The sequence below is a fragment of the Pseudomonas sp. NPDC089918 genome (assembly GCF_050280605.1).
In the GTDB taxonomy this organism is placed as follows: Bacteria; Pseudomonadota; Gammaproteobacteria; order Pseudomonadales; family Pseudomonadaceae; genus Aquipseudomonas.
In genome coordinates this window covers 56,658-97,588 of record NZ_JBNNVP010000026.1, presented here as the reverse complement: position 1 = coordinate 97,588, position 40,931 = coordinate 56,658, and the positions used below count along the sequence as shown (strand labels likewise).

The 40,931-nt window shown below is 60.0% G+C and carries 38 protein-coding genes and 1 pseudogene; 19 read left to right on the top strand and 20 right to left on the bottom strand.

What is annotated here, in order from left to right; all coding sequences use genetic code 11:
- Positions 1 to 95 precede the first annotated feature (95 nt).
- The 5 genes and pseudogenes from leuS to ACQKPC_RS19010 all read left to right on the top strand — a co-directional run.
- Positions 96 to 2,477 (top strand): annotated as a pseudogene (gene leuS, locus ACQKPC_RS19030) (leucine--tRNA ligase); the annotation flags it as partial.
- A gap of 89 nt (positions 2,478 to 2,566) precedes the next feature.
- Complete coding sequence (lptE, locus tag ACQKPC_RS19025; RefSeq protein ID WP_427625898.1) at positions 2,567 to 3,172, top strand: LPS assembly lipoprotein LptE; 606 nt, start codon at positions 2,567 to 2,569, stop codon at positions 3,170 to 3,172.
- 39 nt (positions 3,173 to 3,211) lie between these two features.
- Positions 3,212 to 4,249, top strand: coding sequence for a DNA polymerase III subunit delta (gene holA / locus ACQKPC_RS19020; RefSeq protein ID WP_063342425.1), 1,038 nt, complete (start codon positions 3,212 to 3,214; stop codon positions 4,247 to 4,249).
- Between the two features lie 258 nt (positions 4,250 to 4,507).
- Complete coding sequence (gene arfA / locus ACQKPC_RS19015) at positions 4,508 to 4,672, top strand: alternative ribosome rescue factor ArfA (RefSeq protein WP_046069682.1); 165 nt, start codon at positions 4,508 to 4,510, stop codon at positions 4,670 to 4,672.
- Between the two features lie 62 nt (positions 4,673 to 4,734).
- On the top strand, positions 4,735 to 6,057 hold the full coding sequence (locus ACQKPC_RS19010; protein ID WP_427625897.1) for a lytic murein transglycosylase: 1,323 nt from the start codon (positions 4,735 to 4,737) through the stop codon (positions 6,055 to 6,057).
- A gap of 129 nt (positions 6,058 to 6,186) precedes the next feature.
- On the opposite strand, the gene ACQKPC_RS19005 is transcribed toward ACQKPC_RS19010, so the two are convergent.
- The 13 genes from ACQKPC_RS19005 to ACQKPC_RS18945 all read right to left on the bottom strand — a co-directional run bounded on the left by ACQKPC_RS19005 (position 6,187) and on the right by ACQKPC_RS18945 (position 18,764).
- Positions 6,187 to 7,137 carry a S66 peptidase family protein gene (locus ACQKPC_RS19005; RefSeq protein WP_427625896.1) on the bottom strand — a complete coding sequence of 317 codons (951 nt, stop codon included), beginning with the start codon at positions 7,135 to 7,137 and terminating at the stop codon, positions 6,187 to 6,189.
- A gap of 174 nt (positions 7,138 to 7,311) precedes the next feature.
- Complete coding sequence (lipA, locus tag ACQKPC_RS19000) at positions 7,312 to 8,334, bottom strand: lipoyl synthase (protein WP_007946663.1); 1,023 nt, start codon at positions 8,332 to 8,334, stop codon at positions 7,312 to 7,314.
- Between the two features lies 1 nt (position 8,335).
- On the bottom strand, positions 8,336 to 8,983 hold the full coding sequence (gene lipB / locus ACQKPC_RS18995) for a lipoyl(octanoyl) transferase LipB (protein ID WP_427625895.1): 648 nt from the start codon (positions 8,981 to 8,983) through the stop codon (positions 8,336 to 8,338).
- Positions 8,983 to 9,258, bottom strand: coding sequence for a DUF493 domain-containing protein (locus ACQKPC_RS18990; protein ID WP_007894389.1), 276 nt, complete (start codon positions 9,256 to 9,258; stop codon positions 8,983 to 8,985). The genes lipB and ACQKPC_RS18990 overlap by 1 nt, the downstream gene beginning before the upstream one ends.
- 80 nt (positions 9,259 to 9,338) lie before the next feature.
- Entirely contained in the window at positions 9,339 to 10,496 is a 1,158-nt protein-coding gene (locus tag ACQKPC_RS18985; protein ID WP_427625894.1) for a D-alanyl-D-alanine carboxypeptidase family protein, read from the bottom strand.
- Positions 10,497 to 10,678: 182 nt separating this feature from the next.
- A complete protein-coding gene (locus ACQKPC_RS18980; RefSeq protein ID WP_007894385.1) occupies positions 10,679 to 11,689 on the bottom strand; it encodes a septal ring lytic transglycosylase RlpA family protein in 1,011 nt (336 codons plus the stop codon).
- Positions 11,689 to 12,699 carry a lytic murein transglycosylase B gene (gene mltB / locus ACQKPC_RS18975; RefSeq protein ID WP_427625893.1) on the bottom strand — a complete coding sequence of 337 codons (1,011 nt, stop codon included), beginning with the start codon at positions 12,697 to 12,699 and terminating at the stop codon, positions 11,689 to 11,691. The genes ACQKPC_RS18980 and mltB overlap by 1 nt, the downstream gene beginning before the upstream one ends.
- Positions 12,700 to 12,716: 17 nt before the next feature.
- Complete coding sequence (gene rodA, locus ACQKPC_RS18970; RefSeq protein WP_161990844.1) at positions 12,717 to 13,820, bottom strand: rod shape-determining protein RodA; 1,104 nt, start codon at positions 13,818 to 13,820, stop codon at positions 12,717 to 12,719.
- A gap of 31 nt (positions 13,821 to 13,851) precedes the next feature.
- The gene (mrdA, locus tag ACQKPC_RS18965; RefSeq protein WP_008070114.1) at positions 13,852 to 15,747 is read right to left on the bottom strand and encodes a penicillin-binding protein 2; all 1,896 of its coding nucleotides are present in this window, start codon (positions 15,745 to 15,747) and stop codon (positions 13,852 to 13,854) included.
- Between the two features lie 10 nt (positions 15,748 to 15,757).
- Positions 15,758 to 16,225, bottom strand: coding sequence for a 23S rRNA (pseudouridine(1915)-N(3))-methyltransferase RlmH (gene rlmH / locus ACQKPC_RS18960; RefSeq protein WP_427625892.1), 468 nt, complete (start codon positions 16,223 to 16,225; stop codon positions 15,758 to 15,760).
- A 9-nt stretch (positions 16,226 to 16,234) separates the two neighbouring features.
- Complete coding sequence (rsfS, locus tag ACQKPC_RS18955) at positions 16,235 to 16,729, bottom strand: ribosome silencing factor (RefSeq protein WP_038981377.1); 495 nt, start codon at positions 16,727 to 16,729, stop codon at positions 16,235 to 16,237.
- Between the two features lie 72 nt (positions 16,730 to 16,801).
- Entirely contained in the window at positions 16,802 to 17,491 is a 690-nt protein-coding gene (gene nadD / locus ACQKPC_RS18950) for a nicotinate-nucleotide adenylyltransferase (protein WP_427625891.1), read from the bottom strand.
- A gap of 1 nt (position 17,492) precedes the next feature.
- A complete protein-coding gene (locus ACQKPC_RS18945) occupies positions 17,493 to 18,764 on the bottom strand; it encodes a glutamate-5-semialdehyde dehydrogenase (RefSeq protein ID WP_427625890.1) in 1,272 nt (423 codons plus the stop codon).
- Positions 18,765 to 18,953: 189 nt separating this feature from the next.
- On the opposite strand from ACQKPC_RS18945, the gene ACQKPC_RS18940 reads away from it, so the two are divergent.
- Both ACQKPC_RS18940 and ACQKPC_RS18935 read left to right on the top strand, forming a co-directional pair.
- Entirely contained in the window at positions 18,954 to 19,652 is a 699-nt protein-coding gene (locus tag ACQKPC_RS18940; RefSeq protein WP_427625889.1) for a DNA-3-methyladenine glycosylase, read from the top strand.
- Positions 19,653 to 19,829: 177 nt separating this feature from the next.
- The gene (locus ACQKPC_RS18935; protein WP_427625888.1) at positions 19,830 to 21,146 is read left to right on the top strand and encodes a bifunctional DedA family/phosphatase PAP2 family protein; all 1,317 of its coding nucleotides are present in this window, start codon (positions 19,830 to 19,832) and stop codon (positions 21,144 to 21,146) included.
- A 94-nt stretch (positions 21,147 to 21,240) separates the two neighbouring features.
- Here the strand turns inward: ACQKPC_RS18935 and ACQKPC_RS18930 are convergent, their stop codons facing one another.
- From ACQKPC_RS18930 to ACQKPC_RS18920, 3 genes are read right to left on the bottom strand one after another with little or no spacing between them, the layout of a single operon-like run.
- Positions 21,241 to 21,831, bottom strand: coding sequence for an LON peptidase substrate-binding domain-containing protein (locus ACQKPC_RS18930; protein WP_063342415.1), 591 nt, complete (start codon positions 21,829 to 21,831; stop codon positions 21,241 to 21,243).
- 10 nt (positions 21,832 to 21,841) lie between these two features.
- Positions 21,842 to 22,558, bottom strand: a complete 717-nt coding sequence (locus ACQKPC_RS18925; protein WP_008070140.1) for an LrgB family protein — start codon at positions 22,556 to 22,558, stop codon at positions 21,842 to 21,844.
- On the bottom strand, positions 22,555 to 22,917 hold the full coding sequence (locus ACQKPC_RS18920; protein WP_427625887.1) for a CidA/LrgA family protein: 363 nt from the start codon (positions 22,915 to 22,917) through the stop codon (positions 22,555 to 22,557). The genes ACQKPC_RS18925 and ACQKPC_RS18920 overlap by 4 nt, the downstream gene beginning before the upstream one ends.
- A gap of 194 nt (positions 22,918 to 23,111) precedes the next feature.
- Here ACQKPC_RS18920 and ACQKPC_RS18915 point away from each other — a divergent pair, with 194 nt between their 5' ends.
- From ACQKPC_RS18915 to ACQKPC_RS18905, 3 genes are all read left to right on the top strand, one after another.
- Positions 23,112 to 23,567: a MaoC family dehydratase gene (locus ACQKPC_RS18915; RefSeq protein WP_008009033.1), complete on the top strand. Its 456-nt coding sequence runs from the start codon at positions 23,112 to 23,114 to the stop codon at positions 23,565 to 23,567.
- A gap of 114 nt (positions 23,568 to 23,681) precedes the next feature.
- On the top strand, positions 23,682 to 25,397 hold the full coding sequence (locus ACQKPC_RS18910) for a C13 family peptidase (RefSeq protein ID WP_427625886.1): 1,716 nt from the start codon (positions 23,682 to 23,684) through the stop codon (positions 25,395 to 25,397).
- A 27-nt stretch (positions 25,398 to 25,424) separates the two neighbouring features.
- A complete protein-coding gene (locus ACQKPC_RS18905; protein WP_007894345.1) occupies positions 25,425 to 26,066 on the top strand; it encodes an oxidoreductase in 642 nt (213 codons plus the stop codon).
- Positions 26,067 to 26,195: 129 nt separating this feature from the next.
- Here the strand turns inward: ACQKPC_RS18905 and ACQKPC_RS18900 are convergent, their stop codons facing one another.
- From ACQKPC_RS18900 to ACQKPC_RS18885, 4 genes are all read right to left on the bottom strand, one after another.
- Positions 26,196 to 26,480 (bottom strand): YceK/YidQ family lipoprotein, encoded by a 285-nt coding sequence (locus ACQKPC_RS18900; protein WP_123498534.1) that lies wholly within the window; start codon positions 26,478 to 26,480, stop codon positions 26,196 to 26,198.
- The gene (gene ubiX, locus ACQKPC_RS18895; protein ID WP_007894343.1) at positions 26,473 to 27,105 is read right to left on the bottom strand and encodes a flavin prenyltransferase UbiX; all 633 of its coding nucleotides are present in this window, start codon (positions 27,103 to 27,105) and stop codon (positions 26,473 to 26,475) included. The genes ACQKPC_RS18900 and ubiX overlap by 8 nt, the downstream gene beginning before the upstream one ends.
- Positions 27,102 to 28,451, bottom strand: coding sequence for a UDP-N-acetylmuramate:L-alanyl-gamma-D-glutamyl-meso-diaminopimelate ligase (gene mpl, locus ACQKPC_RS18890; RefSeq protein ID WP_007894342.1), 1,350 nt, complete (start codon positions 28,449 to 28,451; stop codon positions 27,102 to 27,104). Before mpl ends, ubiX begins: the two co-directional genes overlap by 4 nt.
- A gap of 245 nt (positions 28,452 to 28,696) precedes the next feature.
- Entirely contained in the window at positions 28,697 to 30,616 is a 1,920-nt protein-coding gene (locus tag ACQKPC_RS18885) for a sigma-54-dependent Fis family transcriptional regulator (RefSeq protein WP_427625885.1), read from the bottom strand.
- Positions 30,617 to 31,096: 480 nt separating this feature from the next.
- Between ACQKPC_RS18885 and exaC the strand changes: the two genes are divergently transcribed.
- From exaC to ACQKPC_RS18840, 9 genes are all read left to right on the top strand, one after another.
- Positions 31,097 to 32,617 (top strand): acetaldehyde dehydrogenase ExaC, encoded by a 1,521-nt coding sequence (exaC, locus tag ACQKPC_RS18880; RefSeq protein ID WP_427625884.1) that lies wholly within the window; start codon positions 31,097 to 31,099, stop codon positions 32,615 to 32,617.
- A gap of 265 nt (positions 32,618 to 32,882) precedes the next feature.
- Positions 32,883 to 34,253 carry an ethanolamine permease gene (gene eat, locus ACQKPC_RS18875; protein ID WP_427625883.1) on the top strand — a complete coding sequence of 457 codons (1,371 nt, stop codon included), beginning with the start codon at positions 32,883 to 32,885 and terminating at the stop codon, positions 34,251 to 34,253.
- Positions 34,254 to 34,367: 114 nt separating this feature from the next.
- Positions 34,368 to 35,762, top strand: coding sequence for an ethanolamine ammonia-lyase subunit EutB (locus ACQKPC_RS18870; RefSeq protein WP_427625882.1), 1,395 nt, complete (start codon positions 34,368 to 34,370; stop codon positions 35,760 to 35,762).
- A gap of 8 nt (positions 35,763 to 35,770) precedes the next feature.
- Positions 35,771 to 36,595 carry an ethanolamine ammonia-lyase subunit EutC gene (eutC, locus tag ACQKPC_RS18865; RefSeq protein WP_427625881.1) on the top strand — a complete coding sequence of 275 codons (825 nt, stop codon included), beginning with the start codon at positions 35,771 to 35,773 and terminating at the stop codon, positions 36,593 to 36,595.
- A gap of 112 nt (positions 36,596 to 36,707) precedes the next feature.
- Positions 36,708 to 37,169, top strand: a complete 462-nt coding sequence (locus tag ACQKPC_RS18860) for a GNAT family N-acetyltransferase (protein WP_427625880.1) — start codon at positions 36,708 to 36,710, stop codon at positions 37,167 to 37,169.
- A 342-nt stretch (positions 37,170 to 37,511) separates the two neighbouring features.
- A complete protein-coding gene (locus ACQKPC_RS18855) occupies positions 37,512 to 38,168 on the top strand; it encodes a DedA family protein (protein WP_008070178.1) in 657 nt (218 codons plus the stop codon).
- A 6-nt stretch (positions 38,169 to 38,174) separates the two neighbouring features.
- Entirely contained in the window at positions 38,175 to 38,987 is an 813-nt protein-coding gene (locus ACQKPC_RS18850) for a zinc-dependent peptidase (protein WP_427625879.1), read from the top strand.
- A gap of 113 nt (positions 38,988 to 39,100) precedes the next feature.
- On the top strand, positions 39,101 to 39,628 hold the full coding sequence (gene ppa, locus ACQKPC_RS18845; RefSeq protein ID WP_008052339.1) for an inorganic diphosphatase: 528 nt from the start codon (positions 39,101 to 39,103) through the stop codon (positions 39,626 to 39,628).
- Between the two features lie 233 nt (positions 39,629 to 39,861).
- Positions 39,862 to 40,608, top strand: a complete 747-nt coding sequence (locus ACQKPC_RS18840) for a S24 family peptidase (RefSeq protein ID WP_427625878.1) — start codon at positions 39,862 to 39,864, stop codon at positions 40,606 to 40,608.
- The last annotated feature ends 323 nt before the right edge of the window (positions 40,609 to 40,931 follow it).

Genomic DNA, 40,931 nt, shown 5'->3' with positions numbered 1-40,931 from the left:
GCAGCCATTGATGGTCATCCCCTTCGGCGCAACAAATGCGAAAGCCACGCAAGTGAGTGGGGATCAGGTCCAGCGACTGCAGGTGCCCGTTCGGGCCCATGGGTTGGGACGCCTTCGGCATGCCGGCGGAAAACGCCGCGATGAAGAACAACGTAGCGCCCGCCAAGTGGACCTACGAAAACATCGCCTACATGAAAAGCCAGCTGCGCAGCCTGGGCCTGGCGGTGGACTGGTCGCGCGAAGTGACCACCTGCAAGCCTGATTACTACCGCTGGGAACAATGGCTGTTCACTCGCCTGTTCGAAAAAGGCGTGATTTACAAAAAAAGCGGCACTGTGAACTGGGACCCGGTCGACCAGACCGTTCTGGCCAACGAGCAAGTGATCGACGGTCGCGGCTGGCGTTCCGGCGCGCTGATCGAAAAGCGCGAAATCCCGATGTACTACTTCAAGATCACCGCTTATGCGGATGAGCTGCTGGAAAGCCTCGACGAACTGACTGGCTGGCCTGAACAGGTCAAGACCATGCAGCGCAACTGGATCGGCAAATCCCGCGGCATGGAAGTGCAGTTCCCGTACGACGTCGCTTCCATCGGTGAAACCGGCGCGCTGAAAGTCTTCACCACCCGTCCGGACACCCTGATGGGCGCAACCTACGTTGCGGTGGCCGCCGAACACCATCTGGCGACCCTGGCCGCGCAGAACAACCCTGAGCTGCAAGCGTTCATCGCTGAATGCAAGGGCGGCAGCGTTGCCGAAGCCGACGTCGCCACTCAAGAGAAAAAAGGCCTGCCGACCTCGCTGTTCGTCGAGCATCCGCTGACCGGTGAGAAACTCCCGGTGTGGGTCGCCAACTACGTGCTGATGCATTACGGCGATGGCGCGGTCATGGCTGTTCCGGCTCACGACGAACGTGATTTCGAGTTCGCCACCAAGTACAACCTGCCGATCAAATCCGTGGTGCGCACGAGTTCCGGTGACACCAACCCGGCTCCTTGGCAGGATGCGTACGGCGAGCACGGCACGCTGATCAACTCCGGCGAATTCGACGGCCTCGACTTCGCAGGTGCGTTCGACGCCATTGAAGTTGCGCTGATCAAGAAAAACCTCGGTGCCTCGCGCACCCAGTTCCGCCTGCGCGACTGGGGCATCAGCCGCCAGCGCTACTGGGGCTGCCCGATCCCGATCATCCACTGCGACACCTGCGGTGATGTGCCGGTCCCGGAAGATCAACTGCCCGTGGTGCTGCCGGAAGACGTCGTACCGGACGGTGCCGGTTCGCCACTGGCGCGCATGCCCGAGTTCTACGAGTGCAACTGCCCGAAATGCGGCGCTGCAGCCAAGCGTGAAACCGACACCATGGACACCTTTGTAGAGTCCTCGTGGTACTACGCCCGCTACGCCTCACCACACTATGAAGGTGGTCTGGTGGAAAAAGCGGCGGCCGACCATTGGTTGCCAGTGGATCAGTACATCGGTGGCATCGAACACGCCATTCTTCACCTGCTTTATGCGCGCTTCTTCCACAAGCTGATGCGTGATGAAGGCCTGGTGAGCTCCAACGAGCCATTCAAGAACCTGCTGACTCAGGGCATGGTGATCGCCGAGACTTACTACCGTCGCGAAGCCAACGGTGCCTACACGTGGTTCAACCCGGCGGATGTCGAACTTGAACGCGACAGCAAGGCCAAGGTCATTAGCGCCAAGCTGATCGCAGACGGCCTGCCGGTGGAAATCGGTGGCACCGAGAAGATGGCCAAGTCAAAGAACAACGGCGTCGACCCACAGTCGATGATTGACCAGTTCGGCGCAGACACCTGCCGCCTGTTCATGATGTTCGCCTCGCCACCAGACATGAGTGCGGAATGGTCCGACTCCGGCGTAGAGGGTTCGCACCGTTTCCTCAAGCGCGTCTGGCGCCTGGCTCAAGCGCACGTCACTCAGGGCCTGCCGGGCAAACTGGACGTCGCCAGCCTGAACGACGAGCAGAAAGCCATTCGCCGTTCGATCCACCAGGCCATCAAGCAGGCCAGCCACGACGTCGGCCAGAACCACAAATTCAACACCGCCATCGCCCAAGTGATGACGCTGATGAACGTGCTGGAAAAAGCCGCGCAAGGCACCGAACAGGATCGCGCACTGATTCACGAAGGTCTGGAAACCGTAGTCCTGCTGCTGGCTCCGATCACCCCGCACATCAGCCACGAACTGTGGCATCGCCTGGGTCACGCCGATCCGGTCATCGATGCCGGTTGGCCGGTGCTGGATGAAAGTGCCCTGGTACAGGACAGCCTGCAGCTTGTCATTCAAGTCAACGGCAAGCTGCGCGGCCACATCGAAATGCCGGCCAGCGCCAGCCGCGAAGAAGTCGAAGCGGCCGCGCGGGCCAACGAAAACGTCCTGCGCTTCGTCGATGGCCTGACTATTCGCAAAGTGATCGTAGTGCCCGGGAAACTGGTCAATATCGTCGCCAGCTAAATTGGATCGGGCGCCAGGTCATGCCTGGCGCCGAGTAAAACCTTTCGGGCCGCTTGACCGGCCCACATGGTTTCAAGGGGAGCAACAAGATGATCAAACGCAATTTGCTGGTGATGGGCCTTGCAGTCCTGCTGAGCGCCTGCGGTTTCCAGCTGCGCGGCACCGGCACCACTGAACTGGTGATCAAGGAACTCGATCTGAGCGCCCGCAATGCCTACGGCGAAACCGTGACGCAATTGCGTCAGGTGCTGGAAAGCAGTGGCGTCAAGGTCTACAGCGGCGCACCTCACAAACTGGTGCTGACCGATGAGCAGGAAAGCCAGCGCATCCTCAGTTACGCAGGCGCCGGTCGTACTGGCGAGTACCAGATGACCATGGTGCTGAACTATGACATCCGGGGTCAGAGCAACCTGCCACTGCTGAGCGACAAGCTCGAAGTGCAGAAAGTCTTCATCCATGACGGCAACAACCTGGTGGGTTCCGACCAGGAAGCCAACGATGCCCGCAAGGAAATGCGTCGTGAACTGGTTCAACGCATGATGCTGCGCCTGCAACAGATGACCCCGACGCAGTTGGAACAACTGCAACAGACCGCTGATGCCAGGGCCAAGGCTGAAGCCGACGCATTGGAAGCGGCGCAGAAGGCTGAAGCGCAGACGCCGCGTCAGTCGCCTGTCGAACTGCCGCAGCAATAAGCCTTACGGGGCGCTCAGGCGCCCCGTTTGCCTCTTCTTATGAAACTCGCCCCCGCCCAACTCGGTAAACACCTGCAAGGTGCCCTCGCGCCGGTCTACGTCATCAGTGGCGATGACCCACTGCTGTGTCAGGAAGCCGCCGACGCCATTCGCGCGGCTGCCCGCCAGCAAGGTTTCGATGAACGCCAGGTCTTTGCCGCCGACGCCAGTTTCGACTGGGGTACGCTGCTGCAGGCCGGCGCCAGCATGTCGCTGTTCGCCGAAAAACGTCTTCTGGAACTGCGTCTGCCCTCCGGCAAACCCGGAGACAAAGGCGCCGCGGCATTGATTGAGTATTGCTCGCGCCCGGCCGAAGACACGGTGTTGCTGATCAGCCTGCCCAAGCTTGACGGCAGTGCGCAGAAGACCAAGTGGGGCAAGGCGCTGGTCGAAGGTCCGCAGACCCAGTTTGTGCAGATCTGGCCCGTAGACACCAACCAGTTGCCGAGCTGGATCCGTCAACGCCTGTCCCAGGCCGGGCTTTCCGCCAGCCAGGACGCTGTCGAACTGATTGCCGCTCGGGTCGAGGGCAACCTGCTGGCTGCCGCCCAGGAAATCGAAAAGCTCAAGCTGATGGCAGAGGGTGGGCAGATCACTGTCGAAACCGTGCAAGCGGCAGTAGCCGACAGCGCCCGTTTCGATGTCTTCGGCCTGACCGATGCAATTCTCAATGGCGAAGCTGCTCACGCCCTGCGCATGCTCGAAGGGTTGCGCGGCGAAGGCGTCGAACCGCCGGTGATCCTCTGGGCGCTGGCCCGAGAACTGCGTCTGCTGGCCAACCTGTCGCTGCAATACAGCCAAGGCGTGCCGCTCGACAAAGCTTTCAGCCAGGCCCGACCGCCAATCTGGGACAAACGCAAACCGTTGATGAGCAAAGCGCTGCAACGCTATTCGGCACAACGCTGGGCGCAGTTGTTGCTCGAAGCCCAGCGCATCGATGCACAAATCAAAGGCCAGGCGGCGGGTTCGCCATGGATGAGCCTTAGTCGGTTGACGCTGTTGATGGCCGGGCAGAGATTGTCGTTGCCGGCCGAGTAATGTTTTTTGTGGCGAGGGGGCTTGCCCCCGTCCGGCTGCGCAGCAGTCGTAAATCCGATCACCGCGCTTTACCTGTTGTACCTCCACAGCCGGTTTTGGGGCTGCTTCGCAGCCCAACGGGGGCAAGCCCCCTCGCCACAAAAACCAACCTCACTACAAAGAATGCCGAAAGGTCCTACACAACGTAGGGACTAGACAGAACCCTTGCTTCGGCAGATTATCCCCCCCGCAAAACCCACTCACTTGCGAGAGACCATCATGAGCAAAAAGCCATCTAAACATGGCCCCAACAAGGCCAAATCCATCGTCGCCCAGCCACTGTTCCGTAGCCGTCAGGAACGAGCCGGCAAGGGCAAAGGCAGCTACCGCCGCGAAGCCTTCCAGTCTAACAGCTGGGAGGCTTCTTACTTTCTGGCGGCCTGAAAGGCAAGCCATCGCTCAACATGTTAAGGTCTGCACCTGATTCGTATCCTCTGGACCTGTGCATGCCCCTTTGTATTTCCCGTCGTTGGCCTCTTCGCCAACTGATAGCTGCCTCCAGCCTCGTACTGCTTGTCGCCTGCGCGGAAAAACCCACCGCTGCCGACGCCCAACCGCTTCAGACCCGCACCGTTGCGACGGCCCCTGCGATCATTCCGCCGGTGGTTCCAACCGGTGAAAATCTCGACATCCAGCCTACCCAGACCTTTGCCGAATGGCAGGCGGGTTTCCGTAAAGACGCCCTCGCCGCCGGCATTCGCGCCGACCTGTTCGATCGTGCTTTTGCCAATGTCAGCGTGGACGACAGCGTGATCCGTGCCGATCGCAGCCAACCGGAATTTACTCGCCCGGTGTGGGAGTACCTCGATGGCGCGCTGTCGCCGCTACGGGTGCGCAAAGGTCAGGCGCTTGTCGGCGAACACGCCGACATCCTGCAAAGCATCGAACAGCGCTACGGCGTCGACCGTCAGGCTCTGGTCGCGGTGTGGGGCATGGAAAGTAACTTTGGTCAGTTCCAGGGCAGCAAGTCGGTGATCAACTCCCTGGCGACCCTGGCTTATGAAGGTCGACGTCCGGGCTTTGCTCACGCGCAACTGATCGCAGCCTTGCAAATCCTGCAACAGGGCGATATCGCCCCCGAGAAAATGCTCGGCTCCTGGGCAGGCGCCATGGGCCAGACCCAGTTCATTCCGACCACCTACAACACCCACGCCGTAGACTTCGACGGTGATGGCCGCCGCGACATCTGGAACAGCTCTGCTGATGCATTGGCCTCGACCGCGCACTACCTGCAAAGCTCCGGCTGGCAGAAAGGTCAGCCCTGGGGCTTCGAAGTACAACTGGCGAGCGGCTTCAATTACGTCCTGGCCGATGGCGCGATTCGCAAGAGCGTGGCCGAGTGGCTACAACTGGGGGTAACCCTGCCCAATGGCGGCCAGGTTCCGGCAGGCTCCGAACACCTGTCGGCCGCCCTGTTGTTGCCGGCAGGCTATCGCGGCCCGGCGTTCCTGGTCCTCGATAACTTCCGCGCGATTCTCAAGTACAACAACTCTTCGTCCTACGCCTTGGCCGTGAGTCTGCTGTCCGAGCGCTTCAATGGTGGCGGTTTGATCAGCGGTCTATGGCCAAAAGATGACTTGCCGCTGAGCCGTACCGAGCGAATCGAGCTGCAAAACCTGCTGAGCGCCCAGAACTACGACGCAGGGACCGCCGACGGGATTATCGGCGCCAATACCCGCAAAGCGATCCGCAGCGCGCAGCAGTCGTTTGGCTGGCCGGCGGATGGTTATCCGACGCACAAGTTGCTGGAAGGGTTGCGTAGCCGATAGTAAGACGAACGGCTGATACCGCTTTCGCGAGCGAGCCCGCTCCCACAGTTGACCGAGTTCTTTGATGAAAACGCGGTCGAATGTGGGAGCGGGCTTGCTCGCCAAGACTGACTGTCAGGCGATGAATTCCTAAGCCTTGATCACCACATCCTGCTCCAACACCAACGCCTTTTCCCCCGCATCCAGCCTGACCAGCGCACCCATCGGCAGCGTCAGATTCGGATCACAATGCCCGCTACGCCATCCGGCCAGCACGGGGATGCGCAACGGCGCAAAGGTCTGCTTGAGCAACTTCTCCAGCGCAATCGCATCAACCCCAGCCACATCCCCCACCAGAACCCCACGCAGCTTGTGCAACGTGCCGGCCAGACGCAAATGCGTCAGCAGCCGGTCGATGCGATACAGCGGCTCGTTGATGTCTTCGATGAACAGGATGACGCCCTCGGCATCGATCTCGTAAGGCGTGCCCATGGTCGCGGCGATCATCGACAGATTGCCCCCCAGCAAACGCCCGTGAGCGATGCCGGGCTCGATTGTGGTCAACGGCCAGGCCACCGGGTGAGAAAGCACACTGCCCGCCTTCACCTGCCCGCGCAGCATGTTGAAAAACGAGAACTCGGTGGGTTGCTGCTTGTCACCCAGCAGGTCAGCGTTGAGCATCGGGCCATGGAAGGTCACGAACCCGGCATAACGACTGATGGCCGAGTGCAGTGCAGTAACGTCGCTGTAGCCGATAAAGGGCTTGGCGTTGTTGCGCAGTAATTCGAAATCGATGCGATCAAGCAAACGCGGTGTACCGTAACCGCCACGCAGACAGATGATGGCATCGACCTCGCTGTCGGCGAATGCGCCATGCAAGTCATTGAGCCGCACATCATCACTGCCAGCCAGATAACCCTCTTGCTCATAAACGCCGGGAAACACGCGCAGCGAATAGCCGCGAGCGCGCATCCAGCCGATGGCTTTATCGGTGTCCAGCGCTGCGGGGCCGGCGGGCGCGATCACGCCAATCAGCCCTGTAAGCGGCAAGGCCGGAACGGGGGCATGTGGACAAAGGGTGTGGGTCGGTCGAGCAGTCATCCATGATTCTCCCTGTGAACGCTTCAGCACACAGTAGTCAGGAACGGGAATAAACAGAAGAGGGTCAATCGCACCACGGTTTGCAGGAAAAGACTGTAATCGCCGTGAGCACTGCTAAAAAAAGGCCCGCAAGGCCTGGAAGCCTTGCGGGCCTTTTTTGCTCTCAAAACGGGATCAGGACGACATCAGCTCGGCCTTGACCAGTTTCGCCTGCTCGTCAGCGTGGTACGAGGAGCGTACCAGCGGCCCGGAAGCAACGTTCTTGAAGCCCATCTTGTAACCTTCCTCGGCGAACCAGGCGAAGGTGTCCGGGTGTACGAAGCGCTGGACCGGCAAGTGGCTGCGGGACGGTTGCAGGTACTGGCCCAGGGTCAGCATGTCGATGTCGTGTTCGCGCATGCGCTTCATGACTTCGATGACTTCTTCGTCGGTTTCGCCCAGGCCCAGCATCAAACCGGACTTGGTCGGAATGTGCGGCATCATCTGCTTGAAGCGTTGCAGCAGGGTCAGCGACCACTGGTAATCCGAACCCGGACGCGCAGCCTTGTACAGGCGCGGCACGGTTTCCAGGTTGTGGTTGAACACATCAGGCGGCTCGGCGGCGGTGATTTCCAGCGCGACGTCCATGCGGCCACGGTAGTCCGGGACCAGGGTTTCGAGCTGCACGTTCGGCGACAGTTTGCGGATTTCGCGGATGCAATCGGCAAAATGCTGGGCACCGCCGTCACGCAGGTCGTCGCGGTCTACCGAGGTGATTACGACGTACTTGAGTTTCAGGTCGGCGATGGCAATGGCCAGGCTTTCCGGCTCGTTGACGTCCAGTGGCTTCGGACGACCATGACCAACGTCGCAGAACGGGCAGCGACGGGTGCAGATGTCACCCATGATCATGAAGGTCGCGGTACCACCGGAGAAGCACTCGCCCAGGTTCGGGCAGGACGCCTCTTCGCACACGCTGTGCAGCTTGTGTTTACGCAGCAGGGCCTTGATGCGGTCGACCTCCGGGGAAACCGGGATGCGCACGCGAATCCAGTCGGGTTTCTTCGGCAGTTCAGTGGTCGGGATGATCTTCACCGGGATGCGTGCAACCTTCTCGGCGCCGCGCAGCTTGACGCCGGCTTCAACCTTGGCACGCGGGGCCGGACGCTCGGTGACATCGAGCGTCGGGATCATGGTTTGCACTGCATCAGTAGTCATATCAGTCGATTCCGCCCGTTAGGGTCGTCTGCTCAGCATAGTCGAGGTGTTTGACGAGCTGCGCGCGCAGCCGGGCACTTACCTCGGCAAATACAATCGATCCTGCGTGATCGCACAGCTGGGTCATTGCCAGCCCGGCGTAGCCGCAGGGATAAATCCGTCGAAACGGTTCCAGGTTCATATCCACGTTCAAGGCCAGGCCATGAAAGGAGCAACCGTGGCGGATCCGCAGACCCAGAGAAGCGATTTTCGCGCCATCGACATAGACACCCGGCGCATCCGGCTTGGCCACCGCGGTCACGCCGTAGCTGGCCAGCAGCTCGATCAGGCATTGCTCCATGCGGCTGACCAGATCACGCACGCCGAACCCCAGCTTGCGCACGTCCAGTAACAGGTAGGCCACCAGTTGGCCGGGACCGTGATAAGTCACCTGACCACCGCGGTCGACCTTCACCACCGGAATATCCCCCGGCAGCAGCAGATGCTCGGCCTTGCCAGCCTGACCCTGAGTGAACACCGGCGGGTGCTCGACCAGCCAGACTTCGTCGGCGGCATCACTGCCGCGTTCGTTGGTGAAGCGCTGCATGGCATGCCAGACCGGCTCGTAAGCCATCTGGCCGAGCTCGCGAAAGCCCAGCGTGCCAGACATCACAGCACCATGTGCACGAAACCGGTAGCCCGCAACTCGCTGTTGATGTCGTACAGCTGTTCCTGGCCGGTGGCGATGATGTGCAACTGGATGGTCGTGTACTTGCCGTTGGTACTCTGCCGTTCGGCAAAGGTGTTGTGGTCAACGGTCGCGTGTTTCTCAAGGATCGCAATGATCTTGTCCTTGAAACCCACGCCGGTGTCGCCGATTACCTTGATCGGGTAATCCGCGCAGGGGAATTCGATTTTTGGCGCCTTTACTTCAGTTTCTGTCATGGCGTAACGGCCTCGTAAGCCGTGGCAACGGACATGGCCCTGCTCCGGATTGGAACGGGGCCATGCAGGTCCACACTAATTCAGTTGAACAAGCCGTAGAAGAATAGACGGATGCTATCCCACATGCGGCGGAAGATACCACCCTCGTCAACCGCGTCCAGAGCGATCAGGTCGGCGCTGTGCACCACTTTGTCGTCCAGTTTCACTTCGACTTTACCGATCACATCGCCTTTGGCGATTGGCGCGACCAGTTGCGGGGTCATGGTCATGCTCGCGGCGAGCTTTTTCAGCTGGCCTTTTGGCAGGGTCATGGTCAGGTCTTGAGCCAGGCCCGCCTTGACTTGATTGGTGGTGCCTTTCCAGACAGGTGCCTGGGCCAGCTCGGCGCCTTTCTGATAGAAGGTCTGGGTTTCGAAGAAGCGGAAACCGTAAGTCAGCAGCTTCTGGGTTTCAGCAGCACGGGCCACTTCGCTGTTGGTGCCGAACACCACGGCGATCAGGCGCATGCCATCACGTACAGCCGAAGACACCATGCAGTAGCCGGCTTCGTCGGTGTGACCGGTTTTCAGACCGTCGACGGTCTTGTCACGCCATAGCAGCAGGTTGCGGTTAGGTTGCTTGATGCCGTTCCAGAAGAACTCTTTCTGCGAGTAGATCGCATAGTGAGCCGGGTCTTCGTGGATGATCGCGCGAGCCAGCACGGCCATGTCGTGAGCCGACGAGTAGTGCTCAGGGTTTGGCAGACCGGTCGGGTTCATGAAGTGGCTGTTGGTCATGCCCAGGTCGGCCACGGTTTTGTTCATCATGTCGGCGAACGCGTCCTCGCTGCCGGCGATGTGCTCGGAGAGCGCAACACTGGCGTCGTTACCCGACTGAATGATGATGCCGTGCAGCAGATCACTGACGGTGACTTGCGAACCCACCTTGATGAACATCCGCGAACCGCCGGTACGCCAGGCGTTCTCGCTGACGGTCACCGGATCGTTTTCGCCGATCTGGCCACGACGGATTTCCAGGGTCGCGATGTAAGCGGTCATCAGCTTGGTCAGGCTGGCCGGTGGCAGACGCTGGTCACCATTGTTCTCTACCAGCACGTTGCCACTGCTGGCGTCCATGAGTACGTAGGCTTTGGCGGCCAGTTGCGGTGGCGACGGCATTATCTCGGCCGCGAAAGCCGCGGGTGAGAGAAGCAGCGGGACTAGCAGGCACAGGCGTTTGGCAAAGGTGGTGATGTTCATCCGTCTCTCGAAATCGCTAATGGAAACTGCCCTAGGGCAAAACTAATCAGACAACTCTCTAAAAAGTTGTCGCGTGTTCAGTTGCTCACTCTGCAACCCTTGCCGGGCTTTTGTTCTTCAACGAGCCAACAACCCGGTTCGCCCCCCAAACCGCAAGCGAACCGTCAATCAAGTACTACGTGTTACTCGGCGCTGACCAGGCTCGGCGAACCGAGATTGGCCAGCCGCACGCTGTTTTGCACTTGCTGGATTTCACCCGGCGAGCCGATCGGCCCCAGGCGCACCCGATGCAGTGTCTGTTGGTTACGCACGATCGAGCTGATGAACACCGGAGCGCTCACCATCCCGCTGAGCTTCGATCTCAGGAGTTCTGCAGCGTCCGGGTTGGCGAACGCGCCCACCTGCAGATACTGGCCAGAGGCTGGTACAGAAGCGTTTTTTTTTGCATCGATCTGCACGGGCACTACGGCCGCGGCGTGTTGCTGCGGCGGTGGGGTCCATTGCTCGACGGTGCCGGCCGATGCCGTCATCACCGGCGCGCTATTTTGTGCGACTTTCGGCTCGTTAAGCATTAAAGGCGCCGGGCGACCTTTGGCTGCCCACCATTGCTGCGGGTCGATGCCTTCGACCTTGACCCGCGCCGTACCGGTTTCGGCATAGCCGAGTTTCTTGGCGGCCGCGTAGGACAAGTCGATGATCCGGTCCGAATAGAACGGCCCGCGGTCGTTGACCCGCAGGATGACCGTCTTGTTGTTGTCCAGGTTAGTCACCCGAACGTAACTTGGCAGTGGCAGGGTCTTGTGCGCTGCGCTCATGCCGTACAGGTCATACACTTCGCCGTTGGCGGTGTTCTGGCCATGGAATTTGGTGCCGTACCAGGACGCAGTGCCCGACGCCACGTAGGTCCTGGATTCTTGCATCGGGAAATAAGTCTTGCCCAGCACCGTGTACGGGTTGGCTTTATAAGGACCGCTGTGCAGGGTCGGCGTGGCATCTGGAATACGTGTTACGTCGACGTCCCACCAGGGTGCGCCATCCTTGTGAGCCCGGTTGATATCCAGGCCAGGTGCCGAACGAACGGCGGTCGGGGACTTCTGAGCCGGCGCGCGACTGGTCGAACAACTGGCGACCAGAACCGTCAACGCGGCGAACGCCATGAGCTTCAGGGGTTTATTCATAGGCAATGCCCGCATTACTTGACGCCCCGTGCTTGGACCAGCTGTTCAGACAGTTGATGTACGGCCATGGCGTACATCACGCTGCGGTTATAACGCGTGATTGCGTAAAAATTCGTCAGGCCCATCCAGTATTCAGGGCCATTGTCACCTTCCAGGCGGAAAGCCGTGACCGGCATATCATCGCGCAGCGCATCATGACTCGACCAGCCCAGCGCCCGCAACTCCCCGACAGTTTTCGTCGGCTCGATACCTGCGGTCAAACCTTCATCTACCTGATCGCCGCGCACATCGGCGCGGCTGACCACAGGTTCGCCGGCGACCCAGCCGTGACGCTTGAAATAACTGGCGACGCTGCCGATGGCATCATCCGGGTTGGTCCAGATATTAATGTGGCCGTCGCCGTCGAAATCCACCGCATAGGCGCGAAAACTGCTTGGCATGAATTGCGGCAAACCCATGGCCCCGGCGTAGGAGCCTTTGAGGGTCAACGGATCGACCTGCTCTTCACGGGCCAGTAGCAGGAATTCACGCAACTCCTTGCGGAAGAATTCGGCACGGGGAGGATAGTCGAAACCCAAGGTGGACAAGGCATCGATCACCCGGAAATTGCCGGTATTTCGACCAAAGAAGGTCTCCACGCCGATGATCGAGACGATGACCTGCGCCGGCACACCGTATTCCTGCTCGGCACGAGCCAGGATCGCTTCGTGCTGACGCCAGAAGTCCACGCCACGGGCGATGCGCGCCTCGGTGATGAACATCGGGCGATATTCTTTCCACTGTTTAACCCGTTCGGCGGGCTTGGAGATCGCGTCCAGAATCGACTGTTTGCGCTCGGCTTCGCGGAACACGCCCATCAGCTGTTCACCGGCAAAGCCATAGTCGCGGGTCATTTCACCGACGAACTCGGCCACCTGCGGTGAGCCTTCGTAATCGCCGGCCCACGCTTGCTGCGCGGTACCAAGGATGCTTACCAGGCCGACCCACGGTGCGTATCGAGTCGCCCAGCCACGCATTACTTGCATTGAAATCTTCACCTTATTCAAACCTGTGCGATCCACTTGCGATGGGTATGGATCGACATCAAAACCCCAAACGCTGACAGTAGCGTCACCAGCGAAGTTCCTCCGTAGCTAATGAACGGCAACGGTACCCCCACAACCGGCAACAGGCCACTGACCATACCGATGTTGACGAAAACGTAAACAAAAAACGTCATGGTCAGGCTGCCCGCGAGCAATTTGCCGAACAATGTCTGCGCCTGGGCGGTAATCACCAGCCCGCGACCGATCAACAACAGGTAAATCAGCAACAATGCGCAGATGCCCACCAGGCCGAACTCTTCGCCCATCACCGCAATAATGAAGTCGGTGTGGCTTTCCGGCAGGAAGTCCAGGTGCGACTGGGTGCCAAGCAACCAGCCTTTGCCGAACACGCCACCGGAACCGATGGCTGCTTTCGACTGAATGATGTTCCAGCCCGTGCCCAACGGATCGCTCTCTGGGTCGAGGAAGGTCAGGATTCGCTGCTTCTGGTAGTCGTGCATGATGAAGTACCACATGCCGACCGCCACCGGCACCGCCGCGGCAATCACGCTGAGAATCCAGCGCCAGCGCAGGCCGCCCATGAACAGAACGAACGCGCCACCGGCGAGAATAAGCAGCGAAGTGCCGAGGTCGGGTTGACGCACGATCAGAATGAACGGCAACCCGATCAGAAACAGACTGACGCCCACATGCTTGAGTTGCGGCGGCAAGGTGCGCTTGGACAGGTACCAGGCGATGGTTGCCGGCATCAGGATCTTCATGAATTCCGAGGGCTGGAAGCGGATCACCCCGGGAATGTTGATCCAGCGCGTGGCACCCATGGCGTTGTGGCCCATGACATCCACCACCACCAGCAACAGCACGCCGATCACATAACCGACCGGCACCCAACGGGCCATGAAACGCGGCTCGAACTGGGCGATGACGATCATCGACACCAGGCCGATGCCGAAGGAGGTGGCTTGCTTGGCCAGCAGATCCCAGCTTTTGCCGCTGGCCGAATACAGCACGAACAGGCTGCCGGCCGCGAGGGTCAACAGCAGGATCAGCAACGGGCCGTCGATGTGCATGCGTTGCAACAGCGTCGCACGGCGACGCATCACATCCTCGCTGGAGAGGATGCGATCGAAATTACTCTTCACGGGCCGTAGCCTCCGCACTGATAGGGCTGGCGTATTCGGCTTTCAGTCGGCCGTCCTGGTCCAGGAGCCAGGCGTCCATGACTTGACGCACCACTGGCGCGGCGACGCCGGAACCGGACTCGCCGTTCTCGACCATCACCGACACCACGATTTGCGGGTTGTCGGCCGGCGCGAAGCCGACAAACAAGGCGTGGTCGCGGTGACGCTCCTGAACCTTGGAGCGGTCGTACTTTTCGCCCTGCTTGATCGCGACCACCTGGGCCGTACCACTTTTGCCGGCAATCCGGTATTGAGCACCGATGGATGCCTTGCGCGCCGTACCGCGGGCACCGTGCATCACCTGCTGCATGCCGTGGTTGACCTTGGTCCAGTCCGACGGGTCGCGCAAAATGATGTCCGGCATCGGATTTTCGTCCACCGGCTTCGCACCTTCGAGGGTCTTGGCCAAATGCGGACGATTCCACACACCCTTGTTGGCCACCAGCGCCGTGGCCTGCGCCAACTGCAACGGAGTGGACTGCATGTAGCCCTGACCGATCCCGAGAATCAGCGTTTCGCCCGGGTACCAGGCCTGACGACGGGTTGCGCGCTTCCATTCCCGGGTCGGCATCAACCCCGGCGACTCTTCGAACATGTCGAGAGAGACCTTCTGACCAATACCGAATTTGCTCATGTAAGCCGACAACCGATCAATCCCCAGCTTGTGCGCCAGGTCATAGAAGTAGGTGTCGTTGGACCGCATGATCGCCGTGTCCAGATCCACGTAACCGTCGCCGGTACGGTTCCAGTTACGGTATTTGTGATCGTAATTGGGCAGTTGGTAGTAACCGGGGTCGTAGACCCGGGTCGATGCGGTGACCACGCCCGCATCCAGGCCGGCAATTGCCACCGCCGGTTTAATCGTCGAGCCCGGCGGGTACAGACCGCGCAACACGCGGTTGAACAATGGCCGGTCGATGGAATCGCGCAACTCGGAATAGGCTTTGAAACTGATGCCGGTGACGAACAGGTTCGGGTCAAAACTCGGCTGACTGACCATCGCCAGGACTTCGCCGGTTTTCGGGTCCAGCGCCACTACCGCGCCACGACGACCGCCGAGCGCGGCTTCGGCGGCTTCCTGCAATTTGATGTCCAGGCTCAGGACGATGTCCTTGCCGGAAATCGGCTCGGTACGTTTGAGCACCCGCAACACGCGGCCACGGGCGTTGGTCTCGACTTCTTCGTAACCGACCTGACCGTGCAGCTCGGGCTCGTAAAACCGCTCGATGCCGGTTTTACCAATTTGATGGGTGCCGCTGTAACTCACCGGATCGAGCGTCTTGAGCTCTTTCTCGTTGATCCGACCCATGTAACCCACCGAGTGCGCAAAGTGCGCGCCCTGCGGGTAATGCCGCACCAGCTGCGCGACCACTTCCACACCAGGCAGGCGGAACTGGTTCACCGCGATGCGGGCGATCTGCTCTTCGCTCAGTTCGAACAGGATTGGCACCGGCTCAAACGGTCGGCGCCCCTGACGCATGCGCTTCTCGAAAATCACCCGGTCCTCGGGCGTCAGCTCCAGCACTTCAACGATCACGTCGAGCACTTGCTGCCAGTCACCGGAGCGTTCGCGGGTCATGCTCAGGCTGAAGCTGGGCCGGTTATCGGCCACCACCACGCCATTGCGGTCGAAGATCAATCCGCGAGTCGGCGGAATCGGCTGTACGTGGACGCGGTTGTTTTCCGACAGGGTCGAGTGGTACTCGTACTGGATCACCTGAAGGAAATACAGCCGCGCGATCAGCACGCCAATCAGCGCCACCACTGCAATGGCCCCGAACACGACGCGGCCACGCACCAGACGGGCGTCTTTTTCGTGGTCCTTGATACGGATCGGCTGGGGCATGAGGGCAGAACTACTTGTGGTAAGGGTGGCCGGACAACACTGTCCAGGCACGATACAGCTGTTCGCCGATCAGAATCCGCACCAGCGGGTGCGGCAACGTCAACGGTGACAACGACCAGCGTTGATCCGCCCGGGCACAGACTTCCGGCGCCAGCCCTTCGGGGCCGCCGACCATGAAATTCACCGTGCGCGAGTCCAGCCGCCAGCGATCGAGCTCAACCGCCAGTTGCTCGGTGCTCCAGGGCTTGCCGTGGACTTCGAGGGTGACAATGCGCTCATTCGGCCCGACCTTGGCCAGCATGGCTTCGCCTTCCTGACGGATAAAGCGCGCCACGTCGGCGTTCTTGCCGCGAGTGTTGAGCGGAATTTCCACCAGTTCCAGCGCCTGCTCGGACGGAAGACGCTTGGCATATTCATGCCAGCCTTCTTCCACCCATTTGGGCATGCGTGAACCGACGGCGATCAGTCGCAGTCGCACAGCGGTCCCTTATTGCTGGTCTTTGTTGAGCTTGATGAAATGCTCATGGGTGTTTTCCGGGCTGTGGTGCGCGGCGCTGCCGGCACGGCTCTGCTCGGCACCCTGCCACAAACGCTCCAGGTCATAGAACTGGCGAGCGCTGGCAGTCATCATGTGCACAATGACGTCGTCCATATCCAGCAGCACCCAGTCGCTGTCGCCCTTGCCTTCTTCACCCAACGGCTTGACGCCCTGAGCCTTGACCGCCTCGCGGACCTTATCCAGCATCGCGCCGATCTGGCGGTTGGAAGTACCGGTAGCGATGATCATGAAATCAGTGATGCTCTGCTTTTCACGAACGTCGATCACCAGAACATCCTGGGCCTTGACGTCTTCCAGGGCCGCTACGGCAACCTTGACCAGCTCTTCGCCGCGCAGTTCCGGGCCGGTATTGGCCACTACTGGCAGCGGAGCGCTCTTGAACGTGCCCTTGCGCTTTACTTTGTTTACGTCTTTGTCAGTCATATAAAACTCGTTTTGCTCGTGTGTTCGGGCGCTTCGATACACGCATTCACGTGCCTTGAAGCGCGCCCTTTTTCAGTTCGACGCACGGTAAAGCCCGTGCGCATCGATGTAGGCCAGGACCGCGTCGGGCACCAGGAAACGTACCGACTTACCGCTGGCCAGCAGTTGACGGATCTGGGTGGCGGATACCGCGAGCGGCGTCTGCCAGACGAATGCAATCTGTCCGCTCGGCCCTTTGAGGGCCAGCGGGTCGCTCACCGAGCGCGCTGCCAGCAGGTTGCGCAAGGCATCCGGCGGTTCGCTGTCGGCATCCGGGCGTTGCAGCACCAGGATGTGGCAATGCTGGAGCAACTCTTCCCAGCGGTGCCAAGTGGGCAGGCCGCAAAATGCGTCCCAGCCCAAAAGTAGAAAAACCTGGTCTGAGGCGGCCAGTTCGGCGCGCATCAGTTCCAGGGTGTCGATGGTGTAGGACGGTTTGTCCCGCTGCAATTCGCGGGCGTCCACTACCAACGGTGGCACACCGGCCACCGCGCACTTGACCATCGCCAGACGGTCCTTCGCCGACACCTGCGGCGTACCGCGATGAGGCGGCCTGGCACTGGGTGTCAGACGCAATTCATCGAGCGCCAGCGATTCGGCGACTTCCAATGCACCGCGCAAATGGCCGATGTGCACCGGGTCGAAGGTCCCGCCCAACACGCCAATGCGTCGAGGCTGGGACTCGCTGGCGGTCACTTGGGCTGACGGGTCGAAGTCGCCCAAGTCAGAGCGACTCCTGGCCGCGCAACTGACCGTCACCGACCACGATGTACTTCTCGCAGGTCAGCCCTTCGAGGCCCACCGGGCCGCGGGCGTGCAGCTTATCAGTAGAAATGCCAATCTCGGCACCCAATCCGTATTCGAAGCCATCGGCAAAGCACGTCGGCGTATTGATCATTACCGAAGACGAATCGACTTCAGCCACGAAACGCCGGGTGTCGGCCAGGTTTTCGCTGACGATCGAATCGGTGTGATGGGAGCCGTACTTGTTAATGTGCTCGATGGCCTGATCCAGACCGTCGACCACGCGGATCGAGAGGATCGGCGCCAGATATTCGGTGTGCCAGTCTTCTCCAGTGGCCGCAACGGCCTCGATGATTGCCCGGGTGCGCTCGCAACCGCGCAGTTCGACGCCTTTTTCGCGGAACTGGGCAGCCATCGACGGCAGGAACTCATTGGCGACTGCCTGATCCACCAGCAGGGTTTCCATGGCGCCACAGATACCGTAACGGTAAGTCTTGGCATTGAACGCAATGCGCTGGGCTTTCGGCAGATCGGCGTGGGCACTGACGTAGACGTGACAGATGCCGTCCAGGTGCTTGATGACGGGCACGCGGGCATCGCGACTGACCCGTTCGATCAGGCCACGGCCACCACGGGGCACGATGACATCGACGTACTCCGGCATGGTGATCAGCGCGCCGACGGCCGCACGGTCGGTGGTTTCGACCACTTGCACCACGGCGGCCGGCAGACCGGCCTCGGCCAGGCCGCGCTGGATGCAGGCGGCAATGGCACGGTTGGAATGAATCGCCTCGGAGCCGCCACGCAGGATGGTCGCATTGCCGGACTTCAGGCACAGGCTGGCGGCATCGATGGTCACGTTCGGCCGAGACTCGTAGATGATCCCGATCACGCCCAATGGCACGCGCATCTTGCCGACCTGGATACCAGACGGGCGATAACTCATGTCGCGGATCGCACCCACCGGGTCCGGCAGTGCCGCGACCTGACGCAAACCGACGATCATGCCGTCGATGCGCTCCGGGGTCAGCGCCAGGCGTTCCAGCAGAGCAGGCTCAAGACCGTTGGCGCGGCCGGTGGTCAAATCCAGTTCGTTGGCAGCCGTCAGTTCGGCGCGTGCAGCGTCCAGCGCATTGGCAGCCGCCTGCAAGGCGCGGTTTTTCTGCGCGGTGCTGGCACGGCCGATCACGCGGGAAGCTTCGCGGGCGGCGCGACCCAAGCGGGTCATATAGTCAAGAACGGACTCAGTCATGGTCTGCAATGGTCTTTGCTAAGGTCTTGGTAAAGAGTAAAGCGGCAGATTATAGCTGTCGCGTCCCGGGACTAACAGCGGTGACAGGCGGATGGTCGAAATGGAGGGCAATTTGCCGACGTTCAGCCGTGATTAAGCCGCATATTGTTATCATCACGACTCCATCAGCCCTGATAAACGCTGTTCATCATGACCAACCTGCCTGTTTCTGCGTCCGCTACGCGCCAGCCCACGGGGTTGCCGGATGCATTTTTCGACCGCGATGCCCAAACGCTGGCCCGGGATTTACTGGGCAAAATCATCCGCCATAAGGTCGGCGACCTGTGGCTCAGTGCCCGGATCATCGAGACCGAAGCCTATTACTGCGAAGAAAAAGGCAGCCACGCCTCCCTTGGCTACACAGAAAAGCGTAAGGCTTTGTTTCTGGATGGCGGCCACATCTATATGTATTACGCGCGCGGTGGCGATTCGTTGAACTTCAGCGCTCAGGGTCCGGGTAATGCGGTATTGATCAAATCAGCCTATCCGTGGGTCGATGAACTGAGCGGGCCAGCGAGTCTGGCGCAGATGCTATTGAACAATCCCGATGCTCAGGGCCGCCCTCGCCCCTCACAAAAGCTGTGTGCCGGGCAGACGCTGCTTTGCAAGGCGCTGGGGCTGAAGGTGCCGGTCTGGGACGCCAAGCGCTTCGACCATGAAGTACTGCTGGTGGAAGATGTCGGGCCGGCGCCCGGCCACATTATCCAGACCACACGCCTGGGCATTCCCCACGGGCGCGACGAACACTTGATGTACCGTTTTGTTGATGCGGCTTACGCACTTTATTGCACGCGCAACCCGCTGCGCCGGGGGCAAGTCGAAGGGCGCGATTATTTTTTGTTGTCCTGAATTATTGAAAATCCATTGTGGGAGCGAGCCTGCTCGCGATAGCAGACTGATCGTCGAAGTAGATGTCGTCTGACAATCCGCTATCGCGAGCAGGCTCGCTCCCACATGAGACCTGTAGCGTTTTGAAGATTGCGTTTGTCCCTTGAGGCCAATTGATTATTCGATGGAGTTGTTTTTATGGGCCCATGGCTCGATAGCGTGACCGGTTGGCTGACGGTCAATCCGCAGTGGTTGGCCGCGGCAGTGTTCATTGTGGCTTGCATTGAATGCCTGGCGATTGCCGGGCTGATCGTGCCCGGCACAGTATTGCTGTTTGCCGTGGCGGTGCTGGCCGGCAGTGGCGCGTTGTCATTGGGTGAAACGCTGCTATTGGGTTTCCTCGGCGGCGTGCTGGGCGACATCGTTTCATACTTTTTAGGGCGACATTTCCACCAGAACATCCGTCGCCTGCCGGGGTTGCGCCATCATCCGGAATGGATGGCCGGGGCCGAGGCGTATTTCCAGCGTTATGGCATCGCCAGCCTGTTGGTCGGCCGCTTTATCGGCCCCTTGCGGCCGATGCTACCGATGGTTGCCGGGATGTGCGACATGCCCTTCCCGCGCTTCGCCGTCGTCAGCCTGTTGGCTGCCGCAGGCTGGAGCCTCGCCTATCTCCTGCCGGGCTGGGCCACCGGGGCAGCGATCCGCTTGCCATTGCCGGAAGGTTTCTGGCCTGAAGCCGCAATTGTCGCCGGCAGCATTGCGGTGATGGTCGGTCTGAGCGCAAACAGCAGCCTGCGCCGCCATCGCCGGGCGACCATCTGGATCAGCAGCATGAGCCTGTTGATCCTGATCGGTCTGTTCATCGGCTACCCGCACCTGACCGCCCTCGACCAAGGATTGATGACCCTGATACAGGAACACCGCAGCCCGGTGCTCGATGAAGTGGCCGTGGTGTTCACGCTGATCGGCGAATTCCGCAACATGTTCATGTTCAGCGCGCTGCTGACAGTCTTGCTGTTGCTGACACGACAATGGCGGCACGCGCTTTTCGCAGGCGGCACTTTGCTTTTCACCGCACTGGGCAATACCGCGACCAAGCACTTTTTCGCCCGCGTGCGCCCGGAAGTGCTGAGCGACCCGCTGACCAGCTACAGCATGCCCAGCGGCCATGCCTCGGGCTCTTTCGCGCTGTTCTTGACGCTCGCGGTGTTGGCCGGGCGCGGACAACCGCCGCGCATGCGCCTGACCTGGTTGTTGGTGGGCTGCTTGCCAGCGCTTATGATTGCCTTGTCACGGGTGTACCTGGGCGCGCACTGGCCGACCGATGTACTGGCCGGCGCGATGTTGGCGGCGTGCGTGTGCGCGGCCAGCCTTTGGCTGACTCAGCGCCAGACTTCGCTCGACGCCATGCCGCCGAAAATCTGGTGGCTGGTATTACCGTCGTTGGTGGCGTTGTTCGGTTTCTTTGTGTTGAGGCACATGCCGCATGCGATGTTGAGATACGCGTACTGAAAAGATCAAAAGATCGCAGCCTGTGGCAGCTCCTACATTAAATTGGCGTACTCCCTGTAGGAGCTGCCGAAGGCTACGATCTTTTTAGCGGACATCAGGCAAACAACTCACCCTGCAACTCATCCAGCAACGCCTGAATCGCATCCAGGCGCTGCTGCGGATCATCAAGTTGCAGCAGGTCTATCTTGTCCACCTCGGCAAACGGCAACAGGTACGCCAACTGATTGGCCAGCGACTGTTGCCCCGTCGCTTCGGTGCCCATGTTCAGCGCTTCGACCATCGGATGTTCCGCCAAGGCCTTGAGCAGCGCGACCAGGTCAGCGTCTTCATCCTGTAGCGGTTGTTCGGGTTCATCTTTGAGCCATTCGACTTCGGCGACGATCAACTGGTCGCGCTGCACCTCGGTTCGCACCACATGAAAGCGCCGCCCGCCTTTCACCCGAATGCCCAGCAGGCCATTGTCTTGCTGATGAAAATCGGTGATCAGCGCCTCGCATCCCACCCGTGCGTAGCCTTCGGGGGCGATGCCGACTTCTTCGCCGTCGAGGATGCACACCACGCCGAAGCCGCCGCCCTGTTTCATGCAGCGACCGATCATGTCCAGGTAGCGCGCCTCGAAGATCTGCAAGTCGAGGATGCAGTCCGGAAACAACACCGTGTTCAGCGGAAAAAGCGGCAGACTCATAGACATTTCCTTACACCACCATCGACACCGCCAACGGCAGGAATACCGCCGTGGCTACGCCCATCAGACTCATCGCCAGCGCCGCAAAGGCACCGCATTCTTCACTCTCCTGCAAGGCCACCGAGGTGCCGACCGCATGAGCGGTCATGCCCAGGGCCATGCCTCGAGCCTCTGGGCTGTGGACACCGAGACGAGTCAAAAGACCCGGCCCGAAGATCGCCCCGATTACCCCGGTAATCAACACGAACACCGCCGCCAGCGCCGCGACGCCACCAATCTGCTCTGCCACCAGCATGGCAATCGGCGAGGTGACCGATTTGGGTGCCATGGTCATCAGGATCATGTGTTCGGCGCCGAAGCCCCAACCCAGCAACACACCCATGCCCGTGGCGACCACGCCGCCTATCACCAGCGTAGTAAATATCGGCCAGAACAACTGCCGGATCCGCCGCAGATTGAGGTACAGCGGTACCGCCAGCGCAACAGTGGCCGGCCCGAGCAAGATGCTGAGGATCTCGGTGCTCTTGCGATATTCGGCGTAGCTCAGGCCGCAACCCACCAGGACAACAATGACCAGCAACATGGAAACCAGTACCGGTTGCAGAAAAATCCAGCGGGTTTTCTCGTAGGCCGCCAGCACCAATTGATACGCGCCCAACGTAATGCCGATACCGAACAATGGATGATGAATCACCGACGCCCAGGCGCCCTGCCAATCGAAAATCATTGGTCGTCCTCGCGATGAGCGTGACGCCTGACCAGGCGCTGCATCAATACGCCGGCGAAGGCCATCGATAGCAGCAGCGACAACACCAGCGCACCGGTGATCGCCCAGAAATCCGCGGCGATATCGGCGGCGTAAACCATCACGCCCACCGCTGGCGGCACCAGCAGCAACGGCAGATAACGCAGCAGGCTGCTGGCCGCGAGGTTCAGCGGCTCGCCGACTTGACCGCGAATAATCAGATATCCCAGTAGCAACAGCAGGCCAATGATCGGCCCCGGTAGTACCGGCAAAAACAAATGGTTGAGGGCGGTGCCGAGCAATTGAAAAAGCACCAGCCAGGTCAGGCCACGTAACAACATCCATTCTCTCCCACGCGTGCTCCCCACAAAGAAGGGGCCCGGCATTATAAGCACGCCAACGCTATGAATCGGCATTCGCCAAAAGCATGGATAGTTGACCGGAGCAATTTGCCATGTTGATCTAAAGTGGTTCGCAGGGAGGTCAAATCCCCCCACTCGAAAACTAGAAAACCGATGACCCAAGGAGAGTCTCAATGCCCTATGTTCCAGTTGCAGAGCTCAAAGATTATGTCGGCAAGGAACTCGGACGTTCCGAATGGCTCACCATCGACCAGGAACGCATCAACCTGTTCGCAGAAGCCACAGGTGATTATCAGTTCATCCATGTCGACCCGGTCAAAGCCGCGCAAACACCTTTTGGCAGCACCATCGCCCATGGTTTCCTGTCGTTGTCGCTGATCCCCAAACTGATGGAAGACATCCTCATCCTGCCCGAAGGCGCAAAGATGGTAGTCAACTATGGTCTGGACAGCGTGCGTTTCATCCAGCCTGTGAAGGTCAATTCCAGGGTTCGACTCAAGGTTGACATGAACGAGGTCATCGAGAAGAAACCCGGCCAATGGTTGCTCAAGGCAACCGCCACGCTTGAAATTGAAGGGTCGGACAAACCGGCATATATCGCCGAGCCACTGTCCCTCTGCTTCGTGTAAAGCATCCCGGATGCGAAGCAGCTCACGCTGTTTCGCGCCGTGTCTGTGCCGTGTCTCTATAAATGCGACACATAGCTGCGGCATACTCGGTCGCCTAATTGCCCGGATCCCGCTATGCGCTCACTTGCACTCCTTGCTTTGACTCTGTTGCTCACCGCTTGCGGCGATGGCGAATCGCTGTTGCCCCCTGATGCCCGCCTGCCGGACGGCGGACGCTATCGCGGTGATCTGGTCAATGGTTTGCTGCAAGGTGAAGGCCGCATCGATTACCCGAACGGCAGCTGGTACGCCGGCCAGTTCGACAAAGGCCAATGGCATGGCCAGGGTGAATGGCATGGCAGCAACGGCGAGGTCTATCGCGGGCAATTCCAGCAAGGGCTATTCGACGGCCAAGGCACGCTGACCACCACTGGCAGCAGCTACACCGGCGGTTTCAAGGCGGGTCGACGCGACGGTGAAGGCACCCTCAAAGAAAACGCCATGACCTACCGCGGCGAATTCAAGGCCGATCAATATTCAGGGCTCGGTCGTCTGGAACTCGCAGACGGCAGCCAGTACCAGGGTCAATTCGCCCACGGCAAACCCAACGGCGAAGGTCAGCGCAGCGATGCCAGCGGCAATCAGTTCACCGGGCATTTCGCCGACGGTCAGCTGGAAGGCAATGGCACCTTCAACAGCGCCGATGGCGATATCTATGTCGGCGGTTTCAAGAACAATCAACTGCACGGCAAGGGCCGCTACGAGAACGCCGATGGCGATGTCTGGCTCGGTCAGTTCAAGGAAGGCGTGCTCAGCGGCAAGGGCGAGTTGATCGGCGCCGATGGCAGTCACTACATCGGCCACTTCAGCGATTGGCGTTTCACCGGTCAGGGTCGCTTGAACCTGGCCGATGGCAGTTTCTATGTCGGCCAGTTCGACAGCGACAATTATCAGGGCCAAGGTACTTTGGTGCTGACCGATGGCACGGTGCAGAGCGGCACCTGGGTCAATAGTCAGCGCGTGCGCGACGCCGACGGCAAGCTGCTGCCCGACCCTCTCGAACTCGGCTTGTTGGCCCAGGGGCGCTTGCTCGACGATGCGCTGGCCAACGTCCCCGCCTCGACCCCGGCGGTCGAACTGTACACCTTGACCCTCGGCGGCGATGGCAAGCAGAGCGTGTTCCTGCGTGAGTCAGACTACGTCGCCAACATGCTCGCCAGCCGTTTCGGCGCCTTCGGCCAGATCCGCCTGGTCAACCATCGCGATCACCTCGGCGACCGGCCGATGGCCACCCGGGAAAACCTGCGCCGCGCCGCCCAGACCCTGGCCGAGCGCAGCGGCCCGGAAGACTTGCTGTTCATTTATCTGACCAGCCATGGCTCCAGTGAACACGAACTGGTACTCGACCAGCCACGCATGGAACTGGCCGACTTGCCGGCCGACGAACTCGCCGCCGTCCTCGCGCCCCTGAAAAAGCGCGACAAGATCATCGTGATTTCATCGTGCTATTCCGGCGGCTTCATTCCCGCCCTCAAGGACGAACGCACCCTGATCATGACCGCCTCGCGCGCCGATCGAGTGTCCTTCGGGTGTTCGGAAGAAGCCAACTTCACGTACTTCGGCGACGCGCTGTTCGCCCAGGCGCTGAACCAGACCGACGATCTGGAGCAAGCCTTCAAACTGGCCAGCGCCACCGTGGCCGAGCGTGAACTGGCCGACAGCTTCGAAGCTTCCGAGCCACAGATCTGGGCGCCGAAAACCGTTCTCAGCCACTGGCAGCTGTTGCGCAAACAACAGGCACGAAAGGCACTGCAAAGTGTCTCTATCAGCAAGGATGAAAAGAGCAACTAAGCTGAATAGTATCAAGGGGGAATTACTATGTACTTGACGCCTCAGCATGTATTGCTTGCCGGAGCTACCGGGTTAACCGGTGAACATTTGCTTGACCGTCTACTCAACGAGCCAACGATTACACGGGTATTAGCCCCCTCACGCCGGCCACTGGCAGAGCATCCTCACCTGGAAAACCCGGTCGGCGACCCGGCGGTGTTTTTGCCGCAATTGAACGGTCGCGTCGACATTGCCTACTGTTGCCTCGGCACCACGATCAAACAGGCCGGCTCCGAGCAAGCGTTTCGCGCGGTGGATCTGGACATGGTGGTGGCTTTCGCCAAACGTGCGCGAGAAATGGGCGCACGGCACTTGATCGTGATCAGCGCCTTGGGTGCCGATCGCAGATCCTCGATTTTCTACAACCGGGTCAAAGGCGAGATGGAACACGCATTGCGCGCGCAGAATTGGCCGCAGCTAACCATTTGCCGGCCTTCGCTGTTGCTGGGCGATCGCGTCGAGCCGCGACTAGGCGAGCGGGTTGCCGGCCCATTGTCGAAATTGATTCCGGGCAAGTATCACGGCATCGAAGCCTGCCAACTGGCCCGCGCCATGTGGCGCCTGGCGCTGGAAGAGCAGGATGGCGTGCGGATTGTCGAGTCGGATGAGTTGCGCAAGTTGGGCAAGTAACTCAGCGGACCTGTGGCGAGGGGGCTTGCCCCCGTTCGGCTGCGAAGCAGTCGCAAATCCAGGCGACTCAAGAAACGGAGGGCCGCTGCGCGACCCAACGGGGGCAAGCCCCCTCGCCACATGGCTCTCTTACAATCCACCCGTCGCCTGAAAACTGACACCAATCACCGTCAACAACGACAGCGGCAACAGCAACGTGTCGAGCAAGGCGCTGGCCGGCAGGTCAACAGCCGGATAACTCGGCGCTTCGGCGCCAAATCGGTCCATGGCGCAGCACCCGCCGTTCATCGCATACAAATCCAGACGCGTCCCCGAATACACCACCGGCGCTCCAGGCTTGGCGGCATCGAGGGTGCGCGCGGTGGCGCAGCCCGCCAATTGCAAAGCCAGCAGGATGATCAGCAGCTTATTCATCGCTGCTCAAATGGTGTTCGCCCCAACGCGGCAGCATGTCTTGCGGGATATTCAAACAGTTGAGAATTCGCGCCACGACGAAGTCGATCAAGTCATCGATAGTCTGCGGCTGGTGATAGAAGCCCGGCGACGCCGGCAAAATCGTCACGCCCATGTTCGACAGCTTGAGCATGTTCTCCAGATGAATGCTCGAATACGGCGCCTCGCGCGGTACCAGAATCAGCTGGCGGCGCTCCTTCAACGTCACATCGGCAGCCCGCTCGATCAAGTTGTTGCAGGCCCCGGTCGCTATAGCCGACAAGGTCCCGGTGGAACACGGCACCACCACCATCGCCGCTGGCGAGCCAGAGCCCGACGCCACTGGCGACATCCAGTCTTCCTTGCCGTACACCCGAATCTGCCCGGCGGCGGCGCCGGTATATTCCGTGAGGAAGGCTTGCATCATCTGTGGTTTGGACGGCAGCGAGACATCGGTCTCGGTGGCCATCACCAGTTGCGCAGCCTTGGAAATCAGGAAGTGTACCTCGCGGTCTTCACGCACCAGGCAGTCGAGCAGACGCAAGCCGTACTGGGCGCCCGAAGCGCCGGTCATCGCCAGCGTGATGCGTTCCGGGCCGTTGTTCATTGCAGCGCCTCGGCGAGTTTGCCGTGCAGGCCGCCGAAGCCGCCGTTGCTCATGATCACCACATGAGTGCCGGGCTGAGCCTGGCTCTTCACGCGCTCGATGATGCCTTCCAGCGAATCGCTGACGATCGACGGCACAGTGCACAACGCCGCAGTGGCGCCCAGATCCCAACCGAGGTTGGCCGGGGAATACCAGATCACCTGATCGGCATCGACCACACTTTCCGGCAAGCCATCACGGTGCGCGCCAAGCTTCATGGAGTTGGAGCGCGGCTCGATGATCGCGATCAGCGGCGCATCACCAATGCGTTTGCGCAGACCGTCGAGGGTGGTGGCGATGGCGGTCGGGTGGTGAGCGAAGTCGTCGTATATGGTGATGCCACGGACTTCCGCGACCTTTTCCATCCGGCGCTTCACGCTTTTGAACGCGCTCAGTGCAGCGATGCCCATCGACGGCACGACGCCGACATGACGTGCGGCGGCCAAGGTGGCCAAGGCGTTGGCGACGTTATGCTGACCGGTCATGTCCCACTCGACCACGCCTTGAACGGCGCCTTCGAACATCACTTCGAATTTCGAGCCGTCTTCACTGAGCAGTTTGACTTGCCACTGACCGCCGGCACCGGTGGTTTGCACCGGGGTCCAACAGCCCATTTCGATAACCCGCAGCAATGCCGGCTCGGTGGTCGGATGAATCACCAGGCCTTCGCTTGGAATGGTCCGCACCAAATGGTGGAACTGCCGCTCGATGGCCGGCAGATCAGGGAAGATGTCGGCGTGATCGAACTCAAGATTGTTCAGGATCGCCGTACGCGGGCGGTAATGAACGAATTTCGAGCGCTTGTCGAAAAATGCACTGTCGTATTCGTCGGCTTCGATCACGAAGAACGGCGTGCCGCCCAAACGTGCCGACACCGAGAAATTCTGCGGCACGCCGCCGATCAGGAAACCCGGGCTCATGCCGGCGTGCTCCAAGACCCAGGCAAGCATGCTGCTGGTGGTGGTTTTGCCGTGAGTGCCGGCAACCGCCAGCACCCAGCGGCCTTGCAACACGTGATCGGCCAGCCATTGCGGGCCGGAGACGTACGGCAGGCCTTTGTTCAGCACGTATTCGACGGCCGGGTTGCCGCGGGACATGGCATTGCCGATCACCACCAGGTCCGGGGCCGGATCGAGCTGCGCCGGGTCGTAACCTTGAGTCAACTCAATGCCCTGGGCTTGCAGCTGAGTGCTCATTGGCGGATAGACGTTGGCATCGGAGCCCGTCACATGATGGCCCAGCTCTTTGGCCAGAACCGCCATCGAACCCATGAAAGTGCCGCAGATACCAAGAATATGAATGTGCATAGTCGACCTCGTAAAACATGGCCGCAGGTTAGCTTAGGGTGGGGAAAATCGCACTCTTTAGCTGAGCGTGAGGCAACCGTTTGGCTGATCCGGCACGCTTTGGGTGGCGAGGGAGCTTGCTCCCGCTGGGTTGCGAAGCAGCCCCAAAACCAGTCAACGCGGTCATTCGGATCACCCGATTGCCGACTTTACGACTGCTGCGCAGCCGAGCGGGAGCAAGCTCCCTCGCCACAGGACTCAATCAGTCAGACAGAGCGGGCGATACCGTGTTTGCGCAACTTTCTGTAGAGGGTATTGCGGCTGACACCCAGCTGTTCAGCGGTATGCGTCATATGCCAGCGCTGCTGTTCCAGCACCGTCAGCAATGCCAACCGCTCGGCATCGTCCAGCGGATACTCGGAAGGTTCTTCAACCGACGACGCCGTCACCGGCCGGGCCTGGCGAATCATCGCCGGTAAATCCTCCAGCCCGATCCGCCCGCCATCACACAGCGCTGCCAGGGTCCGCAGCACATTGCGTAACTGCCGCACGTTCCCCGGCCAGGTAAAACCCAGCAAGGCCTGCCGCGCCGGAGCATCAATCAGTACCGTCTCCCCACCCGCTTCTTCGGCTAGCAAAAAGTCGAGCAACTGTGATTTGTCAGCGCGCTCGCGCAGCGCCGGCAACGCAACCTCCAGCCCATTGAGCCGGTAATACAAATCCTCGCGAAAACTGCCGTCCTGCACCCGCTCAAGCAGATTGCGGTGAGTGGCGCTGATGATCCGCACATTGACCGATTCCGGCTCACCGCCAATCGGCACCACCTGACGGTCTTCCAACACCCTTAATAGCCGGGTCTGCATGCTCAGCGGCATGTCACCGATTTCATCGAGGAACAAAGTACCGCCATCGGCCTGCTGCAACTTGCCGCGCATGCCTTCCTTGCGAGCGCCGGTGAAACTGCCGCCGCGATAGCCGAACAGTTCGCTCTCGATCAGGCTTTCGGGAATCGCCGCGCAATTGAGGGCGACGAACGATTTTGCTGCCCGTTGACTGGCCTGATGCACGGCTTTGGCGAAGGCCTCCTTGCCTGAGCCGGTTTCGCCATTGATCAGCAACGGCACGTCCCGTTCAAACACGCGCAAGGCCTTGCGGAAATCCTCCTGCAACGCGGCATCGCCCAGGCAAATGCCTGACAAGCGCGGACGCTCGGCAACCATCGGGCTTTGCACCACCTGCACCGGAATACTGCGCGGCTGCCCGCGCAATACGGCAAACAACCGCCGCCCGTCACGGGTGCGCAATGGCCAACTGGCGCTGGCATTGGCGCTCGCACGGCCGAGCAATTCATCCAGCGAGCAGTCGAAAAATGCCTCCACCGGTTTGCCCAACAGCCCGCCACGAATATGCCCCAGCAAATTCAGCGCACTCTGGTTCACCGCACAAATCCGCCCTTCCCCGTCAAACGCCAGCAACCCTTCGCTGAACAGCCCGACGGATTCGGCCTGCAGGTGAAAACGCAGCAACCATTGATTGTCGAAGTAACGCAGGAAATAGCAGCTCTCGATCATCTTCGCCGACAGATTGACCAGGGCCATCGTGTGGAACTGGCTCTGACGCGAAACCTCGTGACGCGCCGAAGACACGTCGAGCACCGCCAGCAGCTCGCCGTGAGGATCAAACACCGGGCTCGCCGAGCAAGTCAGGCCGGTATGTCGGCCACGAAAATGTTCGTCCTGGTGGATGGTCAGGGATTGGCGCTCCACCAGGCAGGTGCCGATGCCGTTGGTACCTTCGCAGGCTTCGCTCCAGTCGGCGCCAAGCCAAAGGCCAGCACGCTCGAAAATCTTCCGTTCGGTAGGCGCAGTGACACAGTTGAGAATCACCCCGCGAGCATCGGTCAGCAGCACCGCGTGGCCAGCGCCGGAAAGTTGCTGGTGGAGGCTGGTCATTTCGGTGCCGGCGATCTGCAGTACTTGCTGCAAACGTTCACGGCTTTCCAGCACGCGGCCATGCTCCAGTACCGTCGGCGCCATGGTCAGGGCCGGGTCGAGATGATAATCCTCAAGACAACGCAGCCAGGAACGGGCAATGGACGGATCGCTGCCGGGACCGTGCAGGTGGGATTTGCCTTGGGTCACGGTCAGCACTTGCTGGGCATGGCGACTCAAATGGTTATCGTGCATTTCTTATTATTCTCCCCGATAGGTGAGTGCTTACCTATAGCCACTTCCTGTGGCGAGGGGGCTTGCCCCCGTTCGGCTGCGCAGCAGTCGTAAATCCTGAGCATGCGGTGTGTCTGGTAAATCGAGGTGAATTGCTTGGGGGCTGCTTCGCTGCCCAACGGGGGCAAGCCCCCTCGCCACACAAGCTCCCTCGCCACAGAGGATTACCTGTGTGGCAATTTGAGGCCCAGCATCCTCCAGCCATCGACGCATTGCAATGCTGGCAAGACCCATCGGTCACAAGCTGTGCCACAAACGGTACAAAGTGTCACGGGGGTTGTACCGCAAGCGTCACAAACGCCGCCAATCTGTCCGACAAAAAACACGCAAGGCCTTGATTTACCTGACCTGCAACGCAGTGGCCCGACCTTTGCTCTACGCTTAATGCAGCGCTTTAGCGCGTCCTCCCTTATAAGCACAAAAGCCAAGGAGAAACCCATCATGCGTTACGCTCACCCCGGTACTGAAGGCGCTATCGTTTCGTTCAAGAGCAAATACGGTAACTACATCGGCGGCGAGTTCGTCGCGCCTGTCAAAGGTCAGTACTTCACCAATACATCGCCGGTCAACGGCCAACCTATTGCCGAATTCCCGCGTTCCACAGCCGAAGACATCGAAAAGGCCCTGGACGCTGCCCATGCCGCCGCCGATGCCTGGGGCGCCACGTCCGCCCAGGCTCGCTCGCTGGTCCTGCTGAAAATCGCCGATCGCATCGAACAGAACCTGGAAGTGCTGGCGATCACCGAATCCTGGGACAACGGCAAGGCCGTGCGCGAAACCCTCAATGCCGACATCCCGCTGGCCGCCGACCACTTCCGCTACTTCGCCGGTTGCATCCGCGCCCAGGAAGGCAGCGCCGCCGAGATCGACGGCAACACCGTGGCCTATCACATCCATGAACCGCTGGGCGTGGTCGGGCAGATCATTCCGTGGAACTTCCCGATTCTGATGGCCGCCTGGAAACTTGCCCCGGCCCTCGCCGCCGGTAACTGCGTGGTCCTTAAACCGGCCGAGCAAACCCCGCTGGGCATTACCGTGCTGATGGAACTGATCGGCGACCTGCTGCCGCCCGGCGTGCTCAACGTGGTGCAAGGCTTTGGCAAAGAAGCCGGGGAAGCCCTGGCCACCAGCAAGCGCATCGCCAAGATCGCGTTCACCGGCTCGACCCCGGTCGGCTCGCACATCATGAAATGCGCCGCCGAAAACATCATTCCGTCCACCGTGGAGCTGGGTGGCAAGTCGCCGAACATCTTCTTCGAAGACATCATGAAAGCTGAGCCAAGCTTCATCGAAAAAGCTGCCGAAGGCCTAGTGCTCGCATTCTTCAACCAAGGCGAAGTCTGCACCTGCCCGTCCCGCGCCCTGGTGCAAGAATCGATCTACGACGAGTTCATGAAAGTGGTCATGAACAAAGTCCTGCAAATCAAACGTGGCGACCCGCTGGACACCGACACCATGGTCGGCGCCCAGGCGTCCGAGCAGCAATTCGACAAAATCCTTTCGTATCTGGAAATCGCCAAGGGCGAAGGCGCCGAACTGCTGACCGGCGGCAAGGTAGAAAAACTCGAGGGCAGCCTGGCGACCGGGTATTACATCCAGCCGACCCTGCTCAAGGGCACCAACAAAATGCGCGTATTCCAGGAAGAAATCTTTGGCCCGGTGGTGAGCATCACCACCTTCAAGGACGAAGCCGAAGCCTTGGCCATCGCCAACGACACCGAGTTCGGCCTGGGTGCCGGCCTCTGGACCCGCGACATCAACCGCGCCTACCGCATGGGCCGCGCCATCAAGGCTGGTCGCGTGTGGACCAACTGCTACCACCTGTACCCGGCGCACGCCGCGTTCGGGGGCTACAAAAAGTCCGGCGTCGGCCGTGAAACCCACAAAATGATGCTCGATCACTATCAGCAGACCAAAAACCTGCTGGTGAGCTACGACATCAATCCGTTGGGCTTCTTCTAAAAACCGGGGGCGATACCGATGTTTCGGTGTCGCCCTTCAGATGGCAATCGCGAGCAGGCTCGCTCCCACATTGGATTTGGGTCAACCCCCAAAAGTTGATTCACCACCTGACCCTGTGGGAGCGAGCCTGCTCGCGATGGCGTCCTCAACGACACACCAATCGTCGCCCTGCCTGTCTGGCATGGGCTTTGCGTGCCTGCTCCACACATAAATGCCATACCCGAAAGTCCAACAGATCAAACAATAAAAAAGACAGAGAGGACTTATGACTTCTACTACACAGCTCAAACCCACACTCGGCACCCTGCATCTATGGGGCATTGCCGTCGGCCTGGTGATTTCCGGCGAGTACTTCGGCTGGAGTTACGGCTGGGGCACCGCAGGGACCCTGGGTTTTCTCGTCACCGCCCTGATGGTGGCGACGATGTACACCTGCTTTATCTTCAGTTTCACCGAATTGACCACCGCCATTCCCCACGCTGGCGGGCCGTTTGCCTACAGCCGACGGGCCTTCGGCGAAAAAGGCGGACTGATCGCCGGCATTGCGACCCTGATCGAATTCGTCTTTGCGCCACCGGCAATTGCCATGGCCATTGGCGCCTACCTCAACGTGCAATACCCGGAACTGGACCCGAAGATCGCCGCTGTTGGTGCCTATTTCGTGTTCATGGGCTTGAATATCCTCGGCGTGAGCATCGCTGCCACGTTCGAATTGGTGGTCACCGTGCTTGCGGTCGCCGAGTTGCTGGTGTTCATGGGCGTGGTCGCACCGGGCTTCAGCTTCAGCAATTTCGTGCTCAATGGCTGGTCGGGGTCCAACGAATTCACCATGGCCTCGATCCCCGGCATCTTTGCGGCAATACCTTTCGCGATCTGGTTCTTCCTCGCCATTGAAGGCGCCGCCATGGCTGCCGAGGAAGCCAAGGACCCGAAACGCACAATTCCCAGGGCTTACGTCAGTGGCATTCTGACCCTGGTGTTCCTGGCCATCGGCGTCATGGTGATGGCTGGCGGCGTCGGCGACTGGCGTCAACTGTCGAACATCAACGATCCGCTGCCTCAGGCGATGAAAGCCGTGGTCGGCAATAATTCGACCTGGATGCACATGCTGGTCTGGATCGGCCTGTTCGGCCTGGTGGCGAGTTTCCACGGGATCATCCTCGGCTACTCGCGACAGTTCTTCGCCCTGGCTCGCGCCGGTTACCTGCCCAAAGGGCTGGCCAAACTCTCGCGCTTCCAGACGCCGCACCGGGCGATTCTGGCGGGCGGCGTGATCGGCATCGTGGCGATCTACAGCGACGGCCTGATCAACCTGCAGGGCATGACGCTGACGGCTGCGATGATCACCATGTCGGTATTCGGCGCCATCGTGATGTACATCATCAGTATGCTGAGCCTGTTCAAGTTGCGTAAAACCGAGCCGAACCTGGAACGTACCTTCCGCGCACCGGGCTACCCGATCGTACCGGGCATCGCGCTGTTTCTGGCCGTGGTGTGCCTGGTGGCGATGGCGTGGTTCAACACCTTGATCGGGTGTGTGTTCCTCGGGTTCATGGCGGCCGGTTACCTGTATTTCCAACTGACGGCCAAGCAGCGTTCCGACGCACCGGCGGATGCGATGCTCGAAGGCGTCTGAGTTGCACCGGCGCCGGGCTGATTCCCGGCGCCTGCCATATTGAAGTGCATGCAGCTCCCACAAGGGTTCGGCGGTGCATTTGAGTTATTTATTGAATCAGGAGGACACCGCCCCATGGCCGTATTTGCCCATACCGTCGGCGCCCAGACCTACCGCTTCGACAGTCTCAAAGACGTCATGGCCAAAGCCAGCCCGGCGCGCTCCGGGGACTTTCTGGCCGGCGTTGCCGCCCTCAACGATGGCGAGCGAGTGGCCGCGCAGATGGCCCTGGCTGACATCCCGCTGACTCACTTCCTGCAGGAAGTACTGATTCCTTACGAGGCCGATGAAGTCACCCGGCTGATCATCGACACTCACGATAAACAGGCTTTTAAAGCGGTCAGCCACCTCACTGTCGGTGGCTTTCGCGATTGGCTGCTCAGCGACGCCGCCGACGAACAGAGCTTGCGTGCCCTCGCCCCGGGCCTGACCCCGGAAATGGCCGCCGCCGTGTCGAAGATCATGCGCGTGCAAGACCTGGTGCTGGTGGCGCAGAAAATCCGCGTGATCACGAAATTCCGCGGCACTCTGGGCTTGCGCGGCCGGCTCTCGACACGCCTGCAACCCAATCACCCCACCGACGAACCGGCCGGCATCGCCGCGAGCATTCTCGACGGACTGCTGTACGGCAACGGTGACGCGATGATCGGCATCAACCCGGCCACTGACAGCATCGCTTCGATCTGCGCCATGCTGGAAATGCTCGATGCGATCATCCAGCGCTACGAAATTCCTACACAGGCCTGCGTGCTGACCCACGTCACCACCTCCATCGAGGCGGTGAATCGCGGCATTCCGCTGGACCTGGTGTTCCAGTCGATCGCCGGCACTGAAGCGGCCAACGCCAGTTTCGGTATCAACCTAAACGTCTTGCAGGAAGGCTATGACGCGGGCTTGAGCCTGAATCGCGGCACGTTGGGCCAGAATCTGATGTATTTCGAGACCGGCCAGGGCAGCGCCTTGTCGGCCAACGCCCATCACGGCATCGATCAACAGACCTGCGAAACCCGCGCCTATGCCGTGGCACGCCATTTCAAACCGTTTCTGGTAAACACCGTCGTAGGCTTCATCGGCCCGGAATACCTCTACAACGGCAAACAGATCATCCGCGCCGGCCTCGAAGACCACTTCTGCGGCAAGCTGCTGGGCGTGCCGATGGGTTGCGACATCTGTTACACCAATCACGCCGAAGCCGATCAGGACGACATGGACACCCTGCTGACCCTGCTGGGCGTGGCCGGGATCAACTTCATCATGGGCATCCCCGGCTCTGACGACATCATGCTCAATTACCAGACCACGTCGTTCCACGACGCCCTCTACGCCCGCAAAACCCTGGGCCTGAAACCGGCGCCGGAGTTTGAACAGTGGCTGGCGAACATGGGCATCTTCACCCAGGCAGACGGCAAAATTCACTTCGGCGACAACCTGCCGCCGGCCTTCCGTCAAGCCATGGCGCAACTGGGATGAGTATTGAGATGGATAAACCACCTGTCGATCCGCAGAACCCATTGCTGGAACTGCGTCGCCTGACCCCGGCACGTATTGCCCTCGGTCGTACAGGCACCAGTATGCCGACCAGCGCACAGCTGGATTTTCAGTACGCCCATGCACAGGCCCGGGATGCGGTGCACCTGCCGTTCGACCACAGGGGGCTCGGTTCGCAGCTGGCCGAGCGTGGACGTGAGAGTTTGCTGCTGCACAGCGCCGCCACGGACCGGAACAGCTATCTGCAGCGCCCCGATCTGGGGCGCAAGTTGAGTGATCAGTCGGCGCAGACCCTGCGCGACTACGCGCTGAGCCATCCTGGCGGCATCGATTTGGCCGTTGTGGTGGCCGATGGCCTCTCGGCATTGGCCGTTCATCGCCACACCTTACCGTTTCTGGCGCGCATGGAAGAACAGACAGCCGCTGAGGGTTGGTCACTGTCGCCGGTGATTCTGGTGGAACAGGGCCGTGTAGCTGTAGCCGACGAGATCGGCGAGCTGCTGGGCGCAAAAATGGTGGTCATATTGATCGGCGAACGCCCCGGCTTGAGCTCACCAGACAGCCTGGGGTTGTATTTCACCTATAATCCCAAAGTCGGACTGACAGACGCCTATCGCAACTGCATCTCGAATGTTCGGCTCGAAGGCTTGAGTTACGGCATGGCGGCACACCGCTTGCTGTATTTGATGCGCGAAGCCTGTCGGCGGCAGTTATCGGGGGTCAGTCTGAAGGACGAAGCCCAGGTTCAGACGCTGGAGTCGGACATTAGTGCAGATATGAAAGGTAATTTCCTACTGAGCCCGTCGGATACCTGAACCGTTTCCGCATTGCGTTTCTATTCAGGTTTCAGGCAGGATCGATGCACGGCCGCCAGGGTTTCCCGTCGCCGTCACCACGTAAGACAGCCACTTGAAGACGAGACCTACCATGCGGATTATTCAAGCGACCCTCGAACACCTCGACCTGCTGACCCCGTTGTTCGTCAAATATCGTGAGTTTTACGGTTCCCTGCCGTATCCGGACTCGTCCCGGGCGTTCCTCGAGAAACGTCTGCGGCGCAAGGAATCGGTGATCTACCTGGCCCTGGCCGATGACGACAACAACAAACTGATGGGTTTTTGTCAGTTATACCCAAGCTTTTCGTCTCTTTCGCTTAAACGCGTGTGGATCCTCAACGATATCTACGTCGCTGAAGACGCCCGCCGCCAGTTAGTGGCCGACAACCTGATCCGTACCGCGAAAAAAATGGCCAAGGAAACCAATGCGGTGCGCATGCGCGTTTCCACCAGCAGCAACAACGAAGTCGCGCAGAAAACCTACGAATCCATCGGGTTCAGGGAAGACACCGAGTTCAAGAACTACGTGTTGCCGATCAGTGAGGGGCTGTAACGCACTGAGGCCTTTGTGGCGAGGGGGCTTGCCCCCGTTCGGCGGCGCAGCCGTCGTAAAACCTGAGCATGCGGTGTATCTGAAAAACCGTGACTACCTGGTTTAGGGGTCGCTTCGCAACCCAACGGGAGCAAGCTCCCTCGCCACAAGGTTTGTGCAAAGCCAACAGCCCCATGGTCGCCCCATCGACATCCCCCGCTACAAACTCGAGGCGTTTTTCACTTCTCTCCCCGTATAATGCCCATTCTTCCGGCTCGTAAGAAAAATCACAGTTAGCTGTAGTCTTACGCGAAGCCATCCGCACAGGCCTGCAGAGTCGGGCCATCACCACAGGTGCTTTCCATGGATTTCAACCCGATCGACCTTATCCTGCATCTCGATGTTTACCTCGACCTGCTGGTAACTAACTACGGGGCATGGATTTACGCCATTCTGTTTCTGGTGATCTTCTGCGAAACCGGTCTGGTAGTTATGCCATTCCTGCCGGGCGATTCCCTGCTGTTCATCGCCGGCGCCGTAGCGGCCGGTGGCGGCATGGACCCGGTGCTGCTGGGCGGCCTGCTGATGCTGGCGGCGATTCTCGGCGACAGCACCAACTACATAATCGGCCGCACCGCCGGCGAAAAGCTGTTCAGCAACCCGAACTCGAAAATATTCCGCCGCGACTATCTGCAACAAACCCACGACTTCTACGACAAGCACGGCGGCAAAACCGTGACCCTGGCGCGCTTCATGCCAATCATCCGCACCTTTGCCCCGTTCGTCGCCGGTGTCGGCAAAATGCCTTACCCGCGTTTCTTTGCCTTCAGTGTTCTCGGAACCATCCTCTGGGTGGGCGGCCTGGTCACCCTCGGTTACTTCTTCGGCAACGTACCGTTCATCAAGAAAAACCTGTCACTGCTGGTAGTGGGCATCATCCTGCTGTCGCTGCTACCGATGATCATCAGCGTGATCCGCAGCCGCCTCGGGCATGCCGCGTCCAAAGCCGAACCCCGCTGACTCACGATGTGGTTCCTTAGCGCCTGGCGACGCCGGCGCACCCTGGCCAGGCATCCGATTGCCGACGACATGTGGCAACGGGTGCGCCATCACCTGAGCTTTCTCGATGGCATCAGCGCAGCCGAAGACCAGTGGCTGCGGGAAGCCTGCGTGCTGTTCCTGCAAGACAAACACCTGACCGCCCTGCCCGGCGTCGAGCTTCACCAGGAGCAACGCCTGCTGCTCGCCGCCCAGGCCCAATTGCCGCTGCTGCATCTGGGCGATCTGAACTGGTATCAGGGCTTTCACGAAATCATCCTCTACCCCGACGATTTCCTCAGCCCCCAGCGCCATCGCGATGCCAGCGGCGTCGAACACGAGTGGGACGGCGAACACAGCGGCGAAGCCTGGCAGCAAGGCCCGATCATCCTAGCCTGGCCCGGCGTGATGGCCAGCGGTGGCTGGGAAGGCTACAACCTGGTGATCCACGAACTCGCGCACAAACTCGACATGCTCAACGGCGACGCCAATGGCCTCCCCCCGCTGCATGCCGACATGCGCGTCAGCGACTGGGCCAGAATCATGCAAGAAGCCTATGACGACCTCGACCGGCAACTGGACCGCAACCCGGACGCCGAAACCGCCATCGACCCGTACGCAGCGGAAAACCCCGCCGAGTTCTTCGCCGTCACCAGCGAATACTTCTTCAGCGCACCGGACTTGCTGCATGAGGCATATCCACAGGTTTATGAACAGCTGAAGTTGTTTTATCGGCAGGACCCATTGGCCCGATTGCAGCAACTTCTGGCCGAGAACCCTGTCTATCAGGCACACGACTAAGGTCTACACGACCTCTGGCGCATGGCAACGGTGGCAGAATATGCCTATAATCGCCGCCACTTTTTGGTCAATCCGGCCAAGTTTTTTTGGTCAACTAACGGGGGCACCGCCCAATGAGCTACAGCAAGATTCCGGCTGGCAAAGACCTGCCGAACGACATCTACGTCGCGATCGAGATCCCGGCCAACCACGCGCCGATCAAATACGAAATCGACAAAGACAGCGATTGCCTGTTCGTTGACCGTTTCATGGCCACCCCGATGTTCTACCCGGCCAACTACGGTTACATCCCCAACACCCTGGCTGACGACGGTGATCCCCTCGACGTGCTGGTCGTGACCCCTTACCCGGTTGCCCCAGGTTCGGTAATCCGCGCGCGTCCAGTCGGCATCCTGAACATGACCGACGACGGCGGCGGCGATGCCAAAGTGATCGCGGTTCCACACGACAAACTGTCCCAGCTGTACGTCGATGTGAAGGAATACACCGATCTGCCTCCGCTGCTGATTCAGCAGATCGAGCACTTCTTCGCGAACTACAAAGATCTCGAAAAAGGCAAATGGGTGAAGATCGAAGGCTGGGCCGGCGCAGATGCCGCCCGCGACGCGATCACCAAGTCGGTTGCTGCCTATAAAGGCTGAGAAGCCGCGGTAAGCTGCTAGCTGCGACGTTTGAAGAAGAACCCCGGTTGATCCGGGGTTTTTTGTGCGCGCTTGCAAAGCCTCTTTTAAACCGGTCGCTTAACGCCTGGGTGCATTGGTTTTTTCTCGTTTAATTTCCACTAAAAGCGCCTTACATCCAGTCTTAAATTTCCCTCGAAATTTGAACGGATCGTTTATTCAAACCCCCATCCTGCGCCAGTAGACTCGTGTTTATGAAAAAGAACACTAGCGGCCCACGGTTTAAAGCACTCCTCGAAACAGCGAAAATCACAACCACTGGATTTGCCGCTTTCTTCGACACGGAAGCGCAAAATATCCACAACTGGTACACCCGAGGTGTGCCCGCCTACCGCATGGAAGAGGTCGCCAGACTACTGTCCGTAAACAGCGACTGGCTGAAAACCGGCGAAGGCCCGAAAGAGTCCTCACGCCTGCGCGTGCTCGACGAGTCCGGCAACACCTTCGATGCCCAGGCCATCCGCGGCATCTACACGGTGATCGAGCCCATCGACGTCGAATTGCCCTTCTATATAGAAACAGCCACCGCCCCGGGCTCCAACAAAACTCACGTCGTCAAAGACCCCAGCCAATCCATCCGCCTGCCTCGCAGCCACCTGGACTCCCTGGAAATCAACCACGCCAATGCTATCTGTACCCACATGATCGGCAACAGCATGGGCGAAAAGATTGAAGATGGCTCGACGCTTGCGATCGACCGTGGGCTGACTCAGGTTATTGATGGGGAGATTTATGCGATCGAGCATGACGGGATGCTGCGGATCAAATACCTGCACCGGATGCCGGGGAATGCGTTGCGATTGCGCAGCTATAACAAAGCCGAGTATCCCGACGAGATCTTCAGTGCCGAGCAGATCGATAAGCAAAACATCAGGGTATTGGGGTGGGTATTCTGGTGGTCGACGCTCAATAAACGCCGACCTTCCGTGCCCTTCCTATAAGCACGCAGCCCTGTGATCCACTGTGGCGAGGGGGCTTGCCCCCGTTCGACTGCGCAGCAGTCGCAAACCATTCACTATGGCGGACAGTATGGTTACCGGGTTTACGACTGCTTCGCAGCCGAACGCAGCCTTCGGCAGCTGCTACACCTCGCCGCAATCCACTCTACTCCGCATGCCGAGCTGGGAATTCCTCAAAAAAATCAGTATGCTGCGCCCCACATTTGCGCATCGACCCTTCTTCAGGCTCAGATCGCACCGACAAGGCAGATGACTTTCTCGCCAAGTCCCACAGCCGGACGCAAGATCCGGGTGTACGTTTTGAA

What these genes read in the sequence shown, in the direction of transcription:
- ACQKPC_RS18945 (WP_427625890.1), bottom strand. Translation starts at nt 18,764, where the DNA reads ATGACTGAGTCCGTTCTTGACTATATGACCCGCTTGGGTCGCGCCGCC.
- ACQKPC_RS18920 (WP_427625887.1), bottom strand. Translation starts at nt 22,917, where the DNA reads ATGTTGTTACGTGGCCTGACCTGGCTGGTGCTTTTTCAATTGCTCGGC.
- ACQKPC_RS18925 (WP_008070140.1), bottom strand. Translation starts at nt 22,558, where the DNA reads ATGATTTTCGATTGGCAGGGCGCCTGGGCGTCGGTGATTCATCATCCA.
- lipA (WP_007946663.1), bottom strand. Translation starts at nt 8,334, where the DNA reads ATGACTACTGATGCAGTGCAAACCATGATCCCGACGCTCGATGTCACC.
- mrdA (WP_008070114.1), bottom strand. Translation starts at nt 15,747, where the DNA reads ATGCCCCAGCCGATCCGTATCAAGGACCACGAAAAAGACGCCCGTCTG.
- ACQKPC_RS18985 (WP_427625894.1), bottom strand. Translation starts at nt 10,496, where the DNA reads ATGAACATCACCACCTTTGCCAAACGCCTGTGCCTGCTAGTCCCGCTG.
- rodA (WP_161990844.1), bottom strand. Translation starts at nt 13,820, where the DNA reads ATGCGTCGCCGTGCGACGCTGTTGCAACGCATGCACATCGACGGCCCG.
- ACQKPC_RS18940 (WP_427625889.1), top strand. Translation starts at nt 18,954, where the DNA reads ATGACCAACCTGCCTGTTTCTGCGTCCGCTACGCGCCAGCCCACGGGG.
- eat (WP_427625883.1), top strand. Translation starts at nt 32,883, where the DNA reads ATGACTTCTACTACACAGCTCAAACCCACACTCGGCACCCTGCATCTA.
- ACQKPC_RS18935 (WP_427625888.1), top strand. Translation starts at nt 19,830, where the DNA reads ATGGGCCCATGGCTCGATAGCGTGACCGGTTGGCTGACGGTCAATCCG.
- arfA (WP_046069682.1), top strand. Translation starts at nt 4,508, where the DNA reads ATGAGCAAAAAGCCATCTAAACATGGCCCCAACAAGGCCAAATCCATC.
- ACQKPC_RS18840 (WP_427625878.1), top strand. Translation starts at nt 39,862, where the DNA reads ATGAAAAAGAACACTAGCGGCCCACGGTTTAAAGCACTCCTCGAAACA.
- ACQKPC_RS18990 (WP_007894389.1), bottom strand. Translation starts at nt 9,258, where the DNA reads ATGACAGAAACTGAAGTAAAGGCGCCAAAAATCGAATTCCCCTGCGCG.
- lptE (WP_427625898.1), top strand. Translation starts at nt 2,567, where the DNA reads ATGATCAAACGCAATTTGCTGGTGATGGGCCTTGCAGTCCTGCTGAGC.
- mpl (WP_007894342.1), bottom strand. Translation starts at nt 28,451, where the DNA reads ATGCACATTCATATTCTTGGTATCTGCGGCACTTTCATGGGTTCGATG.
- rsfS (WP_038981377.1), bottom strand. Translation starts at nt 16,729, where the DNA reads ATGACTGACAAAGACGTAAACAAAGTAAAGCGCAAGGGCACGTTCAAG.
- ACQKPC_RS18850 (WP_427625879.1), top strand. Translation starts at nt 38,175, where the DNA reads ATGTGGTTCCTTAGCGCCTGGCGACGCCGGCGCACCCTGGCCAGGCAT.
- ACQKPC_RS18910 (WP_427625886.1), top strand. Translation starts at nt 23,682, where the DNA reads ATGCGCTCACTTGCACTCCTTGCTTTGACTCTGTTGCTCACCGCTTGC.
- eutC (WP_427625881.1), top strand. Translation starts at nt 35,771, where the DNA reads ATGGATAAACCACCTGTCGATCCGCAGAACCCATTGCTGGAACTGCGT.
- ACQKPC_RS18855 (WP_008070178.1), top strand. Translation starts at nt 37,512, where the DNA reads ATGGATTTCAACCCGATCGACCTTATCCTGCATCTCGATGTTTACCTC.
- ACQKPC_RS18870 (WP_427625882.1), top strand. Translation starts at nt 34,368, where the DNA reads ATGGCCGTATTTGCCCATACCGTCGGCGCCCAGACCTACCGCTTCGAC.
- mltB (WP_427625893.1), bottom strand. Translation starts at nt 12,699, where the DNA reads ATGCAAGTAATGCGTGGCTGGGCGACTCGATACGCACCGTGGGTCGGC.
- ACQKPC_RS18900 (WP_123498534.1), bottom strand. Translation starts at nt 26,480, where the DNA reads ATGAATAAGCTGCTGATCATCCTGCTGGCTTTGCAATTGGCGGGCTGC.
- ACQKPC_RS18860 (WP_427625880.1), top strand. Translation starts at nt 36,708, where the DNA reads ATGCGGATTATTCAAGCGACCCTCGAACACCTCGACCTGCTGACCCCG.
- ACQKPC_RS18915 (WP_008009033.1), top strand. Translation starts at nt 23,112, where the DNA reads ATGCCCTATGTTCCAGTTGCAGAGCTCAAAGATTATGTCGGCAAGGAA.
- ACQKPC_RS18905 (WP_007894345.1), top strand. Translation starts at nt 25,425, where the DNA reads ATGTACTTGACGCCTCAGCATGTATTGCTTGCCGGAGCTACCGGGTTA.
- exaC (WP_427625884.1), top strand. Translation starts at nt 31,097, where the DNA reads ATGCGTTACGCTCACCCCGGTACTGAAGGCGCTATCGTTTCGTTCAAG.
- ACQKPC_RS18885 (WP_427625885.1), bottom strand. Translation starts at nt 30,616, where the DNA reads ATGCACGATAACCATTTGAGTCGCCATGCCCAGCAAGTGCTGACCGTG.
- ACQKPC_RS19010 (WP_427625897.1), top strand. Translation starts at nt 4,735, where the DNA reads ATGCCCCTTTGTATTTCCCGTCGTTGGCCTCTTCGCCAACTGATAGCT.
- holA (WP_063342425.1), top strand. Translation starts at nt 3,212, where the DNA reads ATGAAACTCGCCCCCGCCCAACTCGGTAAACACCTGCAAGGTGCCCTC.
- ACQKPC_RS18930 (WP_063342415.1), bottom strand. Translation starts at nt 21,831, where the DNA reads ATGAGTCTGCCGCTTTTTCCGCTGAACACGGTGTTGTTTCCGGACTGC.
- ubiX (WP_007894343.1), bottom strand. Translation starts at nt 27,105, where the DNA reads ATGAACAACGGCCCGGAACGCATCACGCTGGCGATGACCGGCGCTTCG.
- ppa (WP_008052339.1), top strand. Translation starts at nt 39,101, where the DNA reads ATGAGCTACAGCAAGATTCCGGCTGGCAAAGACCTGCCGAACGACATC.
- ACQKPC_RS19005 (WP_427625896.1), bottom strand. Translation starts at nt 7,137, where the DNA reads ATGACTGCTCGACCGACCCACACCCTTTGTCCACATGCCCCCGTTCCG.
- lipB (WP_427625895.1), bottom strand. Translation starts at nt 8,983, where the DNA reads ATGTCTGGCACGCTGGGCTTTCGCGAGCTCGGCCAGATGGCTTACGAG.
- ACQKPC_RS18980 (WP_007894385.1), bottom strand. Translation starts at nt 11,689, where the DNA reads ATGCGGGCATTGCCTATGAATAAACCCCTGAAGCTCATGGCGTTCGCC.